Below are 57671 nucleotides of genomic sequence, written 5' to 3'. Positions count from 1 at the left end.
GATGATTGTCGATTTGGTTCGTCATGATTTGAATCATGTCTGCCGTCCAGGCAGCGTGCATGTTCCGGACATTTTCTCGGTCGAAAGTTTTTCCTCTGTGCATCAGCTGGTTTCGACAGTACGCGGGCAGTTGGCGCCTGGTGTATCAACTGTCGAAGCTATCAGGGCCTGTTTCCCTGGGGGGTCGATGACCGGCGCTCCGAAAAAACGCACCATGGAAATCATTGATACTTTGGAAACATCGGCTCGGGGCGTTTACGCCGGGGCACTGGGCTGGATTTCGTTTAGTGGTGGAGCGGAGTTGAGTGTCGTCATTCGTACGGCAGTTTTAAAAAATCACCAGGCTGAGTTTGGTATCGGCGGCGCCATCGTCGCGCATTCCGATCCGCACCAGGAACTCGAAGAGATCCTGGTGAAGGCCAGTGTCCCTTATTACAGCTTTGTCGCCGGGAGCGAACAATGAAGGACAACACAGTTGTCGTGCTAGGGGGCGCCGGCCTCGTGGGTTCGTTTATCTGTCGTGTTCTCAACCCGTACGGTTACCACACCAAAGTACTGGATTGTCGTCCTGGCGGCGTTGGGAATGAGTACTACGAAGTGGATGTGAACGACGCATTCAGCAACAGCGGACATATATTCCGCGGTACGATGGCCGTGGTTTTTGCGTTGCCTGAACGTGTGGCAATCCGTGCCATTCCCTGGGTCCTTCAGGCGGTTTCCTCAGACGTTGTATTTATGCCCTCCTGCTCGGTACAAAGTCCTTTCTACAACGCCTTGAAAGTTTTGTCTCCCCACCAACAGTTCATCGGCATTAACCCGATGTTTTCGCCCAACCTCTCGGTCCAGGGGCGGACGGTGGCTATCTGTATGGAGGACAACAACGCATCGGTAACCTTCATTGAACAACACCTGGCAGAGGCAGGTATGAAGACCCGGCGCATGACGCCTGCTGCCCATGACGAATTGATGGCGCTTTGTCAGTCGTTACCTCATGCCGCCATTCTTGGGTTCGGCATGGCCTTGGTGCAGTCTTCGGTGGACTTGGCGCTCGTCGAGGAAGTCATGCCGCCTCCAATGCGTACCATGATGGCGCTGCTGTCTCGCCTTCTGGTCAACTCACCGGAGTTGTACTGGGACATACAGCTGGAAAATGATCAAGCTTGTCGCCATCGCGAGGCACTGGTTCAAGGCGTGGAGCGCTTGATGAACAATGTCGGAAGTCGAGACTACGAATGTTTCAAAGGTGATTTGCAAGTTATTTCTAACGCTTTGGGCAAACGTCTTGATACCGGGGCCGTGGACTGTCAACAGATTTTTTCTCTGCTGAGCTGAAACGTCGCGTCCGAAACTAATGGGACTTCGCTTTAAGTGAACATCACAGCGAGTGTGCGTGTCTGTGATTTTCTGCCTGATTACGGAACTCTTTAAATGTCATCGATAACTGAAGTAAGGCAGCCAGGGCCTCGGTCCAATCGCTGGCTGGGTCTGGCGGTATTGATGTTGCCGGTATTACTGGTGACGGTGGATAACACCGTCCTGGGTTTCGCGCTGCCGAAGATTGCCGAGGCGCTTCACCCCACTGCCAGCCAGCAATTATGGATGATTGATGCCTACTCGTTGGTGCTGGCCGGGTTGCTGGTATCCATGGGCAGCCTGGGAGACCGGATAGGTCATCGTAAACTGCTGCTGGTCGGGTCCCTGGGTTTTGCCATCACGTCCATCATGACCGCCTACTCCAGCAGTGCCGTGCAGTTGATTGGCGGGCGGGCTTGTATGGGGATCTTTGGTGCCATGCTGATGCCTTCGACACTGGCATTGATCCGGTCGGTCTTCGAGGACCGGGAAGAGCGGCGCCTGGCTGTCGCCATCTGGGCAACCACCTTGACGGTGGGTTCGGCGCTCGGCCCTTTGATTGGTGGCGTGCTGCTGGAGTTTTTCAGTTGGGGGGCGATCTTCCTGCTGGCGGTGCCGATACTGATGCCGCTGCTGATCCTCGGGCCATGGTTGTTGCCCGAGTCAGAACCTGATGCGTCCGGTCCCCTTGATCCTTTGAGTATCCTGCAGTCAATGGTTGCCCTGGGGGCGCTGGTCTATGGCATCAAGCACGTAGCCGGCGAAGGCGTGAACAGTCTGGCTATGACAGCCTTTGTCGTCGGCGCGGCAAGTGGCTGGCTGTTTGTGCGGCGTCAACTGCGGCTGCCGGTTCCCGTGATGGACCTGGCGCTATTTCGCAACAAGACGTTCAGCGGTTCTGTCGTCATCAACCTGATGAGTTTGGCCTTCCTGATCGGCTTTGTCTTTTTCGCCACGCAGTTCTTGCAAATCGTTTTGCGTATGTCTGCGCTCAATGCCAGCTTGGCATTGGTGCCTGGACAAGTCTTGGCGATTATCGTAGGGATGCTGGTGGTACCCGTTGTTCAACGGGTACCGGTGCCTGTGTTGGTGCCCGTACTGCTAGCGTTTACCGGTGCCGCGTTTTTACTGGTTGCCAGTCTTGGCGCTAGCCTGACGGTCGTGGTAGTCGCCTTTGCCTTATTGAATATTGGCGTGGGAGCAATTGCCACGGTGTCCAATGACGTGATTCTGTCGGCTGCCCCGCCCGCCAAGGCGGGAGCGGCATCGGCGATCAGCGAAACGGCCTATGAAGTGGGGGTGGTGCTGGGGACGGCGGTATTGGGAGGTTTGGTTACCGCCCACTATCGCGGAGCTCTAGATTTGCCGGCGTTTCTCACGCCGATACAAGAGCACCTCGCCAGCGAAACATTGGCCGGCGCCCATGCCGTAGCGGCGGCACTGACAGGCGATCAGGCCAGCGAGTTGATGAGCATCGCCGTGAATGCCTTTGAAGGAGGCATTGGCTTGATGTCATGGGTGACATTCGCCCTGGCTGTGATGGCCATTGTCATTGCTCGCTGGACGCTGAGAGTGAGTTAGGATCCTGGCCTTGGTCGTGCGCCTGCTTGAGCGCCGCGATGTGCGCTATCGAATGCAGCTCGGCGCTGTTGATGAGCGCCTCGGCGCAATGCCTTTCGAGCAGGCCGGTACCAGAGAATCGGCATGAGATGATAACCGGACAGCGATGGGCCGTATTCCCGCGATTGTTTTTCGACGTGCAACCGTCGACGTTTGGCGGGTGATGCCGCGTTTCGGAGAATTCCTACCTGATAGGTGCAACCGTCTGTAGGGCGGGGCTATGCAAGTGCAACCCAATCAGCGCACAATCGCGCCCCTCTTTTCGGTTGAGGTGTGCGAAGCCTTCTGTTTCGCCGCTCTCAGCCTGTTGCAGTCTTGCGAGTGGAGTTGCACCCGGAATGAATGAGCAGGCCCCAAGCGTTGAACAACGCTTCGAAGAATCGACCCCAGCCACCCTCGGCAGCTGGTCGCGACAAGACACCACCTGGATGCTGGGCCTGTTCGGCACGGCAATCGGCGCCGGAACCTTGTTCCTGCCGATCAACGCCGGCCTTGGCGGCTTCTGGCCGCTGCTTATCCTGGCCGTACTGGCCTTCCCGATGACCTATTACGCTCACCGCGGACTGACCCGTTTCGTGCTCTCCGGGCGCAGCGGCGGCGACATCACCGAGGTGGTCGAAGAGCACTTCGGCATCAAAGCCGGCGCGCTGATCACCGTTCTGTACTTCTTCGCCATCTTCCCGATCCTGCTCATCTACAGCGTCGCTCTGACCAACACCGTCAGCAGCTTCATGGAGCACCAGCTGCACATGACTCCGCCACCGCGGGCGCTGTTGTCGTTCCTGCTGATCTTCGGCTTGCTGCTGATCGTGCGCTGCGGCGAACAGGCGACGGTCAAGGTCATGAGCCTGCTGGTCTACCCATTCATCGTCGCCCTGGCGCTGCTGGCCCTGTACCTGGTACCGCACTGGAATGGCGGCATCCTCGACAGCGCAGGCCAACTGCCGTCGGGTTCGGCCTTCCTGCATACGATGTGGTTGGCGATCCCGGTGATGGTGTTCTCTTTCAACCACTCGCCGATCATTTCAGCCTTTGCGGTCGACCAGAAACGCCGCTACGGCGAGCACGCCGACGAGCGCAGCGGGCAGATCCTGGCGCGCGCTCACCTGCTGATGGTGGCGATGGTGCTGTTCTTCGTCTTCAGCTGCGTGCTGACCCTCAGCAGTGCCCAGCTCGCCGAGGCCAAGGCACAGAACCTGTCGATCCTGTCGTACCTGGCCAACCATTTCAGTAACCCGGCCATTGCCTTCGCCGCGCCGTTGATCGCTTTCATCGCCATCGCCAAATCCTTCCTGGGCCACTACATCGGCGCCAGCGAGGGTCTCAAGGGCATCATCGGCAAGGCTGGCCTGCGCCCAGGTGCCAAGGCCATGGACCGTGTGGTCGCTGCGCTGATGCTGGTGGTGTGCTGGGTCGTCGCGACCCTCAACCCAAGCATCCTGGGCATGATCGAGTCCCTTGGCGGCCCGATCATCGCTGCGCTGCTGTTCCTGATGCCGATGTACGCCATCCGCCGTGTGCCGGCGATGCGCAAGTACAGTGGAGCAATGTCCAACGTCTTCGTCGTGGTGCTGGGCCTGGTGGCCATGTCCTCGGTGGTCTATTCGGTGGTCGATAGCCTGCTGGGCTGACCTGCCGACACTGTATAAAGAGAAAGGCCCGGATGGTTTGTCGCCATTTGGGTCTTTTTATTGTCCACAAAAAAATCCTGGAATTAGAACAATTTAACTTTTCCGATAGGCACTTGCGCGCCTTCATGCTTAACTCAGTGTCCTTTCAAAACCCCGCATAAGGATCTCGTCATGGCTCAAGTGACTCTCAAAGGCAACCCGGTACAGGTCAAAGGCAATCTGCCGCAAGTCGGCGCCCAAGCACCGGCGTTTTCCCTGGTCGGTGAAGGCCTGGCCGACACCTCGCTGCAGAACTTCGCTGGCAAGCGCAAGGTGCTGAACATCTTCCCGAGCGTCGACACCCCGACTTGCGCCACCTCCGTGCGCAAATTCAATGCCCAGGCCAACGACGTGGCCAACACCGTGGTGCTGTGCATTTCTGCCGACCTGCCGTTCGCCCAGGCGCGTTTCTGCGGTGCCGAAGGCCTGGAGAACGTGAAGAACCTGTCGACCCTGCGTGGTCGAGAGTTCCTCGAGAACTACGGCGTGGCCATCGCCGACGGCCCGCTGGCCGGCCTGGCTGCCCGTGCAGTGGTGGTGCTGGATGAAAACGACAAGGTCCTGCACAGCGAATTGGTTGGCGAAATCGCTGACGAGCCTAACTACGACGCGGCGCTGGCCGTGCTGAAGTAAACAGGCCGGGGGCTGTGTGCCCCAGCGGTCACACGTTGTAACGGCCTGGAGCGATCTCCAGGCCGTTTTCATTTAAAGTTCAGCATCTTGGCAACGTAAGCCGAAGGTAAATGCCTGGTAAAGGTCCTTTGCTAATACGGTGTCAGTGCTTATCGTTCATCCTCCCCAGTCGTCATTTCCTGAACAAGGTTCGTTCAACCCATGCAATCTTCCGTTTCTCGTTCCCCGCGTCGCTGGCTCGTCGGCCTGCTGATCCTGCTGCTGGTGGCCCTCCTGGCCTGGTGGCTGTGGCCTGCAGCTACGCCTGATACGGCGAAGCCGGGCGGACGGCCCGGCAAAGGCATGGGCATGGGCATGGGGCGTCCGGGCTTCGGTGGTTCCACCGATCCGGTACCGGTGCGTGTGGAGCCCGTGCATGTCGGCGATTTCCCGCTGTACTACAAGGCTTTGGGCACTGTGACGGCAACCAATACCGTCAACGTCCGTAGCCGGGTGGCCGGTGAGCTGGTCAAGATTCACTTCAAGGAAGGCCAGCAGGTCAAGGCCGGCGATCTGCTCGCTGAAATCGACCCGCGTCCTTACCGCATCGCCCTGCAGCAGGCAGAAGGCACCCTGGCGCAGAACCAGGCCCAGCTGAAGAACGCCCAGGTCGATCTGGCCCGTTATAAAGGCCTGTATGCCGAAGACAGCATCGCAAAGCAGACCTTGGACACTGCCCAGGCCCAGGTCGCGCAGTTCCAGGGGTTGGTCAAGACCAACCAGGCGCAGGTCAACGATGCTCGCTTAAACCTGGACTTCACCCAGATCCGCGCCCCCATCAGTGGCCGGGTAGGCCTGCGCCAGCTGGACTTGGGTAACCTGGTGGCCGCCAACGACACCACCGCCCTGGTGGTGATCACCCAGACCGAGCCGATCAGCGTGGCCTTTACCTTGCCCGAGACCGAGCTTTCCACCGTGCTCGAGCGCTACCGCAGCGGCGCGACCCTGCCAGTCGAGGCCTGGGACCGCAGCGACAGCAAGCTGCAGTCCACCGGTGTGCTGGGCAGTCTGGACAACCAGATAGACACCACCACTGGCACCCTGAAGTTCAAGGCCCGCTTCGATAACAAGGACCAGGCCCTGTTCCCCAATCAGTTCGTCAACGTGCGCCTGTTGGCCGATACCCTCAAACAGGTGCTGCTGGCCCCATCCGCAGCCATCCAGTTTGGCAATGACGGCACCTTCGCCTATGTGGTCAACGCCCAGAGCACGGTCAATATCCGCAAGCTCAAGGTCGGCCCCAGCGACGGTGAGCAGAGCGTAGTGCTCGAAGGCCTGGCCGCCGGTGATCGCCTGGTGCTCGAGGGCACCGACCGTCTGCGCGAAGGCAGCAAGGTGGAGGTCGTCCAAGACAGCTCTCAGGTGCCGACCACTCCCGGGCAGCATCTGCAAGGCCAGGACGCCAAGGGCTCGGCCCAGGCTGGTGAGTCGAGCAAGGCGGGCGCATGAACCTCTCGCGCCTGTTCATCCTCCGCCCGGTCGCCACCACGCTGAGCATGCTGGCCATCGTCCTGGCCGGCCTGATCGCCTACAAGCTGTTGCCGGTCTCGGCCTTGCCCCAGGTCGATTACCCGACCATCCGGGTCATGACCCTGTATCCCGGCGCCAGCCCCCAGGTCATGACCAGCGCAGTCACGGCCCCCCTGGAGCGTCAGTTCGGTCAGATGCCAGGCCTGACGCAAATGGCCTCCACCAGCTCCGGCGGGGCCTCGGTGCTGACCCTGCGCTTCAACCTCGACATGAACATGGATGTCGCCGAGCAACAGGTCCAGGCGGCGATCAACGCGGCCAACAACCTGTTGCCCAGCGATCTGCCGGCGCCACCGGTGTACAACAAGGTCAACCCGGCCGATACCCCGGTGCTGACCCTGGCCATTTCCTCCAAGACCATGCCACTGCCCAAGCTCAACGACCTGGTCGATACCCGGGTGGCGCAGAAGATCGCCCAGATCAGCGGGGTGGGCATGGTCAGCATCGCCGGCGGTCAGCGTCAGGCGGTGCGTATCAAGGTCAATGTCGATGCCTTGGCGGCCAACGGCCTGAACCTGGACGACGTGCGCACTCTGATCGGCGCCTCCAACGTCAACCAGCCCAAGGGCAACTTCGACGGCCCGACGCGGGTGTCGATGCTCGACGCCAACGACCAACTGCGCTCACCCGAGGAGTACGCCAACCTCATCCTGGCCTACAACAACGGCGCGCCCTTGCGTCTGAAAGATGTCGCCGAGATCGTCGACGGCGCCGAGAACGAGCGCCTCGCAGCCTGGGCCAACGAGAACCAGGCGGTGCTGCTGAACATCCAGCGTCAGCCGGGTGCCAACGTCATCGAAGTGGTCGACCTGATCAAGGAAATGCTGCCCTCGATCACCGATAACTTGCCGGCCGGCCTGGATGTCACCGTTCTCACCGACCGTACCCAGACCATTCGTGCCGCCGTCAAGGACGTGCAGCACGAACTGTTGATCGCCATCGCACTCGTGGTGATGGTCACGTTCGTGTTCCTGCGCCGTTTCAGCGCCACCCTTATCCCGTCGATTGCCGTGCCGCTGTCTTTGATCGGCACCTTCGGCGTGATGTACCTGGCCGGTTTTTCGGTCAACAACCTCACATTGATGGCCCTGACCATTGCCACCGGCTTTGTGGTGGACGATGCGATCGTGATGCTGGAGAACATCTCCCGGCATATCGAAGAGGGTGAGACGCCGATGCAGGCGGCGCTCAAAGGTGCCCGTCAGATCGGTTTCACCTTGGTCTCGCTGACGTTCTCGCTGATCGCGGTGCTGATCCCGCTGCTGTTTATGGCTGACGTGGTCGGCCGGCTGTTCCGCGAGTTCGCCATCACCTTGGCGGTGGCGATCCTGATTTCCCTGGTGGTGTCCCTGACCCTGACCCCGATGATGTGCGCTCGGCTGCTCAAGCGTGAGCCCAAGGATGAAGAGCAGGGGCGCTTCTACCGTGCCAGTGGCGCCTGGATCGACTGGCTGATCGAACGCTACGGCCGAGGCCTGCAATGGGTGCTCAGGCACCAGCCGCTGACCTTGCTAGTGGCGGTGGCAAGCCTGGTGCTGACGGTGTTGCTGTACGTCATCGTGCCCAAAGGGTTCTTCCCGGCGCAGGATACCGGCGTGATCCAGGGGATCTCCGAAGCGCCCCAGTCCACCTCGTTCGCCGCCATGAGCGAGCGCCAGCAGGCGCTGAGCCAGGTGATCCTCAAGGACCCGGCGGTCCAGAGCCTCTCGTCCTACATCGGCGTGGATGGGGACAACGCCACGCTCAACAGCGGTCGCTTGCTGATCAACCTCAAGCCACACGGCGAGCGGGATGTCACTGCCAGCGAGGTCATCGACCGCCTGCAGCCGCAGGTCGACAAGCTGGTGGGGATCCGCCTGTTCATGCAGCCCGTGCAGGACTTGAGCATCGAAGACCGGGTCAGCCGTACGCAATACCAGTTCAGCCTCTCTTCGCCCGACGCCGACCTGCTCGCCGAGTGGAGTGGCAAGTTGGTCCAGGCCCTGCAGCAGCGGCCTGAGCTACAGGATGTGGCCAGCGACCTGCAGGACAAGGGCCTGCAGGTGTACCTGGTGATCGATCGCGACATGGCCAGCCGCCTGGGCATCAGCGTGTCGCAGATCACCAACGCCCTGTACGACGCTTTCGGTCAGCGGCAGATTTCCACCATCTATACCCAGGCCAGTCAGTACCGCGTCGTGCTGCAGTCGCAGACCGCCTCGACCATTGGCCCGCAGGCACTGGAGTCGATCCACGTCAAGGCCACCGATGGTGGCCAGGTACGTCTGTCGGCCCTGGCAAGGATCGAGCAGCGTCAGGCGCAGCTGGCGATCTCCCATATCGGTCAGTTCCCGGCCGTGATGATGTCGTTCAACCTGGCCCATGGCGCGTCCCTGGGCGAAGCGGTCAAGGTCATCGAGCAGGTACAGCAGGAAATCGGGATGCCCCTGGGCGTACAGACTCGCTTCCAGGGTGCCGCCGAAGCTTTCCAGGCGTCGTTGTCGAGCACATTGCTGCTGATTCTTGCAGCGGTGGTCACCATGTATATCGTGTTGGGCGTGCTCTATGAGAGTTACATCCACCCGGTGACGATTCTCTCGACCCTGCCGTCGGCGGCGGTCGGTGCCTTGCTGGCCTTGATCCTGAGCGGCAACGACCTGGGGATGATCGCCATCATCGGCATCATCCTGCTGATCGGTATCGTCAAGAAGAACGCCATCATGATGATCGACTTCGCCCTGGAGGCCGAGCGCAACCAGGGCATGGCCCCGCGCGATGCCATCTACCAGGCGGCGCTGTTGCGTTTCCGGCCGATCCTCATGACCACCCTGGCAGCGCTGTTCGGTGCCGTGCCCTTGATGCTTGCCACCGGTTCCGGCGCCGAGCTGCGCCAGCCCCTGGGCCTGGTGATGGTGGGTGGGCTGCTGGTCAGCCAGGTGCTGACGCTGTTCACCACGCCGGTCATCTACCTGTATTTCGACCGTCTGGCCCGCCGCTTTGGCAAGCAGGGTTTGACGCAGGAGGCAGCATGATCGGCGGCGACGCTCTTTCTCCTAGCGTGCAGCTCGTGGCTTGGAGCTTCCAATGAACCTGTCCGGCCCGTTCATTCGCCGGCCTGTGGCGACCATGCTACTGAGCCTGGCGATCATGCTCTTGGGGGGCGTGAGCTTCGGCTTGCTGCCGGTGTCTCCATTGCCGCAGATGGACTTTCCCGTGATCGTGGTGCAGGCCAACTTGCCGGGGGCCAGCCCTGAGGTGATGGCGGCCACCGTGGCCACGCCGCTGGAGCGCAAGCTTGGCAGCATCGCCGGGGTCACTACGCTGACCAGCAGCTCCAACCAGGGCTCGACCCGGGTGATCATCGGTTTTGACATGGGACGCGACATCGACGGTGCGGCGCGCGAGGTGCAGGCTGCGATCAACGCCACCCGCAACCTGCTGCCCAGCGGTATGCGCAGCATGCCCACCTACAAGAAGATCAACCCCTCCCAGGCACCGATCATGGTGCTGTCGCTGACCTCCGAGGTCCTGTCCAAAGGCCAGCTCTACGACATGGCCGACACCATCCTCGCCCAGAGCCTGGCCCAGGTCAGCGGGGTAGGGGAAGTGCAGATCGGCGGCAGCTCGCTGCCGGCGGTGCGCATCTCGGTGGAACCCCAGTTGCTCAACCAGTACGGCTTGTCCCTCGATGAAGTGCGCACCGCGGTGGCCAATGCCAACCAGCGCCGGCCCATGGGCTTCGTCGAAGATGCCGAGCGCAACTGGCAGGTGCGTGCCAACGACCAGCTGGAAACAGCCAAGGACTACGAGCCGCTGGTGATCCGCCAGCAGGACGGCGCAATCCTGCGCTTGTCCGATGTGGCGAGCATCACCGACGGCGTCGAGAACCGCTACAACAGTGGCTTTTTCAATGATCAGGCCGCGGTGCTGCTGGTGGTCAACCGCCAGACCGGCGCCAACATCATCCAGACCGTCGACGAGATCAAGGCACAGTTGCCAGCCTTGCAGTCGCTGCTGCCGGCAAGCGTCAAGCTCAACGTGGCCATGGACCGCTCGCCGGTGATCAAGGCCACCTTGAAGGAAGCCGAGCACACCCTGCTGATCGCGGTGGTGCTGGTGATCCTGGTGGTGTATCTGTTCCTGGGCAATGTCCGTGCGTCGTTGATTCCCAGTCTGGCCGTGCCGGTCTCGCTGGTGGGCACCTTCGCGATCATGTACCTGTGCGGGTTCTCTTTGAACAACCTGTCGTTGATGGCGTTGATCCTTGCCACGGGGTTGGTGGTGGACGATGCCATCGTGGTGCTGGAGAACATCTCCCGCCATATCGAGGATGGCCAGCCGCCCATGCGCGCGGCCTACCTCGGCGCCAAGGAGGTGGGCTTCACCCTGCTGTCGATGAACGTCTCGCTGGTGGCGGTGTTCGTTTCCATCCTGTTCATGGGCGGCATCGTGCGGGGGCTGTTCCAGGAGTTTTCCATCACCCTGGCCGCGGCGATCCTGGTGTCGCTGCTAGTGTCGCTGACCCTCACCCCCATGCTTTGCTCGCGCTGGCTCAAACCCCACGCCCAGGAACAGAACCGCCTGCAGCGCTGGAGTGACCAATTGCACCAGCGCATGGTGGCGGCCTACGACCACAGCCTGGGTTGGGCGCTGCGTCACAAGCGGCTCACGCTGATCAGCCTGCTGGTGACCATCGGTGTCAACATCGCCCTGTACGTGGTGGTGCCCAAGACGCTCATGCCCCAGCAGGACACCGGGCAGTTGCAGGGCTTCATCCGTGGCGACGATGGCCTGTCGTTCAGCGTGATGCAGCCGAAGATGGAAATCTACCGCCGCGCCTTGCTGGCCGACCCGGCGGTAGAGAGCGTGGCAGGCTTCATTGGCGGCAACAGTGGGACCAACAATGCCTTCGTGCTGGTGCGCCTCAAGCCCATCGGCGAGCGCAAGCTGTCGGCCCAGCAGGTGATCGAACGCCTGCGCAAGGAAATGCCCAAGGTGCCCGGTGGCCGGTTGTTCCTGATGGCCGACCAGGATTTGCAGCTGGGCGGAGGCGGGCGTGACCAATCCACCTCGCAGTACCTCTATACCCTGCAAAGTGGCGACTTGAGCGCCTTGCGCGAGTGGTTTCCGAAGGTGGTCGCAGCCCTGCGCGCCTTGCCCGAGCTGACGGCCATCGATGCCCGTGACGGCGCCGGTACCCAGCAGGTGACGCTGGTGGTGGACCGCGACCAGGCCAAGCGCTTGGGGATCGACATGGAGATGGTCACCACGGTGCTGAACAACGCCTACAGCCAGCGGCAGATCTCGACCATCTACGACAGCCTCAACCAGTACCAAGTGGTGCTGGAGATCAACCCAAAGTACGCCTGGGACCCGAGCACCCTGGAACAGGTCCAGGTGATCACCGCCGACGGTGCGCGTGTGCCGTTGTCGAGTTTCGCCCGCTACGAGAACAGTCTGGCCAATGACCGTGTCAGCCACGAAGGGCAGTTCGCTTCCGAAGCCATCGCCTTCGACGTCGCCGAAGGCTACAGCCCCGACCAGGCCATGGCCGCGGTGGAGCGCACGGTGGCCAAGCTCGGCCTGCCGGAGGAAGTGATCGCCAAGCTTGGCGGTACCGCCGATGCCTTCGCCAAGACCACCCAGGGCCAGCCGCTGATGATCCTCGGCGCCCTGGTGCTGGTGTATCTGGTGCTGGGTATCCTCTATGAAAGCTACATCCATCCGCTGACCATTCTTTCCACCTTGCCTTCGGCCGGGGTGGGCGCCTTGCTGGCGCTGTACGCCACCGGGGGCGAGTTCAGCCTGATCTCGCTGTTGGGCTTGTTCCTGCTGATCGGGGTGGTGAAGAAGAACGCCATCCTGATGATCGACCTGGCCCTGCAACTGGAGCGCAACGATGGCCTGAGCCCGGAGGAGTCCATCCGCCGAGCGTGCCTGCTGCGCCTGCGCCCGATCCTGATGACCACGCTGGCCGCCATCCTCGGCGCGCTGCCGCTGCTGCTCAGCCGTGCCGAGGGCGCCGAAATGCGCCAGCCCCTGGGCCTGACGATCATCGGTGGCCTGGTGTTCAGCCAGGTTCTGACCCTCTACACCACGCCTGTGGTCTACCTGTACCTCGACCGCCTGCGCCATCGGTTCAACCGCTGGCGTGGCGTGCGCACCGACGCCGCACTGGATACCCCGCTATGAACTTTGCCCAGACCCCACTTCACCACGCCCTGAAGCTGCTCACCCGTGGGCGCGGCTCGCGCCTGGTCGGCGCCGGGCTTTGCGTGGCGCTGCTCAGCGCCTGTACCCTGAGCCCGGACTATCACCGCCCGGAAACCGCCACGTCAGCGCAGTTCAAGCAGGCCGAGGGCTGGACCCAGGCCAACCCCTCCGATGCGATTGCCCGCGGCGCCTGGTGGGAGATTTACGGCGATGCAGAGCTCAATGCCCTGGTCGAGGAACTCAACCGCAACAACCAGACCGTTGCCCAATACGAGGCCCAGTACCGTCAGGCCCAGGCCTTGGTGCGTAGCAGCCGGGGCGCGTTGTTCCCAAGCCTGGACCTTTCCGTGGGCAAGACCCGTTCGGCCCAGGGCACCGGTAGTAGCAGTTCGAGCCTGTCGAACAACAGCAGCGGCATCCGCAACACCTATAACGCCCAGCTTGGCGTGAGCTGGGAGATCGACCTTTGGGGCAAGTTGCGCGAGACGCTCAATGCCAATGAGGCCAGTGCCCAGGCCAGTCTCGCGGACCTGGCGGCGATCCGCCTTAGCCTGCAGTCGGAGCTGGTGCAGAACTACCTGCAGCTGCGTGTGATCGATGAGCAGAAGCGCTTGCTGGAGGCCACCGTGGCCGCCTATGCACGTTCGCTGCGAATGAACGAAAACCAGTACCGCGCTGGGGTTGCCGGGCCCGATGCCGTGGCGCAGGCGCGCACCCAGCTCAAGAGCACCGAGGCTGACCTGATCGATCTGGCCTGGCAGCGCGCGCAGTACGAAAATGCCATCGCTGTGCTGCTGGGCAAGGCGCCGGCGGACTTCGCCCTGGCCGATAGCGAACGCATCCCGGCCTTGCCGCAGATCCCTGTGTCGCTGCCTTCGCAACTGCTCGAGCGCCGCCCCGACATCGCCTCGGCCGAGCGCAACGTGATGGCCGCCAACGCCAACATCGGCGTGGCGCGCTCGGCGTACTTCCCGGATTTGAGCCTGAGCATGAGCGGTGGGTACTCCAGCAGCAGCTTCAGCAACTGGATCGAGCTGCCCAACCGCTACTGGTCGGTGGGGCCTTCGCTGGCCATGACCCTGTTCGACGCCGGTCGGCGCAGTGCCGAGGTGGATCGCACCGTGGCGGTATACGACCAGACCGTGGCCCAGTACCGGCAAACCGTGCTCGATGGCTTCAAAGAGGTCGAGAACTATCTGGTTCAGCTCAAGGTGTATGGGGACGAAGCCGTGGTACGCCAGGAAGCGCTGGATGCTGCCCGTGAATCGCTGCGCCTGACCGAAAACCAGTACCGTGCCGGACTGATCGGCTACCTGGATGTCGTCAACGTCCAAACCACCGCGCTCAGCAACGAACGCAGTGTGTTGACTTTGCTTCAGGGCAGGCTGGTCGCCAGCGTGCAGTTGATTGCCGCGTTGGGCGGTGGCTGGGATGCCCAGCAAGCGTTTGCCGAGGCGGATTAGTTTCGCTAGCGGTCGGTAAAGCTGCGCAGGCTGGCAGGTGCAGCGCAAGCATCTTTTCCTGCCGGGCGCCACCTAGTGTTTCGGGCAGTTCTGCCCCGTTGGGCCGATGGATAAGCTTTTTCGAAGCTTGAGCGATCTCGCCCTGCATGCGCGTCAGAGCGCCCGCCAACAGCGGGCGGGCATGCAGGCACGCTCCTTCCATGCCATCCAGTAGTCTGCGCCGTTCCCGCGACATGCGGGAGGGCGCGCAGGAGCCCAACATGCCTGATTCATCCTCTACGTCCGTGGACTCTCGCCGCGACCCCTTGTTTACCCCGCCGTCGCTACCCAAAGGCGGCGGTACCGTCTCCATCGGTGGCGGCATGCTGTCCGTCGGCAGCGCCGATGGTGCGGCCGGCTGGTCGTTGCCGTTGCCCCTGCCCACCGGGCGCGAGCTGTCGCCGTCGTTGACGCTGAGCTACAGCTCAGGTGGCGGTAACGATGCGTTCGGCGCCGGCTTGCATTGCCCGCTGCCTGCGGTATCGCGCATGAGCCGTTTCGGCATCCCACGGTATAACGACGACGATCGTTTGGCCGGCCCAGACGGCGAGGAAATCCTGCGCGACAAAGCAGGTGTGCGTATCGAGCGCAGCTTGCCGTTCTCCACAGTCATCGCTGAGTACACGGTCACGCCCTGGGTGTCGCGCAGCGGCGGCCGCGGGGAGCGTCTCGAACACTGGCGGCCCAACGCGAGCCCCGATTCACCAGGCTTCTGGCTCAACTACCATGCCGACGGCAGCATCACCTTGTTCGGCTGGTCGGCCAGCGCCCGATTGAGCGATCCGCAGGACCCTTCGCGGGTGGCTGGCTGGTACGCCGAAGAGACGGTCAGCGCCAAGGGCGAGCACTTGGTCTACACCTATCGCCGTGAGGATGACGCTGGCTGCGACGTCCAGGAACTGGCTGCCCACCGGCAGGTGACGAATCTGTATTTGGTCGGCGTGCATGCGCTGAACGCGACTCCGTCGGACGCTTTGCTGGTGCCTGAAGGCGCTTTCGACGCCGAGGACTTCATGAGCGTAATGCTGTTCGATTATGGCGAGCGCAATACGCCCCTGGATGTTTCCCCGCCGTTCGAGACGGACGCGCCTTGGCCGGTTCGCCAGGACCGCTACAGTTTCTGGCGCTGGGGCTTCAACACGCGCGTACGGCGTCTGTGCCGGGACGTCATGCTCTGGCACCGTACCCAGATGATGGCCGCAAAGGCCGATACGACCCCGGTGCTGGTCTCGCGCCTGCACCTTGTCCACGAACATTCAGCCGTGGCGACACTGCTGATGTCGGCCCAGCTGGTGGCCTATGAACCAGACGGTACGCCGGTGACCCTGCCACCGACGGAGTTCGAGCTGAGCCGGCCGGGGCGCAAGGCACCGGCCTGGGACGCGCTGCCTGAACTGGACGGCTTCAGCCCGCCTCGCTGGCAGATGGCCGATCTGCATGGCGAAGGCGTGCCAGGGCTGCTTTACCAGCACGAAGGTGCCTGGCACTACCGCGCACCGCAGCGCGATGCCACGCAAGGAGCGGATGCCGTGACGTGGGGCGGGCCACAGGTACTACCCCAGGTTCCAGCCATGGCGGCAGGCGTCTTGACCGACCTGAACGGTGATGGCCGGCCCGAGTGGCTGATCGCCCAGCCGGGCATGCATGGCAGCTTCACCCTTGGCCCGGACGGCCAGTGGAGCCGGTTCATTCCCCTCCAGGCCCTGCCCTCGGAATGGTTGAACCCCAGCGCCCAGCGGGTCGACCTGACGGGCGCAGGACTGCTGGATGTCGCCATGATCGGCCCGCGCAGTGTCCGGTTGTGGGCCAGTGCTGCCGGCGAAGGCTGGCAGCGGGCGAGTGATACGCCATACCTGGGGACGACGCCATTACCCTTGGAGGGCGGTGAGCATCGGCTGGTGGCATTCGCTGATCCGGCCGGCAGCGGCCAGCAGCATCTGATGGAAATTACTGGGCAGGGCGTCACCTATTGGCCGTCGCTCGGCCATGGCCGCTTCGGTGAGCCAATCGACATCGGCGGCTTCGCCGTGGAGAACTTCAGCGCCTCGCGGGTGTTTCTCGGGGATACGGATGGCAGCGGCACCACCGACATCCTGTACCGCGAGGCCGACCGTGTAAGGGTGTTCATCAGCCAGGCCGGCAACTGCTTCGTGGAGGCTGCGCCAGTGCCGGCGCCGAAGGGAGTGGTGCTGGATGACACCTGCCTGCTGCAGGTGACGGACCTGCGCGGACAGGGCACGGCAGAGCTGGTGCTGACCGTGCCGCACATGGCGCCACGGACCTGGGCATACCGTTTCAACGACCGGCGGCCGTGGTTGCTGGCCCAGGTCTGCACCAACACCGGAAGCCGTACCCAGTTCGACTACCGCAGCTCAGCCCAGGGCTGGCTGGATGAAAAAGCCGCCTTGACCGCACAAGGCAAGGCGGCGGTGAGCCTGCTGCCGTTTCCGGTACACATGCTCAGCCGAGTGACCACGGTCGATGACATCAGCGGGCTGCGTACCGTCAGCGGCATGACATACCTGCGCGGCATCTGGGACGGTATCGAACGAGAGTTTCGCGGGTTTACCCGCCTGATCCAGACCGACACGCTGGTCGAGGCCCAGGGCACTGCGCCAGAGCGTTCGCCACCTGCACAGATCCGCACCTGGTTCCTCAGTGGAATCGAAGCTTATGACACGACCTTGGAGGGCATATTTGCGGCGCCGGGCTCGGCGGAGTCTGACTTTGCCGTCAGCCCGCTGCGCATCACCCGGCTGGAAACCGACCAGCAGGAGGTGCCCTACGCGCCGGAGGGCGAGACACGGCGTTGGCTGTTGCGCGCGCTGAAGGGAATGCCGGTGCGTACGGAAACCTACGGTCTGGACGGCAGCGATCGGGCGGGCGTGCCCTACAGCATCACCCGCCAGCGTTTTCAGATACGGGCCTATGAGACCGGCATTCCGACGAAGCCTGCGGCGCTGGTAACCGCGGTGGAGCATTTGACGTTGGCTACGGAGCGTATCGCTGAGGACCCGGTGGTTTCGCAGGTGGTCATCCTGGAGCAAGACCTTTATGGCAGCGTCCTGCAAAGCGTGGACATCCGCTATCCGCGCAGGGATGCCCTCACGCCATCGCCTTACCCGGACACGTTGCCTGAAGGGCTTGAGGCCGCTTCTCGCGACGCGCAACAGAACGTGGTGTGGCTGACGTTATCGCGTCAGCGAGTGCGCAACCTGCATGACGGGCATGTTCATCTGACCGGTCTGAGCGAAGGGGAGCGTACTGACGTGCTGCAACTGGAGTCGGCACAGGTACCCGAGGGGGGCTTCACCGTGGAAAGCCTGCAGGCAGAGCAGGGGCCTCTTGCGCGACTGGACGATGCCGCGTTGAGTCAATACAGGCGTGTGCAGTGGTGCGACACCTCGGGCGAACTGACTGAAGTGCCGGTGCGTCAGGCGCTGGTGGCTCACACCGAGACGGCCATGCTGGAGCAGGCGTCGCTGGTCGCTTTCGAAGACCACATCCCCCAAGCGGAGCTGGAGCGTCTGTTGAATCAGGGCGGCTACCGTATCGGTGAGCTACCGGAGGACGGCAAGTGCGTCTATCTGGGACGCCATGGCCTGGCGCGCTACTGCGGCGCCGAAGGTTTCTACCGGCTGGTCGGTGCGCGGGACAGCGAACTGACGGGAGAGGTGGTTGTGCAATGGACGGCTCATGGACTGGCCGTGCAGCAGGTGACCGACGCAGCAGGTTTGTGCACGCGCTTTAGCCATGACTGGCGTTTCATGACGGTAATGTCGTTCATCGATCCGAACGACAATGTGCGGTCGGTGATGTTCGATGCACTGGGACGGGTGGTCCAGAGCCGATTCCACGGCACGGAAAATGGCGAAAAGGCGGGTTACCACCCCACGCGGGCATTCGAAGTGCCGACATCGATGGAGGCCATGCTGTCGCTCGAAGGCGGCGACGTGCCGGTCCACACGGCGCACCTGCTGGTGACCGACAGCTGGATGCTCCCGGCCCGTGACGAGCAAGGCAGGTTTCAACCTGGGCGCGTCGGCGAACTTGCGCTCAGGCGTTTTGCCCAGACGCATGGGCTCGAGATTGACCTGGACCAAGGGCGCGAGCCGCCGCACATCATCAGCCTGTTGACCGATCGCTACGACGGTGACCCGCAGCAGCAGGTGCGCTTGAACGTGACCTACAGCGACGGGGGCGGGCGTGCATTGCAGACCTCGGTCTTGCATGAGCCGGGAGAGGCACTGGTCCGCACCTCCAAGGGCGAGCTGGAGATGGATGAGCATGGCAAGGCTGTCACGGCCCATGCCGCCATACGTTGGGCCGTGAGCGGAAAGACTGAGTACGACAACAAGGGACAACCGGTGCGAACCTGGCTGCCGTTCTACCTGAACGATTGGCGCCCGGTGAGCGATCAGCGCACGGGCGAGGGACTCTATGCCGATACTCATCTGTACGATGCCACTGGGCGTGTGTGCCGCGTGATCACTGCCGCAGGCTACGAGCGACGCACGCAGTACTACCCCTGGTTCACGGTCTCGGAGGACGAAAACGATACGGCATGACCGAACTCGCCGCGCAGGCCCCGGGCGGGGTCTGCGCGGTGGCTTGGCAGGCCCGTTGTCACCCCTAAAAAGCCCGTGCGTTTCCCTAACGCTTGAGTACAATAATCAACTTTTCGGGCCCCTTGCTCAGCCCCTTTGCTGGTATCTAAATGCTGATCGGTAGCTACTCCTCCGCGCTGGTGTTGATCTCGCTGTGCGTTGCCATCCTTGCCTCCTATACCGCCCTGGACCTCACTGGCCGGATCGCCACGGCGCAGGGACGTGCGGCTCACCTGTGGATGGGGGGCGGGGCCTTTGCCCTGGGTATCGGTATCTGGTCGATGCATTTCATCGGCATGCTTGCCTTCAGCCTGCCGATCGAGCTGGGGTATGACTGGACGCTCACCGGGCTATCGCTGCTGATCGCGGTCCTGTCGTCGGGCTTCGCCCTGTGGCTGGTCAGCCAGCCGAGCCTGCCGATGCTGCAGTTGGGGCTGGGGGCACTGATCATGGGCGGTGGCATCGCCAGTATGCATTACACCGGCATGGCTGCACTGCAGATGGTGCCGGGCATCGATTATGACCCGACCCTCTTCGGCGCCTCGTTGGCCATCGCCGTAGGGGCATCGGCGGCGGCCCTGTGGATCGCGTTCCGTCTGCGTCGTCATACCCCCTATGTGCGGCACATCCGCGGGGCGGCGGCGGTGGTGATGGGGATGGCCATCGTCGGCATGCACTACACCGGCATGGCGGCGGCCAATTTCCCAGAAGGCAGCTTCTGCGGTGCCCTGGCCAACGGCCTGCGTGGCGACGGCCTGGATTCGGTCGTGTTGATCACCACCTTGGCGGTGCTCGCCGTGGCGTTGGTCACGTCGGTGCTCGATGCGCGCCTGGAGGCGCGCACCTCGGACCTCGCACGCTCCCTGACCCTGGCCAACCAGGAACTGACCCAGTTGGCCCTGCATGACACCCTTACAGGCCTGCCCAATCGCACCCTACTGGCCGAGCGCATCGACCAGGCCATCAGCAAGGTGGCGGAGCAGGGCGGCTGCTTTGCCCTGATGTTCATTGACCTGGATGGTTTCAAGCCGGTCAACGATGCCTTCGGTCATCATGTGGGCGACCTGCTGCTCAAAGCGGTGGCGGCCCGTTTGCGCGGGCACCTGCACAGCCAGGACACCCTGGCACGCATCGGTGGTGACGAGTTCGTGCTGCTGGTGGAGTTGCAGGAGCCAGCCGATGCCATGGAAGTAGCTGTGAAGCAGGTCAACCTGGTGGCCCGGCCCTACCGGGTGGCCGATCACGACCTGCAGCTCTCGGCGAGCGTGGGGATCGTGCTTTATCCGGGCAATGGGCTGGATCAGCACGAACTGCTGCGTAACGCCGATGCGGCCATGTATCACGCGAAAAGTGCCGGCAAAAACGGCTACAGCTTCTTCGACGTGTCGATGAACAGCAACGCGCGCCAGCAACTGCAACTGCTCCAGGACCTGCGTGCGGCGCTTGAGCATGGCCAATTCCGCCTGCATTACCAGCCAAAGTTCGATGCGCTCGCCCGTCAGCCGATCGGTGCCGAGGCATTGCTGCGCTGGGAGCATCCGCAGCACGGGCTGCTGTTGCCGGACCGGTTCATCGGCCTTGCCGAGAAGACCGGCCTGATCATTCCAATCGGTGAATGGGTGCTCGGCGAAGCCTGCCGGCAGATGCGCGAGTGGCTCGAGCAGGGGCATGACGACTGGCGTATCGCGGTGAATCTGTCGGCCATCCAGTTCTGTCATGCCGGTCTGGTGGATAGCGTGGCCCGGGCCTTGGCGAGCAACCGGCTGCCGGCCAACCGCCTGACGCTCGAGATCACCGAGACCACGGCCATGCGCGACGCCGACGCGAGCTTGACCGTGCTGCAGAAGCTTTCCGATATGGGGGTGGACCTGTCCATCGATGATTTCGGCACCGGCTATTCAAGCCTGATGTACTTGAAGCGGCTGCCGGCCAATGAGCTGAAGATCGACCGAGGTTTTGTTCGCGATCTGGAGCAGGACAGCGACGATGCGGCAATCGTCTCGGCCATCGTCGCCCTGGGCCAGGCCCTTGGGCTGCGCATCGTGGCAGAAGGGGTGGAGACCAGCCGCCAGCAGGAGTTTTTGACCCGCCTGGGGTGTGATTCGCTGCAAGGCTACCTGCTCGGCCAGCCCATGCCCGCCGAGCAGTTCATGAAGGCTCTCAAAACGGTGAGGCAGACCGAGACGCTCTGACTACACCGCATCGCGCAGAGCGCATGAGGGTTCGAATGCGTCCATCTCGGCCTCCACCGCCTCGATGATCCGCTCTACATCCGCGGCCGCCATGATGGCCGCGCAGGGGATGCCGGCAATAGCCAGCAATGTTTCGCCGGTGGCGCGGTCGAACAGCCGGGCGACCATGCTGCGCGGTGCATCCATGCTGGCTTCGAAGCCCAATGGATGGAAATGCCAGCGCATCACCTGGCAGGCGTTGGGGAACGTCATCTTGTTCATGCCAGCCTCCTTGTCCTGATCCTTGACGCGGTGATCGGCCGCTCATTCGGCCGGTAGGAACCTAACCATAGCACCTGTGACGACAGTGTCTCGCGCCTAGCATGACAAATATGCGGTTGCTTGATTTGAATCAGTGCCACGGTCCGGGCAGCAAATCACGGCAAAAGGCCAGGGCAAACGTTTTTCCGGGACAAAAGCGGCTGGTCAGGATGGTTCCGCGCGGCTGTCGGAGCATGGTGCTTTTCTGACCAGTGGTGCGGTGCATCAACCCAACAGGCCGGCGGCAATGTTGATGGTGAAGCCTAGGATTGCCGTGTTGTAGACGAAGCACACCAGCGAATGGGCTAGTACCACTCGACGCATGCCGCGTCCGGCCACACCGATGTCGGAGGTCTGCACGGCCACGCTCAGGGTGAAAGAGAAATAGAGAAAGTCCCAGTAGTCCGGTGATCGTTCACCGTCGGGAAAGCGCAGCGGCAGCGCGTGGGGATCACTGGTATAGAACAGGCGGGCGTAATGCAGGCTGAAGATGCAACCGATCAGCAGCCAGGAGCCGGCCACCGTCAGACCCGTGTACAAATAATGAAGGGCCTGGTCGTTCCCCTGCAGGCCACGGCTGGCGGCCAGTTGCAACGTAACTGCCGCGAGGCTGGCGATGGCCGCGAAGCAGACGGTGAACAGCACCAGGCCTGCGTTCTCATCTTCCACGCAGGCAACCTTGCGCACGGTGTCGGCATTGGCGCGCCAGGTCAGCCAGAACACCAGCACCAGATACAGCCAGACGCCCAGGTTCCATCCGGCGAGGATGCGCTGCACGGTATCGTCGGTAGGAATCAGCCAGGCGCCGACCAGGCCCGCCAGGATGGCGATGCTCAGGCGAGGGTGGGTGCGGGTGAGGCGGTGGAAAGCCATGCGGTCTCGTCAGTGACAGGAGCATGGCTAACACTCTAGTTCAGCCTGGCCCGCCATCCAGCCCAGACTCCGACACCGCGCGCCGCCCTGGGTTCGAACAGGGAGGGTAATGGGGTACTATCACCCGCCGTGCCAGCGGCAAATGCCTTGTATATCAGGATGATGGCACTACCCGGAGGCGTAATGGCCGCCGTGTTTTGTAGTCGATATGGCTTGCCACCCAATCTGAAAGACCCGCTTCAGGATCCATGTTTTGTCCGATTTCTTGCATAACCCACTGTTGCAGTACCTGGCTCGTCTGGCGCCTTCCAGCCAGCTGACCATGCGTTACATCCTCCAGGACGCCGCCGACCGCCTGGGGTTTGTCGACTGCGATACCGTCGACGTGCCCTGGCACGAGCTCGAGCCAGGCCATGTGGTTGCCCTGGTGGCAGCGCTGCGTACCGACGGCTATGCCCCGAACACATCGTCGCTGTATGTCAATGCGGTACGCGGGGTGATGAACGAAGCGTGGCGCCAGGGTCTGATCGACCATGAAAAGCTGTTGCACATTCGCGAGGTCAAGCCGGCAGGCGGCAGCAGGCTGCCGGCGGGGCGCAATTTAAGGCGCAGTCTGATTCGCGAGTTGATGGACGTCTGCGCCGCCGATCCGCGCCCTCAGGGCGTACGCGATGCGGCGATCATCGCGCTGCTGTATGGCACCGGCATGCGCAAATCCGAGTCGGTTGACATCGATCTGGACCAAGTGGACTTCGAGGCCCGTAGCTTGCGGGTCATGGGCAAGGGCAATCGCCAGTTGATCAAGTACGCCCCCGTCTGGGCGTTCGAGAAACTGCAGGCCTGGCTGGATCTTCGACGCCAGCATTTGCCGGAAGGAGAGGCCGATGATGAATTCCTGTTCAACCGCATCCGCCGTGGCAACCACATCACACGGGCGCGCATCACCAAGCACGCCATCTACTACATCGCCCGCCAGCGTGGGGCTCAGGTGGGGGTCAAGATCATGCCCCATGATTTTCGCCGGGCATTCATCACCCGGGTGATCGAAGAGCATGACCTGTCCATCGCCCAGAAGCTCGCGCACCATGCCAACATCCAGACCACCGCCAACTACGACCGGCGCGACGACAACGAGCGGCGACGGGCGGTGGATCGGTTCGACTACTGATCAGGTGCGTGCAGCGCACCCATCCCAATGCTAGTGAATACTCGAGGCCAGCTCGAAGATCGGCATGTACATGAGGATCACGATCAGTCCAATCAGCAGGCCGATGAAGGTCATCAGCAGCGGCTCGAACAAGCGTACGAACCATTCCACCCAACGGCCGATCTCCTGATCGTGAAAGTCAGCGCAGCGCTCGAGCATTTCCCCCAGGTTTCCCGACTGCTCACCGGCCCGCAGCAAGCGCAGAGACACCGGTGTGACCAGCTGGCCCAACTCCAGCGCATCGGACAGCGGCAAACCTTCCCCCACTCGTCGGCTGGCCTGTTCAAGCCCTTGCGCCGAGGTGCTGCCCAGCAGGCCGCGGGCCATGCACATCGCGGTGAGGATGGGGATACCGCCTTGCAAGAGGATGCCAAGCGAGCGGTAGAAGCGCGCCAACTCATACATCACCAGACGTTGATGCAGCGCGGGCCAACGGCGTAGCTGGCGACTGGCCCAGCGGCGCAGGGCGGGGTTGCGGCGCATCAAGGCCAAGAGGCAAAGGCCCCCCAGTGCCGCCAATGCCAGGGGTAGCTGCTGCGCGTGGAGGAACAGGCCAATCTTCATCAGAACCTGCGAAAGCCACGGCAGCTCGTTGCCCATGCCTTCGAACACCAGGCTGAAGCGCGGCACAACGTAGCCCAACAAGAACAGCACCACGCCACCCCCCACCAGCAACAGCAGCAGGGGGTAGACCGAGGCACCGACCAGTTTCTGCCGGACCACGTCCAGGCGTTGTCGGTAGCTGATATAGCGGCCCAAGGCATCTCCCAAGGCACCGGTGCGTTCGCTCGACTGCACCAAAGCCACGTACAGCGCCGGGAAAACCCGTGGCTGTTCGCCCAAGGCCTGGGACAGCGAGCGGCCCTCGTAGAGTTGGCGTACTAGCGCCTCCAGCACCTTGCGTGAGGAGGCGTTGGGCGCTTTTTCGGCCAGGCTCTCGAGAGCATCGATCAGGGGTAGGCCCGCACTGAGCAACGTGCCCAATTCCTGACTGAACAACACCAGGTCGAACACTGGCGCGCGGCGCAAAGCCAGGACGCGCAGGGCGACGCCCTGGCCGCGAATGCTCACGACCCGTAACCCCTGGTTCTCGGCCTGTCGTCGCGCGTGCTCGGTATCCTCGGCCTCGACCTGCAACTGGACGATGCCTTGGCGACCCAGGGCCTTGAGGCTGTAGCGCATGGCCGTTCTCCTCATTGCCAGCTGGTGATTTCGGCATTTTCCCCGTCTCCGCCGGGCTGGCCGTCCTTGCCCATCGAGAGCAGGTCGTACTCGCCACCATTCTCACCGGGTTGGCGGTAGATATAGGCGCGGCCCCAAGGGTCCTGCGGAACGGCCTTTTGCAAATAAGGGCCGGACCATCGCTGCTCACCGCTGGGGGCCGCCACCAACGCCTGAAGGCCCTGCTCGCTGCTGGGGTAATGCCCGACCTCCAGGCGATACAGGTCAAGGGCCTTGCCCAGGCCCTCTATCTGCGCTCGCGCCACTTTTGCTTCCGAACGGCCGAGCTGGCTGAAGTACTTGGGCGCGACGATGCCGGCCAACAGGCCAAGCACCACCAGGACCACCAACAGTTCGAGCAGGGTGAAGCCACGCTGGGTGATGGATCTGCGTTGCATGGTGAAATCCTCCAGTGCGTTCGGGCAGGTTTGCCTTGCCATGCAACAGCCGTGCACGTCTGGCTCGGGGCCTTGCGCCATGGGGCGCAGCAAGCGGCACAGTGCTTGCGTCGTAGCTGAAAACCTCGGGTTTTCCGGGGCATTTCCCCCACATCGGGGGCCACGACGGGGAGGCAGCCGACATGCGTGGAATCATCCTGGGATTGATCTGGCTCGCGGCGGGCGCCGCAGAGGCCGACATGTACATCTCCATCGATGCCAAGGGCGGCTATGTGCTGTCCAACGTGCACCGGCCCGGCCGGCATTACGAACGGGTCATCCGTGAGCCGGTGGCCCATGCCGGGCCGGCCGATGCTCAATTGATCACCGGCCGGCCCTACGCCGAGCTAGTGGCCAAGGCCGCCCAAGCCCACGGCGTTCCCCAGGCGCTGCTGCACGCGCTGATCAAGGCCGAGTCCGGTTACAACCCCAAGGCGCGCTCGCCCCGGGGGGCAGCCGGACTGATGCAACTGATGCCTGACACGGCGAAGGAGATGGGGGTCAAGGACGTGCTGGACCCTGCATCCAACCTGCAAGGCGGGGCGCGCTATCTCAAGCGCATGCTGACGCTGTTCGACAACGACATCACCTTGGCGGTGGCGGCCTACAACGCCGGGCCCGATGCGGTGATCAGTCGCGGAGGTGTGGTCCCGCCCTTCGCCGAGACGCGCCGCTACGTACCCAATGTGCTGCGTGACTACCGCAAGTTGCAGGGGCTGGCCGAAGATGCGCCGTTGTAGTCGCCGCCAAAGTGTCGCAGGTCAATGTCGCGCAGGGTGTGCCTACTTCCCCAACTCTGGGCTATAACCTTTTGAAGGTGCCCAGCCGTTGGAGTCGACCATGGACCTCGCCCCGCGTTCCGCCAGACTCGATGTGCCCGTTGGCGGCGACAGCAACGTGGCCCGCAAGCCATTCGACCTGCTGCGTTGGTACGCCTGGGTGAGCCTGGCGATCATCGTCTCGATTGCCGTCGGGCTGGGGCTGATCTCCAGCCGCTTCATCATCAACGAGAGTGTCGAGCGAGACGCCTTGCTCTCGGCGCAGTTCATCCAGGCCATTGCCGACGCCGAAGTGCGTCATGTGTCGATCCCCAATGTGCGCACCATGGGCGAGTTGCTCGATCCGCGCACCGACCAGGCCATGCCCGACGTCGACCCCGACGCCCGGCGCCGGGCTCGGGGCGAGTTCCTCGACCATATCGCCCACCTGCCCGACATGCTGCTGGCCAATATCTATGCGCCGGACCGGACGGTGATCTGGTCAAGCAACCCGGCACTGACCGGGAAGTCGATCGAGTCCGACGAGGATCTGGAGCAGGCCTTCGAATACAAGATGCAGGTGTCGGCCAGTTATCACGACTTCGAGGACGCGCGCAGCGAACAGAAGTTCGTGACCCCGCCCCAGCAATTGTTCATCGAGAATTACATTCCTCTGTTCGACGCCGATGGCGAACGGGTCACCGCCATGGTGGAGATCTACAAGGAGCCCCATGACCTGATCGTACGCATCGAGCATGGCCTGTTGTTGATCTGGCTGGCCATCGCGATCGGCGCAAGCCTGGTGTATTTCGGCCTTTACGGCATCATGCGCCGCGCGGCACGGGTGATGGCAGTGCAACAGAAGCGGCTGATCAGCAACGAGACCTACGTGGCGCTGGGCGAGATGTCTTCGGCGGTCGCCCACAGCTTGCGCAACCCATTGGCTAGCATCCGTTCCAGTGCCGAGCTGGCTCAGGCATTCGACGAAGGGCCGGCGCAGAAAAACATCAGCGACATCATCAGCCAGGTGGACCGCATGTCTCAATGGGTACGCCAGCTCTTGCAGTCGCTGCGCCCGCTCAATGACGACGCGGTGCCGGTTGACCTCTCCCAGGTGCTGCAAGAGAGCCTGCAGGCGTTTGCCGTGCCGCTGGCGCGCAGCGGCGTGAACCTGGACGTAAAGCCGCTGCCCTCAGTGCAGGTGGTGGGCCATCCGGTGTTGCTGGGGCAGATCTTCAACAGCTTGATCGCCAATGCGCTGGAATCCATGGAGAAGGGTGGCCAGTTGCGAGTGGAAGTGGTGCGCCGGGATCGACGCAGCCTGACCTTGCGCCTGTCGGACACCGGGCGGGGTATGAGCGACCAGCAGCAACGCATGGCTTTTCGGCCGTTCTTCACCACCAAACAGGGCGGTTTGGGGGTTGGCCTGGTGCTGGTCAAGCGGATCATGGAACGCTTCGCAGGCTCGGTTCGGTTGAGCAGCCGCGAAGGGCAAGGTACCAGCGTTTCGCTGAATTTTCGCTTGGTCAAATCATGATGTTCTACGTTGCAATTGCCTCGTATCTACCTGATTTAATAAGAAAATTGACTTAGTTGGGTGATGTTACCCAATAGTGGGGGATTCATCTCGAATCGATCTCTAATTTGCGTCGTAACTACCTGATAATAATGGTTATTCTCTATTGGTACGTAGGTGGCTGAGAACTTGCAGCAAGATGATAGCGACCAATGGCAGCGGCAAGAGTTCAGGCAAAGTGCTATCACGTTGCTACAGGCAGTAGCACTGTCCTGATACTCCATCCCCCGAAGCCTTCGAACGGGAACGATGCGATGCAGATGCTGGAACACGATCTTCCGGACAAGACTGCCAGCCCCTCCACTGGGCTCGCTGCGCCCTTGCGCGAGTTCAACCTGCTGCGCTGGTTCTCGGTCATCAGCTTGCTGATCATCGCAACGGTGGCCGGCGCCTTGGGTTACTTCTCGACTCGCTTCGTGGTGCGCGACAGCGTCGAACGCGATGCCATGCTCACCGCCCAGTTCATCCAGGCCATGGCCCAGGCCGAGGTTCGCCATTCGCAACTGCCCCCGGGCACCACCATGGGCGAGTTGCTTGACCCGCGCCTGGACAATCAGCATTTGCAGATCCCCCCGGCTCTGGTGCAATCGACCCGCGGCGAATTCCTCGATCACGTGGCGCACCTTCCGGACATCTTGCTGGCCAATGTTTACGCCCATGACCGCACGATTGTCTGGTCGACCAACCCGCAATTGCTGGGCAAGCGCATTGCCGAAGACGACGACTTGGACGAGGCCTTCCACTCGCGCAAGCCGGTCTCAGCGAGCTATCACAAGGCGGAAGATGACCGGGAAGAGCAGAAATTCCAGCGCGAACCACGCTATTTGTTCATCGAGAACTACATTCCGCTGTTCGACAGCCAAGGCGAGCAAGTGCTGTCGATGGTCGAAATCTACAAGGAGCCCCAAGATCTGGTGCGACGCATTCAGCGCGGCTATGTGCTGATCTGGTGCTCGACTCTGGTGGGCGGAGCGCTGATTTATTTCGGCTTGTTCTGGATCGTGCGCCGGGCTGCGGGGATGCTGCATCATCAGCAAGATCGCCTGGTGGCCAGCGAGACCTACGTGGCCCTGGGCGAGATGTCTTCGGCCGTGGCCCATAGCCTGCGCAACCCATTGGCCAACATTCGTTCCAGCGCAGAGTTAGCCCAGGAAATCGCAAGCGATCCGGCGCGCAAGAACATTGCCGACATCATCAGCCAGGTTGACCGGATGTCACGCTGGGTGCGTGATTTGCTGGTGTCGCTGCGACCGACCAGTGACGAGGCCGAAGCGGTGGATCTGGTGGCGGCTATCGAGGATACCCGGCTGGCATTCTTGCAGCAGATCGAGCGCAACGGCGTGCAGTTCAGCTTCGAGGGGCCGGCCCAACAGTGGGTAGCCAGCCAACCGCTGCAACTGACCCAAATCCTCAACAGCCTGTTCGCCAATGCTTTGGAAGCCATGCCCAAGGGCGGCCTGTTGTGCGCCGAAGTCAGTTGCCTGGAAGGGCAGCAGGTGCGCCTGGTGCTCAGCGATACCGGCAAAGGCATGAGTCAGCAACAGGAACGGATGGTGTTCAAGCCGTTCTTCACCACCAAGCAGGGCGGCCTCGGCGTGGGCCTGGCCCTGGTCAAGCGCATCATGGAACGCTTTGGTGGCTCGGTCAGCCTGACCAGCCGCGAAGAGGAAGGAACCCGCGTGAGTCTTGTATTCAATATTGCAGCGGGAGGGGACCATGGGGCCCAGCATTCTGGTGGTCGAGGATGACGAGATCCTCGCGGACAACATACGTACCTACCTCGGTTTGAAGGGGTTCGAAGTCACGGTCTGCCATAGCGCGGAGCTGGCTCTGGAGCAGGTCAAGCAAGGCTTGCCCGATGCCGTACTGACTGACAACTCCCTGCCGGGCATGAACGGCCACGAGCTGTTGCGCGCACTGATCACCCAGGCGCCGGAGCTCAAGGTGATCATGATGACCGGATACGGCAATGTCGAAGACGCCGTGCTGGCCATGAAAGAAGGCGCGTTCCATTACCTGACCAAGCCGGTGGTGCTGGCCGAACTCAAGCTGATGCTCGATAAAGCCCTGGCGGCCGAGCGCATGGAACGCACCTTGTCGTTCTACCAAGAGCGTGAGGCGCAGAAGTCTGGGTTGCAGGCGTTGATCGGCGAATCCTCGGCGATGCTGAACCTCAAGCACACCCTGCGCCAGTTGCTCGATGCAGAGCAGCGCATGGCCAGCGACGACCTGCCACCGGTGCTGATCGAAGGGGAAACAGGCACCGGCAAGGAGCTGGTGGCGCGCGCCCTGCATTTTGACGGCTCGCGCAGCAAGGGGCCTTTCATTGAATTCAACTGCGCCTCGATCCCGGCCAATTTGCTGGAGGCCGAACTGTTCGGTCACGAGAAGGGCGCGTTCACCGATGCCAAGGAGCGTCGTGTGGGCTTGGTCGAGGCCGCCGATGGCGGGACGCTCTTCCTCGATGAGATCGGCGAGATGGACCTGGTGCTGCAGGCCAAGCTGCTCAAGCTGCTGGAGGATCGCAGCATCCGCCGGATCGGGGCGGTCAAGGAGCGCAAGGTGGACCTGCGGGTCATCAGCGCCACCAACTGCAACCTGGAGCAGATGGTGCAGCAGGGCAAGTTTCGACGCGACCTGTTCTTCCGCCTGCGCATCATCGCGCTGAAGGTGCCGCGGCTATACGCACGCGGTCAGGACATTCTGCTGCTGGCCAGGCACTTCCTGGCTCACCATGGGCGCCGATATGGCAAACCCCATCTGCGCTTTTCTGCTGAAGCCGAGGCGCTGATGCTGGGTTACAGCTGGCCAGGCAATGTACGAGAACTGCGTAACATGCTCGAGCAGACGGTCCTGCTGGCGCCCAATGATGTCGTGGCCGCGCACCAGCTGAACCTGTGCATGACCCTGGTGGACGAACCCATGAGCTTACCCACGTCGGTGGCTTTCGAGCCGCCACGGCATGAGCCGGAGCCTGGGACCAGCCTGCCGGACATGGAACGCGACCTGGTGTGCCGGACCCTCGACCGCACGGATTGGAACGTCACCAAGTCGGCACGTCTGCTGGGGCTATCGCGGGATATGTTGCGCTACCGCATCGAGAAACTGGGGCTGACCCGGCCTGACAAGCGACAGTGGTGAGCCTGGGGCTGCACGGCAGTCCCAGGCTCTTCAGGGCTGTCCCTGGCCGCGAGTGCCTCCGTCGCCATGCCCGCGCATCCCTTCAGAACCTCCGCCGTCCATTCCCGGGAGGTTTCGATCATCGTTCTGGTCGGCGGGCGGGCTGTCCGGATCGTTGCCCTGGATACGCGGGTCGGTATCGCGGGGCACAGGCTTCTCGATTGGATTGAGGGTGCTGTCGGCGCCCGGCTTGGGCGCGGTGTTGTGCGGATCGTCCGGGTGGGTCGGACCGGTGCCCACCGCCGGGGCCAGGGGAGAGGCCAGCAGGGCGGCGAGCAGCCAAGTGCGCGATCGTTTCATGGGTGGCTCCTTGCGGGCAAAGGCGTGTTGCCTGTACCTGGGTTGGGCCGCAACCCTCAACGCAAGGTGCCACCACGGCGACGAACGGTCAGACCACCAGCGACAACAGCATGATGAAGATGATGCCCACCACCGACAGGATGGTCTCCATCATGCTCCAGGTCTTGAACGTCTCTGCCACGGTCATGTTGAAGTACTGTTTGACCAGCCAGAAACCGGCGTCGTTGACGTGGGACAGAATCAACGAACCTGCGCCGGTGGCCAGCACCAACAGTTCGCGGTTCACGCCTGGGACCAGATCGATCACCGGCGCGACGATGCCGGCACCGGTGATGGTCGCCACGGTCGCCGAACCAGTCGCGATGCGGATCACAGCAGCGACCAGCCAGGCCAGCAGAATCGGCGAAATCTCGGCTTGCACCGCCATCTGGCCAATCACGTTACCCACACCAGTGTCCACCAGCATCTGCTTGAAGCCGCCGCCGGCACCCACGATCAGCACGATGGCGGCGGTCGGAGCCAGGCTCTGGTCGAGCATCTTCATGATTTGCTGACGTGAGAAGCCCCGGGCCGAACCGAAGGTGTAGAACGCCAGCAGCAATGCCGCGAGCAGGGCGGTGATGGGGTGACCGATCAGGTCCATCCACTGGCGCACGATGTGCTCGGCGGGTAACACCACATCGGCGAAGGTCTTGAGCAGCATCAGCACGACCGGCAGCAGCACGGTGAGCAGGGTGACGCCAAAGCTTGGCAGGTTGTTCTGATTGGTTTCCCGGGCGATCTGGTCCATCAGTTCCTGGGACGGGTTGCCCGGAATGTAGCGGGCGATGAAATTACCGAACAGCGGACCTGCGATGACCGCGGTGGGCAGGGCCACCAGCAGGCCATAGAAGATGGTCTTGCCGATATCCGCGTGGAAGATGCCGATCGCCAGCAGCGGGCCTGGATGCGGCGGCACAAGTCCATGGACTACGGAAAGGCCGGCCAGCAGCGGAATGCCGATCTTGATCAGCGAAACCCCTGAGCGACGCGCGACGATGAACACCAGGGGGATCAACAGCACGAAGCCGATTTCGAAGAACAATGGGATGCCCACCAAGAAGGCGGCGAACATCATGGCCCAGTGCACCTTCTGTTTGCCAAAGGCACGAATCAGCGTTTGCGCGATCTGGTCGGCGCCGCCGGAGTCGGCCATCAGTTTGCCCAACATGGTCCCCAAGGCCAGGACGATGCCGACGAAGCCGAGCACACCGCCAAAGCCGTCCTGGAAGGACTTCATGACCTTGGCGACCGGCATGCCGGAGGTCAGGCCAAGGAAGCCGGCTGCCAGGGTCAGGGCGACGAAGGGGTGGACCTTGAAATGGGTGATCAGCAGGATAAGTCCGACGATGGTGACCAGAGCGTCGAGCAGCAGGTAGGTATCAGTAGCCAGTCCGAACATGGTTCATGTGCCTCTGTCTTATCATTGTTTTGGCGAAACGATCGGCATCTTTGGATGCCGAGATAGCGCTGTCTTTGGTGAGCCGGGAAGGCTGACGGTTCAGGCGGTACGCGCCAGGCTGCGGTCACCTTGGGGCTTTAGCCAGGTGTCTACCGCCACGGCCAGCGCTTCGATAGGCTGCGTGGCGTCCAGCGCCAGGGTCAGAGGCTCGCCGTGGGGCGGCTCCAGCGCGGCGAACTGGCTGTCGATGAGGCTGGCTGGCATGAAATGACCGGGGCGGGCGAGTACGCGTTTTTCCGCTTCGGCTGGGCTCAGTTCGAGAAACACGAAGCCAAGGCCCGGCACGGCCTCGCGCAGGGTCTCGCGATAACGGCGCTTAAGCGCGGAACAGGTGAGAATGGGGCGTTCGCCGGCCTGGAGCACGGCCTGCAGTTCCTGGCCAAGACGGACCAGCCAACCGGCGCGGTCGTCATCGTTCAAAGGAACGCCAGCGCTCATCTTGCGGATGTTTTCGGCAGGGTGGAAAGCATCGCCTTCGATCAGGCGACCACCGCTCGTGCTGGCAATGGCAGCGCCCACGCAGCTCTTGCCGCAGCCTGCCACGCCCATCACCACGATTGCGGTCAGGGGAGAGTTCATCAGTACCTCCTGCGGGGTGAGATAGCGCTGTCTCGGTGCCGCTGAAAACGGATGCGAGCGCCACCCTCCCGGGTGTTATTGGTCTTGTCTTTACGCAGTATGGACGCTAGGCGCATAGCCGCTACCAAAGATACATTGCCTGTATCCTGAGACAGCGCTACCTTAGTGGCCGTTCCCATTTCTGGCAAGTAGTAAAATTACAACCCCCATGTCTCGTACAGGCTCGCGCACGACCGGTCGCCCCACCCTGGCAGAAGTCGCCAGACTTTCGGGGGTTTCCCCCATCACCGCTTCCCGCGCCTTGCGCGGTGTAAGTACCGTGGCCCCGCAACTGGTGGAAAAAGTCGTGGCCGCTGCGGCGAGCCTAGGCTATGTCGCCAATCCGGCTGCTCGGGCATTGGCGTCGGCACGCAGTGAGTCGGTGGTGGTGTTGATCCCCTCGTTGTCCAACCAGCTGTTCATCGACACCCTGGAGGCCATCCACGAAGTGATGCGCCCGCGCGGGTTGGAAGTACTGATCGGCAACTACCACTACGATCTGGCCGAAGAGGAAAACCTCATCCGCAACTACCTGGCCTACCAGCCCTGCGGGATCCTGCTTACCGGGTTCGAGCGCAGTGAAGTTTCCCGGCAGATGCTGACCGCCAGCGGCGTGCCGTGCGTGCACATGATGGAGCTCGGAGGCGAGGCGGGGCAGTTGTCGGTCGGATTTTCCCAACAACAGGCCGGCCGCGCGGCTGCCCGGCACTTGATCGAGCGTGGTCGTCGGCGCTTGGCATTCATCGCGGCGCAGCTCGACCCTCGCGTCATGCAGCGCGCCGATGGCTTCCGCCAAGCGCTCGCCGAGGCTGGTTTGCAGGCGCCGGAGCTGGAACTGCTGGCGCCACAACCGTCATCCATCGGTCTGGGCAGCGAGCTGTTCAGCCAGTTGCTTGCGCAGGCGCCGGATGTCGACGGCGTGTTCTTCTGTAACGATGACTTGGCCCAGGGTGCGGTATTGCAGGCTTTGCGCCAGGGCGTCGAGGTGCCGCGCCAAGTGGCGATGGTTGGTTTCAACGACCTGCCGGCATCGGCGCACATGGTGCCGCGGTTGACCTCGATCCGTACCCCCCGAGCCGCGGTAGGCCGAGGCGCAGCCCAAGCGCTGTTGGCGCTGCTCGATGGCAAGCAGGTGGCCACCGAACAGCAGGATCTGGGATTCGAGCTGATGGTGCGCGAGAGCTCCTGACCGGCTGGTTCGGGCCGGGCAGGGCTCAGTTGGGGGCGCTGAGTGCCGCGAGGCCTTCGCGCAGTTCGCGTTGCAGTGCCTCCAGGCTACTTTCCAGCCGTTCGAGCAAGGCCTTGGTCGGCTGCTTCTGGGCGACGGCCTGTTCGACCGCTTCGCAATCGCGCACCACGCCCCGGACTTTCAGCATTTTCGCGCCTCCCTTGATGCGGTGTGCCAAGGCATGCACCGCGTCACTTTCAGGCGCTTCGCCAAGGGCGCGCAGGGCTGCGAGGTCTTCGCCGGCGCTGTGTGCCAATTGTTCGAGAAGGCGTCGAATCAACTGGTCGTCATCCTGGGTCAGGTGACGCAGCTCACTGAGGTTGAAGCCACTGGCCGTCGTGGCAGGCTCCGGTGCGGGTGCGGGGGCCGGCACCTGCTCTGCCAGCGGCGCGCTGGGAAGGTGGGCTTTCAGGGCTTTGAGACCGATCGGTTTGAACAGGCATTCATCCATGCCATTGGCCAGGCAGCGCGCTTTTTCCTCGGCTTGGGCGTTGGCCGTAACGCCGAGTATCAGGCAGGCTGGCTGGCCGCGCTCATGCTCCAGGGCACGGATACGCCGAGTGAGCTCGTGGCCATCCATCACCGGCATGCTGCAATCGGTGATCACCACATTGAACTGACCTGCTCGCCAAAGGGCCAGCGCCGCTTCGCCATTCTCGGCCTGGGTCACCTTGTGTCCCAGGGTGGTCAGTTGCTTGTCCAGCAGCAGCAGGTTGGCGGGGTAGTCATCGACTACCAGGATATCCAGTGGGCCGCTGCTCATGTCCTGAGCCGGCTCGGTCTGTTCGTCCTGTGCTGGCACCGAGGTGGCCGGCAGGGTCAGGTCCACGCTCACCTTGGTGCCCATGCCCTCGACGCTCTGCAGTTCGAGCGACCCGCCCATCAACTCGGCCAGGGTTCGGCTGATCACCAGACCGAGGCCGGCGCCTTTTCCGGCCTGGGGGCCGTTTACCTGGGCGAAGGTGCTGAAGAGTCGGGCCTGGTCGCTTGGGCTGATACCGATGCCGCTGTCCTGTACGCACAACGAAACCCGGATATCGCCGGTGGCGCTGGGAGAGGTGAGTTTCAGGGTCACTTGCACGCCACCCTGGTCGGTGAACTTGAGGGCGTTGCTGATCAAGTTGGACAGGACCTGCTTGAGGCGCACAGGGTCGGCGAGCACCCAGACTGGCGCCTGCGGCAGATCCCCGTTCAGATACAAGCCCTTGATCCGGGCATTGCCGTCGAACACGCGAAGGGTCGCGCGCACCAGTTCCACCAGGTCGATCGGTACCGGTTGCAGGGACATGTGGCCGGATTCGATGCGGGAAATGTCGAGGATGTCGCCGATCAGCTCGAGCAGGCCAATGGCCGAGTCATGGGCGGTATGCAAAGTCTGCGGGTCGCTGTGGCCTCGGCGGCTGTCCTCCAGGGCGAGCTCCAGCAGGCCGATCACCGCGTTCATCGGTGTGCGGATTTCATGGCTCATGATCGCCAGGAAGGTACTTTTGGCTTGGCTGGCCTGTTCAGCGTCATCCTTGGCTTGACGCAACTGCTCCAGCAGACCGCGGCTGAGCGCCAGTTGCGCCTGCAGGGCGCGTTGGGCCTCGGTGCGCTGGTTGATGAGCTTGCGCAGGTACGTGTTCCAGAACACCACGCCGGCCAACAGCACGGCGGCCAGCACCAGCACTTGCAGCGCCAGGGTGCGGTAGTTGCGCCAGGGGCTGTCGCTGACCAGCGTGTTGGTGTGCCATCGGTTGACCAACTGGTCCAGCTCCTCAGGCGGGATGTTAAGCAGGGCTTTGTCCAGAATCGACTGCAGCACCGGTAGATCCGGTGCGATCGCAAAAGCGGCGCTGGCCGGATCGTGGCTTTGCAGGCCGGCGATACGCAAACCATTGTTGAACACATGGCTGATGTAGTAGCTGGCATTGATCTGGCTGCTCAAGGCCACGTCGGCCTTGCCGCTGGCGACGGCTTCCATCAACTCAAGGTGGGTTTCGACCTCGACCAGACGGACGCCAGGATACCGCCGTTGCAACGCCTCACGCTGAGGGGAGCCACGCAACAACGCGACACGTCGCCCATCGAGCGTCATCGGTGTGCCGATCCAGGGGGCTTCGCTGCGGGTGATCAAAACCCGGGGGCTGACCACATAAGGGCGAGTAAAGCGAAGGCGCGTCGCACGTTCGGCGCCGTAGCCCAGGGCGCCGATTATCTGCGCCTGCCCCTCGGCCACTTGGTCGACCATGTCCTGGATCGAATCGACTTCGACGATCTCGAAGCGCAGACCGGTCTGCAGACGGATGCGCTTGAGCAGGTCGATGGTGATTCCGGTCGGGTGCTGTTGAGCATCGTTGAAGGTCAGAGGCGCCAGGGAGGGATTGACCAACACCCGCACCTTTGGGTTGTGCGCTATCCAGTCACGCTCCTCAGGCGTGAGGGCACCGACCGGATTTTTCATCAGCAAACTGGTATTGCCGCTGCTCCAGCGCCGCAGGATGTTCAGGCGCTCGCTGTCGCTGATCCTGGCCAGGGCCTCGTTGACCAGGCGTTGCAAACGTGGATTATCGCGGGCCAGGGCAAAGGCGAAGACGTCGGCGGGCAAGGGGCTGAAATGATCGATTTTCACCAAACCTTGGAAGCTCTTGCCGATCGCGTAGTCGGTACTGATCGCATCACCCAGATAAGCGTCCGCCGCCCCCATCGCCACGGCCGACAATCCGGCCAGTGTCGAGCGGTACAGGGTCACTTGGACGTCGGGATACTGCTTGCGCACCAGCTTTTCGGGCAAGTAATGATCGACCATGGCCAGGCGTAGCCCTGGCAACGCTTTGCCATGACGGCCGAGCATACGATCCTGCTTGCTGACGACGACCGGCAGGTCGTCGGCATAGGGCTGGCTGAGAACCAACTGCGCATCGGCGGCCTCGAAGGCGTTGGAGCTGCCGAGCAAGTCGATGCTGCCGGCGTGCAGTGCTTCGATGGCTGCCTGGCGGGTGGGGAAGCGGCGAACCTCGACCGGGATGCCGAGCTGTTCGCCGATCAGACCCGCATAGTCGGCACTGAGACCTTCAAAGTCGGCGGGGCTGGTGTTGATCTCGAACGGCGGGTAGTCAGGGCGCGAGCTGCCCAGCACCAGGGCTTTGCGGCGTTCGAGCCAGTGCCGGTCATCTTGTTGGAGCGACAACGGGGGCGAGGCGCTCAGTGAGCGGGCGAGCAGGTGCCGGGCTTCGCTGTCGGCATGCGCCACAGCGCTGATGGCCAGGAGCGCGCCCAGCAGGATGGTGAACACCGCGCCTCTCATGACGGAGGGATGTTCAACTGACGTTATTGCGTTTGGCCAGGTCGACCATTTCGACCAGAGACTCGGTCTTGAGTTTATCCATGATGCGTCCACGGTAGGTGCTGATGGTTTTGGCACTGAGGTTCATGCATTCACCGATGAACTTGTTGTTCTCGCCGCGGGTAAGCCGGCGTAGCACTTCCATTTCGCGGTTGGAGAGGCTTTCGAGACGACTGCACTCGCTTTCGAGCGAGCTGCTGTTGACCGACATCTGCGGAAAGGTGGAGTAGCCCTTGACCAACGCCTTGAGGGCGAACACCAGGGCATCGAGGTCTTCGTCCTTGTTGACGAAGGCGGCGATACCGGCATCCAGGCAACGACGGACATACAGGTCGGCGGGTTGACCGGTGAGCACCATGATCTTCGGTGCCGGCTCCAACAGTTGCAGACGTTTGATGACCTCCATGCCATCGAGGCCAGGTAGGCCGATGTCGAGGATAACCACGTCAGGACGTAATTGGCGAGCCTGCTGCACGGCGTCGATGCCGTCACCGGCTTCACCGATGACCTGAAAACGTTCACGTTCGAGCAGCATGCGCACAGCCAGTCGAACGGTTGGATGGTCGTCAACCATTAAAACGGTTGTCATTGGATAACTCCTGTAGGAATTTGGTCCGTTTCCTGAAGTCCCGCAGGAATACGTGAAAGGGAGCCTGCGCGGCAGCGCGCAAGATTACGTAGATTCCTCTCAATTGGTAATGGGATGCGTAGGTTTGTTGAAAAAGCGAAGATTATTGTTGAAAAGGCCTACAAAATAAACCTCCATGGTAAAGCCCGCCCAGGCGCCAAGGACGGGCCACGCACAGAATAGTTCAGGAGCAGCCCGGGTGCGGCTTGAGCACGCGCAGGTGCGAGGCCGGATTGCGGCTCAATGCCGTCCCGACCCTTGCCGGGCGAGGCAGTAACTGGCCGCCACAGTTCGGGCAGCGCCCCTGGAACTGACGTTCATTGCATGCACGACAAAAGGTGCATTCGAACGAGCAAATCAACGCATCCGCGCTGTCGCCCGGCAGGTCACGGTCGCAGCATTCGCAGTTGGGGCGTAATTCAAGCATGGAGTGGGTTCCTGTCAGATAACGCCGCTCAACCGGCGGGGCGATAGAGGTGGGCATGCCCGGCCCGGTACAGGGCCGATTCAGCGAAAGGTGCATCGCCCAGCACATGGCCCACCAGGATCAGCGCGGTTCGCCGAAAATCCTTGGCCGCTGTGAGTGCGACGATGTCCTGCAGGGTGCCGCGTACCCAGTCCTGGTCCGGCCAGGTGGCGCGATGAATGACGGCGACCGGGCAGTCCGGCCCGTAGTGTGGCAACAGTTCGGTGACGATACGCTCGAGGTGTTTCACGCCCAGGTGGATCGCCAAGGTGCTGCGGTGGCGGGCCAGGTCGGCCAACTGTTCGCCAGCTGGCATGGGCGAGCTGTCGCCATAGCGGGTGAGAATCACCGTCTGGGCGAGCTCCGGCAAGGTCAGCTCGCAGCCGAGCAGGGCGGCGCTGGCGGCGGTGGCGGTAACACCCGGAATGATCTGATAGTCGATGCCCAGTTCGCGCAGATGACGTATCTGCTCGCCGATGGCGCCATACAGACTGGGGTCGCCGCTGTGAACACGGGCCACATCCTGGCCATTTTCGTGGGCGCGGCGCAGGGCTTCGATGATCTGCTCCAGGTTCAGTTCGGCGCTGTTGATCACCGTCTCGGCGCTGTTTCCCTCCAATACAGCTGGCGGAACCAGGGAGCCGGCATAGATGATGACCGGGCATTGGCGGATCAGACGTTGCCCCTTGACCGTGATCAGCTCCGGATCGCCGGGCCCGGCACCGATGAAATAGACCGTCATGGGAAATCCTTGCAGATAGGCAGTAATGTGGACGCGATTATCAGCCACGGGCCAGGGCAAGAGTAGCCTGGCCCAGCACCTGGCGTGTCACCAGCAAGCGCGAGGTGCCGAGCGATCGTGCGGCCAGTGCCAGGGCTGCGCTTTCAGCGACGCCCCAGCAGCCGCTGTAGGCGTAGGCAACGGGTGAGCGATGGCTGAGCTGCGGTTCGAAGGGCTGTAGCTCGGTGGCCGGGAACACCACCAGGGGGATGCCCAGCCGTTCGGCTAGGGCCTGCAACCCAGGTTCATCGAATTTGAGATCGATACTGGCAAGGCCAACCAGATGATCGGCGCACAGGCGGTGTGTGACCAGGGTCGTGCGCAGCAACTGCTCCAGGGTTTCGACCGGGCAGCCCTTGCGGCAGCCGAAGCCGGCATAGAATACCGGCTCGGACGAGGCGTTGCGCATCAGGCCTGGTTGGCTCGGCGATAAAGCCAAGCGCTGAGCAGGCCAAGGGCGAGCCAGAACGCGGCGTTAGTCAGCCAGGAGGCGAGCTTGAATTGGGCCACCAGTGCTTGCGGTGCCAGACTTTCATGCACCGGTGGTTGTGGTGCGCCGATCACGTGTGGCACCACCAGCAAAGCGACGCCCAGCACCTTGAGCAGCCAATGGTGGGTAAACACCACCAGCGCAAGACCCGCGGCCGTGGCGGCTGCAGTGCCGATCCACCAGCTCTGGCGTTGCCCCAGGTCGGCGGCGGCTGTGCCTGGCAGCTCCGGTGGCAACCCCAGTGTGGGTGCCAGGCAGAACACAGCAAAACCTGCCAGCCCCCACAGTGCGCCGGTCATCACTCGGTTTGGCTCGCGCAGGCTGTACAGCGCGGCGAGGATCAGCGCGAAACCGACCGCCACCACGAGGTTGCCGCCGGTGGTGGCGAGCAAACGCTGCCAGCCATCCTCCGGTGCCCAGGCCGCTGGGTCATGGGAATGCGCTGCGACGGGGCTGTCGTGCTCATGTTGCTCGGGGACAGCGCTCTCGAAAGTTTCTGCCTGGAGAATCAACGGGCTGACCCACAGACTTTGCAGCACGGTCAGCAATAGAGCGGCGAGCAGCCCGCTGAAACCTGCGGTACGGGCGATACGCTTGATCATGCAGGTGTACTCAATGGCAAGGGAAGGCGGCGCTGTGGCGGGTATCGTGGGCGGCATTGTGCACCGCCTCGATGTGCGAGAAACCTGCGAAATAGACCAGGCACAGGCCCAGCAGGCTGGCACCGACGGCAATGACGACACGTTGGCTGAGGCTGACGGGAGTGGCGATGCTGTGTTTGGTGCTGGTGATCGGCATGGTGCGTTCCTCTGCTGTTTATAGGCGGCGGACACGCGCGTCGTTCCGGGCACGATTGACCCAGAAGAGGTGACAGCGCCCGCCCACCGCGGGGTGTTCTATTAACGCCAGGCCGGTCTCCGGGCTTGCAAGGAGGAGCAGGGCTCCTGGAAAGCATCACCTTCCCATGCCATACGACGCGGCACAGTGGTCAAGATGCTTCGCTCGCTTACCGTTGCGGGGGCAGCATCGGCTTGGTTACCGATTTCCCGTTTCACCCCTTGGGGGGCACCTGAACGCAAGGTGCAAGCAAAGCATGGGGGCGCCATGGCGTCAATCTGCAAGGTTGCGGTGGCCGCGCCCTCAGCGGGCCAGGTGGTGAAAGGTCGAGCTTGGAATACACCTAGGAGTTCCTCGTGGGAGAACCCGCACCCGCAGGCCAGGGCGACTGTTCCAAAGGGCCTGTCCGCAAACACTGACGCGCCATGGTTGACCGCCTGCCGGCCACTGCGTAGCCTTGCCGATTCGAGGTTCTCCGGCATTGGCCGGAGCTAAGACGGGAACGCGGTTCAAGCCGCGGCTGCCCCCGCAACTGTAGGCACCAACCCGGATCGACACAGCCACTGCGCCCAGGCGCGGGAAGGCGTCGTTCCACCGGCACGGCCGGTAAGGTGCAAGCCAGGAGACCTGCCTCGAGACGATTTCGACTTTCAACCGGGCGGGGTGATCCGGTGGCGAACAGGCCCGGCCAGCAAGGCTCGCGGCACTCGTCCTGCATGCCCGCGCCATCCTGCCAAGGGCATCGCGACATGAAAACACTGGCCAAGCTCCCCGTCACCATCGTCACTGGCTTTCTCGGCTCGGGCAAAACCACTTTGCTGCGTCACATGCTGGACAACGCCCAGGGGCGCCGTATCGCGGTGATCGTCAACGAATTCGGTGAACTGGGCATCGATGGCGAAATTCTCAAGCAGTGCAGCATTGGCTGCACCGAGGAAGAAGCCAGCGGCCGGGTCTACGAACTGGCCAACGGTTGCCTGTGCTGCACCGTGCAGGAAGAGTTCTTCCCGGTGATGCGCGAGTTGGTGGCCCGCCGCGGCGACCTGGACCACATCCTCATCGAAACCAGCGGCCTGGCCCTGCCCAAGCCGTTGGTGCAGGCCTTCCAGTGGCCAGAAATCCGCAATGCTTGCACCGTCGATGCGGTCATCACCGTGGTCGACAGCCCGGCCGTGGCCGCAGGGACCTTCGCGGCGTACCCGGATCAAGTGGACGCTCAACGCAAGCTCGACCCCAACCTTGATCATGAGTCGCCTCTGCACGAACTGTTTGCCGACCAACTGGCCAGCGCCGACCTGGTGGTGCTGAACAAGGCTGATCTGATCGATCCCCAAGGCCTGGCCAAGGTGCGTGCCGAAGTCAGCGAAGAACTGCCGCCGGCGGTCAAGGTGATCGAGGCCAGCAGCGGCCGCCTGCCGTTGGAGGTGCTGCTGGGCGTAGGCGCCGAGGCCGAGGCGCACATCGATGGTCGCCGTACCCACCATGACGCACACCACGAGGGCGATGATCATGACGATCACGACCACGATGCCTTCGACTCCATTTCCATCGACCTGCCAGAAGCGGACGAAAGCCTGCTGCTCGATGCCCTGACTCAACTGGTGGTCGAATTCGGCATCTTGCGCGCCAAGGGCTTCGCTGCCATCCCCGGCAAGCCGATGCGCCTGCTGATCCAGGGGGTGGGCACCCGTTTCGACAAGCACTTCGACCGCGCCTGGCGCGCCGACGAGCCGCGTATCACCCGCCTGGTGCTGATCGGCCAGGCGCTGGACGCTGCCGCGCTCGAAGCGCGCCTGCGCCAGGCCTTGGGCGCCTGACCCATGCACCTGCTGCGGACCCAGCCCGGCGGCTTCGTGCCGGACGACAGCATTGCCGATCTCGGCCAGACCCCCGCCGAACTGGTGATCCTCTGCAGCGGTGATTCGCACCTGGCGCTGCTCGCCGAAACCGCCGAGCAGTTGCCGGAGGATTTCCCCAGCCTGCGACTGGCCAACCCCATGCAGGTGCAGAATCACGCCTCGGTCGACCTGTACATCGATCAGGTGCTGCGCCATGCCAAGGTGATCCTGTTGTCCTTGCATGGTGGCGTCGGGTACTGGCGCTATGGTGTCGAGCAACTGGTCGAGCTGAGCACACGGGGCGTGCAGTTGATCCTGGTGCCCGGCGACGACCGCCCGGACCCGGAGTTGACCCAGTTGGGCACCGTGACCGGCGATCAGGCCGAGCGCCTTTGGCATTACCTGCGCCAGGGCGGCAAGGCCAATGCCGCGAATCTGTTCAATTGCTTGGCCAGCCTGTGGCTTGGGCGCGATTACGCCTGGGAGGAGCCGCAACCCTTGCCGCGTACCACGGTGTACCACCCCGCCAAGCCCAGCGCCGTGTTGCAGGACTGGTACTGCGAATGGCAGCCCGACTGGCCTGTGGCCCCCATCTTGTTCTATCGCTCGCACCTGCAAGCGGCCAACACAGCGTTCATCGATACTTTCTGCCAGCGCTTGCAGGCAGCAGGGCTCAATCCGCTGCCTATCGCCGTGGCCAGCCTCAAGGATGCGGCCTGCCTGGACCAGGTCGAGACCTGGCTGGATGAAGTCCAGGCCGAGGTGGTGCTCAACACCACAGGTTTTGCCTTGTCCAGTCCGGAGCAACCCAACCTGCGCCCGCTGCGCAGAGACATCCCGGTGTTGCAGGCGATCTGCGCCCAGGACAACCAGCCGGTGTGGGAATCCAATGAGCAGGGCCTGGGCGCGCGGGATCTTGCCATGCACATTGTCTTGCCGGAGCTGGACGGTCGCATCATCACGCGCCCCGTCAGCTTCAAAGACCTGGCCTGGCGCAGCGAGCGCAGCCAGTCCGACGTGGTCTGCTATCGCGCTCACGCCGAACGCATGGATTTCGTCGCCGAGCTGGCGCGTCGCTGGGTGGAGCTGGCGCGGCTGCCCAACGCCCAGAAACGCGTGGCGTTGGTGCTGGCCAACTATCCGACCCGCGACGGGCGCATCGGCAACGGCGTGGGCCTGGACACACCCGGCGCAGCGCTGAACATTCTCCGGGCGCTGCAAGGGCAGGGGTACCCAGTGCAGGGCCTGCCTGACAGCGGTACCGCGTTGATCCATCAGCTGTTGGGTGGGGTGACCAATGACCTGGACCATCTGGACCAGCGCCCCTGTGCCCAAAGTCTGAGCCTTGCTGACTATCAGCAGGCTTTCGCCGCGCTGCCCGAGGCCAACCAGCGTGCGGTACTGGAGCGATGGGGGGCGCCTGAACAGGATCCTATGTTCCGCAGCGGTCGGATGATGATCGCCGGCCTGCGCTATGGCCTGACCTTCGTCGGCATCCAGCCGGCCCGGGGCTACCAGCTGGACCCCAGCGCGGTGTATCACGACCCGGACCTGGTGCCGCCTCATGGGTACCTGGCGTTCCACTTCTGGCTGCGCAACGGCTTTGCCGCCGATGCGGTGGTCCACGTGGGCAAGCACGGCAACCTCGAGTGGCTGCCGGGCAAAGGTGTCGGGCTGTCTGCGCAATGCTGGCCAGATGCGCTGCTCGGGCCGCTCCCCAACATCTACCCCTTCATCGTCAACGACCCGGGCGAGGGCGCCCAGGCCAAACGGCGCACGCAGGCGGTGATCATCGACCACCTGATGCCGCCATTGACGCGCGCCGAGACCTACGGCCCGCTGCGTCACCTGGAGCGCCTGGCCGACGAGTATTACGAAGCGCAGCTGCTCGACCCGCGCCGGGCACGCGAGCTGCAGCGCGACATTCTCGAACTGGTCAAGGCCAACCACATCGACCGGGAATTGCAGCTTGAAGGCCAGCTCGAAGACGCGGCCATCTGGTTGCCGCGCCTGGACACCTACCTGTGCGACCTCAAGGAATCGCAGATCCGCGACGGCCTGCATGTGTTCGGCCAATCTCCTGAAGGGCGCCTGCGCAGCGATACGTTGCTGGCGTTGTTGCGCGTGGAGCGCGGTGACGGCAAAGGTGCCAATGCCAGCCTGATCCGTGCGCTGGCCAAAGCCCTGGCGTTGGGCTTCGACCCGCTGGATTGCGAATTCGGCCAGCCTTGGCAGGGGCCGCGCCCAGCGGTGCTGCAGGCGCTCGATACCGCGCCATGGCGCAACCAGGGCGATACCCGCGAGCGCCTGGAACACCTTGCGCTGGACTTGATCGAGCGTGCGCTGGCAGGCCGCCTGGCATTGCCTGAAGATGCCGCCTGGCATCCGGTTGCCACGGTCCTGCAGGCGCTGGTCGACACCATCGCCCCGAGCCTGGACGCCTGCGGCGCGGCCGAAACCGACGGCCTGCTGGCCGCACTGGCCGGGCGTTTCGTCCCGGCCGGGCCCAGCGGAGCGCCCAGCCGGGGGCGTCTGGACGTGCTGCCCACCGGGCGTAATTTCTATACGGTGGATGTGCGCAACCTGCCCACCACCACGGCCTGGCGCTTGGGGTTCGCCTCGGCGAACCTGATCCTTGAGCGTCACTTGCAAGACCATGGCGACCACCTGCGTCAGCTGGGGCTGTCGGTCTGGGGCACGGCGACCATGCGCACTGGTGGTGATGACATCGCCCAGGCCATGGCGCTGATGGGTGTGCGGCCGGTGTGGGCCACCGGCAGTCAGCGAGTCGACGATTTCGAGATCCTGCCGCTGAGCCTGCTCGATCGCCCGCGGGTGGACGTCACCTTGCGCGTCTCAGGCTTCTTCCGCGACGCCTTCGGCAACCTCATTCGGCTGTTCGATGCGGCGGTGCAGGCCGTGGCGGCGCTGGACGAGCCTGACGACCTCAACCCCCTGGCTGCGCGGGTGCGAGCCGAACGCGAGGCCTTGCTGGCCGATGGCGTGGACGCCGAGCAGGCGGCGCGCCAGGCCGGCTGGCGTGTCTTCGGCGCCAAGCCCGGCAGCTACGGGGCCGGGGTGCAGAATGCAATCGATGGACGTTTATGGCAGACACGCGGCGACCTGGCCGAGGTCTACCTCAACCATGGCGGCTACGCCTATGGCGGCAGCGACGAAGGCACACCGGCCCGCGCCGCGTTCGCCCGGCGTTTGGGCCAGGTCCAGGCGGTGCTGCAAAATCAGGACAATCACGAGCATGACCTGCTCGATTCCAACGACTACTATCAATTCCAAGGTGGCATGCTGGCAGCGGCCGAGACCCTGGCCGGCACCGCCCGGGCCAGTTATCACGGCGATCACAGCCAGACCGACCGGCCACGCATCCGCACCCTCAAGGAAGAACTGAACCGGGTGATCCGCGCCCGCGCTCTGAACCCCAAGTGGATCGAGGGGGCCAAGCGCCATGGCTATAAAGGTGCCTTCGAGCTGGCGGCGACGGTCGACAACCTGTTCGCCTTCGACGCCACCACGCACCTGATCGACGATCACCACTACCAGTCGCTGGCCGATGCCTATGTGCTCGACCCTGCGACCCGAGACTTCCTGCAACAGCACAACCCCGAAGCCCTGCGCGACCTGACCGAACGCTTGCTGGAAGCCCAGCAACGCGGCCTCTGGGCGTCGCCAGGGGCCTACCGGGAAGCCCTTGAAGAGCAATTGCTCGATGGCGAGGAACAGGCTTGAAATGAGCGAACCCGTGCAATTCCCCCTGGCGGCCGTAGTCGGCGCCGACGACCTCAAGCTGGCCCTGTGCCTGACCGCCATCGACCCCAAAATCGGCGGTGTGTTGATCGAAGGCCCGCGTGGCATGGCCAAAAGCACCTTGGCGCGCGGGCTGGCGGACCTGTTGGGTACGCCTGGGCAGACACCACCCTTCGTGACCCTGCCCCTAGGCGCCACCGAGGAGCGCCTGGTCGGTACCCTCGACTTGGATGCCGCGCTGGGGCAGGGCAAGGCGCAGTTTTCGCCCGGCGTACTGGCCCAAGCCCATGGGGGCGTGCTTTACGTGGATGAGGTCAACCTGCTGCCCGATCCGCTGGTGGACCTGCTGCTGGATGTGGCCGCCAGTGGCACCAACCGCATCGAGCGCGACGGTATTTCCCATCGCCACGATGCTCGATTCGTCCTGATCGGCACCATGAATCCGGAAGAGGGCGAGCTGCGCCCGCAATTGCTCGACCGTTTCGGCCTCAATGTGCTGCTCGAAGGTCTTCCGCCGCCGCAGGCGCGGCAGCAGATCATTCGTCGGCGACTGGCCTTCGACAGTGATCCGCAGGCGTTCTGCGCCCAATGGGCGCAGGCTCAGGCAGACCTGCGCGAACGCTGCCAGGCCGCACGTCAGCGCCTGGACAGCATCCCGCTGGACGATCGCGCCTTGGCCTGGATCACAGAGGGCTGTTTCAGCGCTGGGGTCGATGGCATGCGCGCCGACCTGGTCTGGTTGCGGGCCGCCCGTGCCCATGCCGCCTGGCGCGGCGGCGATGCGATAGAGGAAGCCGATGTGCAGGCTGTGGCGGAATTCGCCCTGCGCCATCGACGCCGAGAGACGCCCCCGACCAGCGCATCCTCCACCTCACCACCGCCTCAGACCCAAGCTCATTCCGACGCCCAAGGTGGGCAGGGGGATTGGGGCGCGTTGCCCCCACAAACGGTCGCCACCGGGGCACGGCGCGAGGTGCCGAACTGGGCAAAAAAGCCCTGAGCATCCGCAAGCCCGCCGCCCAGGCGGCGGATGCCAAGCCCCAGCCGGGCACCCTGAGCGGCACGCCCCGTGGTCGCGTGCGGATCGGTGGTGCTACGCGTGTGGCGTGGCTTGCGACATTGCTCAAAGGGCGACCACGGCATCGCCATGACCTGTGTTGGCAGCAGCGCCAGGCCCAGGCGCCGGAATTATGGCTGGTGATCGTTGACGCCTCGGCTTCGACCCGGCGCCAGCAGGCGCTGGCACACGCCAAGGGGCTGCTGGTCGAGCTGTTCGATCAGGCCTATCGCCAACGCGCCCGCCTAGCCCTGCTCACCGCCAGTGGCGGCGCGCCGCGTTGGCAGCGCCATGGCCTCAAGGCATCGGCCGCCCTGCGACCCTGGTTGCAAGCGCTCGGGGCGGGGGGCGGTACGCCGTTGATCGCTGCCCTTGAAGAGGCGCAGCACTGGTTGCGGGCACGGGCCAAGCGTTACCCGCAGGAAACACAGCGTTGCTTGGTGCTGACCGATGGTCGCCTGCAACGCTGGAATGCACTGCAACCCATGCCATGCGCGACGGTGCTGGTGGACATTGAGCTGGCGGCGGTGCGCCTGGGGCGTGCGCGGCAACTGGCCGAACAACTGCAGGCCGAATATCGGCATATCCAGCAGTTCAGGGAGTTGAATTGATTAACGTTGAAAGTCGAAGTTGCGACGATATGTCGCAATGACAAAAGTTGCCGGAAGGGCAAAAAGAAAGTTGCACAAGTGCGTGGCCTGGCACGCACTTGCAGGGCGCCGATATTATTTCGGCATCGACCAGGGTTGCAGGTCGTAACCTTTTTCGCAAAGTTCGGCACGCACCTCCTCGATCAAGCTGGCCCATTGCGCAGGGTCGGAATAGATACGCGAGGAGACTTGCTTGCTGCCGATACGCGTGTTGGTCCGGTCGATCACTGCCAGGCTCAGCTCACCAGTACCGTTGGGTGCATCCCAGGCTACGCACTGGAAAGGTTCGAAGGCGTGGTCGGCGATCAGCAGTGCTTCGTTGACACGGAGCGGGGCGTTCATGGTTCGGTCTCTCTATGGTCCCAAACAGCGAAAAGATGTCCGCGTTGCTTCATATTCAAGGAGGCGCAGCGCGGGGTTATTCGTACTGATGCTCCAAGTCAGGGGTGAAGTCACACGGGCGGCGAATTTTTTTTCAAGTCGGCAAAAGTATGTCTGCAACCTGTGCCGGCTGTGACGCTGGAAACTTTGAAAGATTCCCGAGCGCCCCATCGCCGAATGCAATTGGCGGACAAACGGTACTGGGCCAACTCAGGTTCATTGCTACTGTTAATTCGGACGTTGCAACTTACTGTTTCTACATGAAAAACCAACTATTGGCGTCAAGGAACAGTCATGCTCGAACCGACCACCCAACGCCGTCTGCTGATCGTCGACCCCTGCGACGATTGCCACCGTCTACTACCGGGCTTGCGCAGCGTCGGCTGGGCTGTGCATAGCTGTTCGCTGACCTCGGCGCTTGAGCATCCGTGCGATGTCGGCTTGTTGCGCTTGCAGGCCACGCATTTGCGTCATCCCGATGCCGTCAAGGACCTGATCGCCCGCAGCAATACCGAATGGATCGCCGTGCTCAGCCCCGAGCAACTTCGCATGCAGAACGTCGGTGACTTCGTTTGTGAGTGGTTCTTCGATTTCCACACCTTGCCGTTCGACGTGTCGCGTGTGCAGGTCACGCTCGGGCGCGCCTTCGGCATGGCCCGTTTGCGCGGCAAGGGCACCGTCCGGGTGGATGAACCGACCCATGAACTGTTGGGTGAAAGCCGGCCGATCCGCGAACTGCGCAAGTTACTGGGCAAGCTGGCACCGACCGAGTCGCCGGTGCTGATCCGCGGCGAAAGCGGCACCGGCAAGGAATTGGTGGCGCGTACCCTGCACCGGCAATCCCAGCGCAGCGACAAACCGTTCGTCGCCATCAACTGCGGCGCGATCCCCGAGCACTTGATCCAGTCCGAACTGTTCGGCCATGAAAAGGGCGCGTTCACCGGCGCCCATCAGCGCAAGGTGGGGCGTATCGAGGCCGCCAATGGCGGGACATTGTTCCTCGACGAAATTGGCGACCTGCCTTTGGAGCTGCAGGCCAACCTGTTGCGCTTTCTACAGGAAAAACACATCGAGCGGGTCGGCGGCGACCAACCGATCCCGGTGGATGTGCGCGTTCTGGCGGCTACCCACGTTGACTTGGAAAAGGCCATCGTGCAGGGGCGCTTTCGCGAGGACCTCTATTACCGGCTCAATGTCCTGCAGGTGATCACCGCGCCGCTGCGTGACCGCCACGGCGACTTGTCGATGCTGGCCAGCCATTTCGCGCATTTCTACAGCCTGGAGACCGGACGCCGGCCTCGCTCGTTCAGCGACCGCGCCCTGGCGGCCATGGGCCGGCACGACTGGCCGGGCAATGTGCGGGAGCTGGCCAACCGGGTACGTCGCGGCTTGGTGCTGGCCGAGGGCCGACAGATCGAGGCACAGGACCTGGGGCTGCAGATGATCGAGCAGGACGAGCAGTTACTGGGCACTTTGGAAGACTACAAGCACCGGGCCGAGCGCCAGGCGCTTTCGGATGTGCTCGATCGGCACAGCGACAACCTCAGTGTCGCGGCCAAGGTGCTGGGGATTTCCAGGCCTACGTTCTACCGCTTGCTGCACAAGCATCAGATTCGCTGACGCTCAGGCGTGGGGCACCGCGGGCTGGCCCGTGCCGCCAGCGTACTGCACCTTTAAATGGCCCTGGTCGTCGAGCAGCCAGGCATCCATGACTTCGCGCACCACAGGCCCGGCCACCCGGCCACCGGCTTCGCCGTTCTCGATCATCACCGCCACCACGATACTGGGGTGCTCGGCCGGTGCGAAACCGACGAACAGGGCATTGTCCCGGTGACGTTCGAGGGTCTTGTCGCGGTTGTAGCGCTCGCCCTGACGGATCGCCACCACCTGCGCGGTGCCGCTCTTGCCCGCGATGCGGTACTGGGCCCCGGCTGCCGCAGCGCGGGCGATGCCCCGTGGGTCGTGCATGACCATCTGCATGCCGGTGTTGACTTGGTCCCAGGCGTGCTTATCGTGCAGCACGATGTCCGGCATCGGGTGCGGGTCCACGGGCGCCTGGCCTCCTACACTCAGCGCCAGGTGCGGACGATGCCACACGCCTTTGCTGGCCAGCAGGCTGGTGGCCTGTGCCAGTTGCAGTGGGGTGACCTGCATGTAGCCCTGGCCGATCCCGAGGATCAAGGTCTCGCCAGGGAACCAGGCCTGGCGGCGGGTGGCGCGCTTCCAGGCCGGGGAGGGCATCAGGCCCGGTGCCTCCTCGAACATGTCCAGGGAGACCTTTTGGCCCAGCCCGAACTCGGCCATGTAGTCATGCAGGCGCTCGATGCCCAGCTTGTGTGCCAGGTCGTAAAAGTAGGTGTCGTTGGACCGCATGATCGCGCTGTACATGTCCACCCAGCCATCGCCGCTGCGGTTCCAGTTGCGGTACTTGTGGTCGTAGTTGGGCAGCGTGTAGTAACCCGGGTCGAAGACGCGGCTGGCGGGGGTGATCACGCCACTGTCCAGGCCGGCGATGGCCACTTCCGGCTTGACCGTCGAGCCTGGCGCATACAGACCGCGCAGCACACGGTTGAACAGTGGTCGATCGATCGAGTCGCGCAAGGCGGCGTACTGCTTGAAGCTGATGCCCTTGACGAACAGGTTGGGGTCGAACGCCGGATTGCTCACCATCGCCAGCACATCGCCCGTGGCCGGGTCCAGCGCCACCACTGCGCCACGACGCTCGCCGAGCGCTTTTTCGGCCGCTTGCTGCAGATGGGCGTCCAAGGTCAGGACCAAGTCCTTGCCCGGTATCGGATCCTGGTGGCGCAGCACCCGCATGACCCGGCCCTGGGCGTTGGTCTCGACTTCTTCATAGCCCACGTGGCCATGGAGCTGGTCTTCGTAGAAGCGCTCAATGCCGGTCTTGCCGATTGACTGGGTGCCGCGATACTCGGTGTTGTCGAGGGTCTTGGCTTCTTTTTCGTTGATACGCCCGACATAACCCACCGAGTGGGCGAAGTGCTCGCCCAACGGGTACTCACGGATGAACTGCGCCTGCACGTCCAGGCCCGGCAGGCGGAACTGATTGACCGCGATCAGCGCGATCTGCTCTTCGGACAGGCCGAACATCAGCGTCACCGGCTCGAACGGTTTGCGGCCCCGGCGCAGGTCCTTGTCGAATTGCTTGCGCTCGTCCTCGCCCAGGCCCAGCACCTGAGCCAGGGTATCGAGCACCTGGGCGCTGTCGCCTGCGCGCTCGCGAGTCATGGTCAGGTTGAAGCTGGGTTTGTTGTCAGCCAGCACCACGCCGTTGCGGTCGTAGATCAACCCGCGCTCCGGCGGGATGGGCAGCACGTGCACGCGGTTGTTTTCCGACACTGCGGTTTGCTGGTCGTGTTGCAGCACCTGCAACACATACAGCCGGCCCACCAGCACCACCACCAGGCTCATCACCAGCGTCGCACAGGCCAGCAGCCTGCGATTGACCAGGTGTTTTTCCTTTTCGTGGTCCTTCAAGGGAATCGGTTGGGGCATCGGAAACTCTGGTGATCGGGAGAGGGCTGCGCGAGGGCGGGCGATGCTACGCAACGGGGGAAGGAGGCTCAAGACACCCTCTGGCAGCGAGCCGCAGCGAAACCGCTGATCTGCCCGGTGGCAGGCGCCTGCGCGAAACATGAAGATTCGTTCACATGACCAGAGGCGGCCCCTGCGAACGCGTGTGGCCCCTCACAGCGGCGACTTGAGAGGTCGTTGCCCGTGCCGGTAAACCAGGGCTGTAGGGTGGGCGACAAAGTTTGCGATGGGCTGCACGGAAGCGCCTGAACGCGTTCGGACGATATACTCGGCGCTTTTCACATCGCGCTAGGAAATGCCCATGGAGCAGGTTCTGCTCATTGTCGACGTCCAGTCCACGTTCAACCCGCCGGAATGGCTCATCGATCGCATCCGACATTTGTCAGCGAAGATTCCCACTGTCGCGTCCATCGAGCTGCATGACGAGCAGGTCACGCCGTTTCACCGTCAGCTCGGCTGGCACCCGGCGGCCGAAGACGAGAGCCTGATCGAGGCCGATGAAGTCTTCATCAAGCATGGCTATGGGCAAACGCCCGCAACGATCGAATACCTCAAGCGCCTGGGCGTCGACCGGGTCCTGGTCTGCGGCTTGCAGACAGAAACCTGCGTGCTGGCTGCGGGCTTCGCGCTGTTCGATGCAGGGCTGAGCCCGACGCTGATCACCGACTTGACCGTAGGCTCGACCCTGGACCGGTCTGGCCAACTGGGCATCGACCTGTGGAAGCACCACTTCGGCCAAGTGACTACCGCAGCTGAGGTCATTGCAGGTCTCTAGGCGCTGCTCGAAGGTATCCACGCGGGCCCTCACTGCGTTGAAAGGATTGTTCATTTACCTTCGTGCGGACACATTTCAGACACCAAGATCCGCTTGGCCCATCGTCCGCCTGAGGATTAAAGTGAGCTTCAAGGTCCATCCATCACAAGGTGCTTCATGAAAATTGGCGAGTTGGCGAAGATCACCGGCCTGGCGCCATCGCGCATTCGTTTCTATGAGGCGAGTGGGTTGATCCAAGCCGTCGAGCGCAAGGCCAACGGTTACCGTGACTACGACGCTGACGCCGTCTGGGTGCTGGAGATGATCACCAGCGCCCAGGCAGCGGGTTTCACCTTGGAGCAGATCCGCCATCTGATGCCCGTCAACGCCAACGGCTGGCGCCATGATGAACTGCTCGACGGGCTCAAGCGCAAGGTCGAGGAAATCGAGGCGCTGCAACAACAGTTGGCGCGCAACAAGGCGCAACTGCTGCTGGTGATCGATGGCGTCCAGAGCAAGCCCGAAGGCATGGCATGCGCGGACAACACACAGCGCGTACTCATCCAGTTGCGTGAGGACATGGCCGTCAACAAGTCTGACATCGAGCGCTAATCGACTTCGTCCTCCATCTGGGTATTGACCTTAAAGTTGGCTTTAAGGATATCGTCGCTGGCACCGTCCAATGAGGTGCCGCTATGAACGCCTTCACCCCCCTCGTACTGCCTAACGGCTCCACCCTCGCAAACCGGATCGCCAAGGCGGCCATGGAAGAAAACATGGCCGATGCCGACCACGCGCCATCTGCTCGATTGATGCGCCTGTACCAGGCGTGGGCGGAGGGTGGCGCAGGCCTGCTCATCAGCGGCAATGTGATGGTCGACTCCCGCGCCATGACGGGCCCCGGTGGTGTCGTTCTGGAAGATGAACTGCACCTGGAGCGGTTCCGGCAGTGGGCGCGCATCGGGCAGGCGCAGGGGGCGCAGTTCTGGCTGCAGATCAACCACCCCGGCCGCCAGATGCCGGCCAACCTTGGTCAGGCGACCTGGGCGCCTTCGGCCGTGGCGCTGGAACTGGGCACGATGTCCCGGCATTTCAGCAAGCCCCAGGCCATGACGACGCAGGTCATCGAGGACATCATCCGGCGTTTTGCCCGAAGCGCGCAGTTGGCAGAGCAGGCGGGCTTTACCGGCGTGCAGATTCACGCAGCCCATGGCTACCTGCTCAGCCAGTTCCTTTCGCCGTTGACCAACCAGCGTACCGACCAATGGGGCGGCGCCCTCGAGAACCGCGCGCGCCTGTTGCTGGAGATCGTCAAGGCTGTGCGGGCTGCGGTGTCGCCAGGCTTTGCCGTCGCGGTAAAGCTCAATTCGGCTGACTTCCAGCGCGGCGGCTTCAGTGCCGACGATGCCAAAGAGGTCGTGGGCTTGCTCAACCCACTGGGCATCGATCTTGTCGAGCTTTCCGGCGGTAGCTATGAAGCCCCAGCCATGCAAGGCCAGGCGCGGGATGGCCGCACATTGGCGCGGGAGGCCTACTTTTTGGAATTCGCCCGCGAGATTCGCGAAGTGGCGAGGATGCCGGTCATGGTGACCGGCGGTATCCGCCGGCTGCCGGTTGCAGAACAGGTGATCGACAGTGGCGTCGACATGGTCGGCATCGGCACGGCGCTGGCGATCGACCCTGCCTTGCCGCGTGATTGGCAGGCGGGGCAGCTCAGCGCCCCGCAACTGCCGGCGATCACCTGGAAGAACAAAGCGCTTGCCTCGTTGGCCAACATGGCGGTGGTCAAGTATCAGTTGAACAAGCTTGCCCGGGGCAAGGCGACTGATCCTGCGGTGGCGCCGGGTTGGGCGTTGCTCGTGCAGCAACTGGCCAATGCCCTGCGCGCTCGCCAGTACCGGCGCAGGATGGCGAGCCGGTGAGTGTGGGCAGCCGGGTCATTTAAGCGCCGGCTGCATGGCGGCGTGGGCGTCCCCGCACTAACCCCCGGTGACCGGCGGGAAGAACGCCACGTCGTCGCCATCGTGCAACGGCTCATCCAGGTCACAGAGCGCCTCGTTGCGCGCACACATCAGGCCTGAATGCCCCAGCGTCGTGGTCCAGGGTTCACCGCGCTCGGCCAGCCGGTCCCGCAGATCGCGCAGGCTGGCCAGCGCGGGTGTCCAAGGCAGCGATTCGCTGTCAATGCCCAACTGCTCCCTAAAGCGTGCGAAGTACTGAAGCCGGATCACGGCAGCGCCTCCAGACGATAGGTACCGGAACGTCCGCCGGATTTCCTGAGCAGGCGCACCCAGTCGATCTGCATGCTGCGATCGACGGCCTTACACATGTCATAAAGGGTCAGCGCCGCGACACTCGCTGCGGTCAAGGCCTCCATTTCCACACCGGTGACGCCCTTGAGGCTGCAGGTGGCGATGATGCGCACCGAGTCCGGGTTGACCGCCTTGATCTCCACGCTGACCGCCGTCAACAGCAACGGATGGCACAGCGGGATCAGCTCGTGGGTACGCTTGGCGGCCATGATGCCGGCGATGCGCGACACCGCGAAGACATCGCCCTTGGGGTGACCTGCGGTGACGATCAGGTTGAGGGTTTCAGGCTTCATCCGCACCCAGGCTTCGGCGGTGGCCTGGCGGTGCGTTTCGGATTTGTCGGTGACATCGACCATCTGGGCGTTGCCGCGCGTGTCCAGGTGGGTCAAGGAAGGCGAGTCGACGGTGGGGGGCATTGGGGCTCCGGGGCATGCTGACATGCCGGCTGAGGGCAGGCTCGAGGACGCTGTCTGTCGGGTGGTCAGGCTTTCTGGCCAATGGCCGGGGGCGGGCTCGGCGTGAGCAAGTCCCGGGCCTGGGCGAAGCATTTTTCCGCCAGCGCCGAGCGTGGCTCGTTGCGGCGCAGCAGCAGGCCGACCGGTGCATGGATGTTGGCGCTGGCGATGGGGATGATGCGGATATGTTCACTCAGCTCCTCCAGCCCATCGTCGAGCGGCATGATGGCGCAGCACAGCCCGGCGCAGACGGCCTGGATCAACTGATAGGTCGAATCGCTTTCAAGCACGGGGGTTGGGTGCAGGCCGCGGCTGCGCAAGCTCAAATCCAGCGATTGGCGGTAGTGCATGCCTTGGGAGAGCAAGCCAAGCGGTAACCCGGCGAGCGTTTCCCAAGGTAATTCGGGCCCGTCGAAGCGAAAATGCCGGGTGTCGTACAGCAAGCCCATGCGGGTGGCGCCCAGCTCGATGATCTCGAAATAGCTGCTGTTGACCCGATCGAGGTAGCAGATGCCCAGGTCAAGCTGGTTACGGCTCAGGCCATCGATCACCTGTTCGGAGCTGAGCGATGACAGCTGGACGGTGAGTTCGGTGTACTGCGCGAGCAGCGGCTTGAGCAACTGCATGGCATTGAAGCTCGACAGCGGCACCATGCCGATGCGCAGGCTACCGACGATCTGTCCACGGCAATTGGCGGCTTCGCTCTGCAGGCCGTCATAGGCGGCTAACAGGGTGCGCGTCCAGGCCAGAATCCGTTCGCCCGCCTCGGTGAACCCTTCGAATCGCTGGCTACGAGTCACCAGCACCAAGCCCAGCTCGTCCTCCAGGTTGCGCAGGCGCATCGAGAGGGTCGGCTGGGTGATATGGCACAGCGCAGCGGCCTGGCCAAAGTGCCGGGTCTGATCCAGCGCAATTAGAAATTTAAGTTGTTTGATATCCATCGCTCGCCCTGCAAACACATGAGTCGTATCGGAGGTGTGTTGCATTGAACCGATCGTTTACATGTTGACGCTGGCAGTCAGTGTATTGAGACGGGTCGAAACCCTGTGGCGGCGAAAAGTAAAATGAAAGAACAAGAGTGTCCAATGGGAATTTACGAACACCTGATAGATCCTGCTGATCAGCAGACGATGATAGGCGATATCGATAATGCAGTATGAATTATTGATTGGACGAACAGGGGCGGGCGCTCTAGTTTCTCGCGAATGACGGCCCCTGTTTAGTTAGAGTGTTCACGATGAGTTCAAAACCCACTGCGCAATTTATTCCTCTGAATGTCGCCGTGTTGACGGTCAGCGATACCCGGACGTTCGAAACCGATACATCCGGCGAGTTGCTGGCCTCGCGCGCGGTGGAAATGGGGCATCGATTGGTGGCTCGAACCTTGCTCAAGGATGACCTCTATCGGATTCGAGCCCAGGTCGCAGGCTGGATCGCTGACGATCAGGTGCAGGTGGTATTGATCACCGGCGGCACCGGCTTCACCGGGCGTGACAGTACCCCAGAGGCGGTGGCTTGTCTGCTGGACAAGCACATCGAAGGCTTTGGCGAGCTGTTCAGAGCCCTGTCGATCCTGGATATCGGCACCTCGACGGTGCAGAGCCGCGCGCTGGCAGGGCTGGCCAACGGCACGCTGGTGTGTTGCCTGCCGGGCTCCACCGGGGCCTGCCGTACGGCCTGGGAGGGGATTTTGGTGGAGCAGCTGGATTCGCGGCATCGGCCGTGCAATTTCGTGCCGCACCTAAAGGCCGCCGAGCGTTGCGGCTCGCGGCAGTGAGCCCGAGCCTGCAAGGGCGGATTACCCGCAAAAACGAATGGGCTCGCAACGAAACTTAATTAATGG

Annotated in this window: 45 protein-coding genes and 2 riboswitches (1 of these 47 only partly in view); of the genes, 26 read left to right on the top strand and 19 right to left on the bottom strand. The window is 63.0% G+C overall.

All coding sequences use genetic code 11. The features are described 5' to 3' along the window. The 11 genes from pabB to J5X93_RS14595 form a co-directional block, all read left to right on the top strand. Nucleotides 1-463, top strand: the 3' end of a protein-coding gene (gene pabB / locus J5X93_RS14645; protein ID WP_250033597.1) for an aminodeoxychorismate synthase component I. Its footprint begins 1607 nt before the window's first position; only the last 463 of its 2070 coding nucleotides appear in the window; its start codon lies off the left edge, out of view; the stop codon is at nt 461-463. Beyond that, nucleotides 460-1332, top strand: a complete 873-nt coding sequence (locus J5X93_RS14640; protein WP_182943113.1) for a prephenate dehydrogenase dimerization domain-containing protein — start codon at nt 460-462, stop codon at nt 1330-1332. The genes pabB and J5X93_RS14640 overlap by 4 nt, the downstream gene beginning before the upstream one ends. A gap of 165 nt (nt 1333-1497) precedes the next feature. Further along, nucleotides 1498-2934, top strand: coding sequence for an MFS transporter (locus J5X93_RS14635; protein WP_148921538.1), 1437 nt, complete (start codon nt 1498-1500; stop codon nt 2932-2934). Nucleotides 2935-3311: 377 nt separating this feature from the next. After that, nucleotides 3312-4604: a serine/threonine transporter gene (locus tag J5X93_RS14630; RefSeq protein ID WP_043214245.1), complete on the top strand. Its 1293-nt coding sequence runs from the start codon at nt 3312-3314 to the stop codon at nt 4602-4604. 171 nt (nt 4605-4775) lie between these two features. Next, nucleotides 4776-5276, top strand: coding sequence for a thiol peroxidase (gene tpx / locus J5X93_RS14625; protein ID WP_043214248.1), 501 nt, complete (start codon nt 4776-4778; stop codon nt 5274-5276). A 201-nt stretch (nt 5277-5477) separates the two neighbouring features. Next, on the top strand, nt 5478-6764 hold the full coding sequence (locus J5X93_RS14620) for an MdtA/MuxA family multidrug efflux RND transporter periplasmic adaptor subunit (protein ID WP_043214250.1): 1287 nt from the start codon (nt 5478-5480) through the stop codon (nt 6762-6764). Next, the gene (locus J5X93_RS14615; protein ID WP_043214252.1) at nt 6761-9856 is read left to right on the top strand and encodes an MdtB/MuxB family multidrug efflux RND transporter permease subunit; all 3096 of its coding nucleotides are present in this window, start codon (nt 6761-6763) and stop codon (nt 9854-9856) included. Before J5X93_RS14620 ends, J5X93_RS14615 begins: the two co-directional genes overlap by 4 nt. A gap of 52 nt (nt 9857-9908) precedes the next feature. Beyond that, on the top strand, nt 9909-13016 hold the full coding sequence (locus J5X93_RS14610) for an efflux RND transporter permease subunit (protein ID WP_090346531.1): 3108 nt from the start codon (nt 9909-9911) through the stop codon (nt 13014-13016). Further along, complete coding sequence (locus tag J5X93_RS14605; RefSeq protein ID WP_182943115.1) at nt 13013-14500, top strand: efflux transporter outer membrane subunit; 1488 nt, start codon at nt 13013-13015, stop codon at nt 14498-14500. The genes J5X93_RS14610 and J5X93_RS14605 overlap by 4 nt, the downstream gene beginning before the upstream one ends. Nucleotides 14501-14760: 260 nt before the next feature. Continuing rightward, nucleotides 14761-19107, top strand: coding sequence for a SpvB/TcaC N-terminal domain-containing protein (locus tag J5X93_RS14600; protein WP_182943117.1), 4347 nt, complete (start codon nt 14761-14763; stop codon nt 19105-19107). Between the two features lie 149 nt (nt 19108-19256). Continuing rightward, nucleotides 19257-21338 (top strand): putative bifunctional diguanylate cyclase/phosphodiesterase, encoded by a 2082-nt coding sequence (locus tag J5X93_RS14595; RefSeq protein ID WP_043212351.1) that lies wholly within the window; start codon nt 19257-19259, stop codon nt 21336-21338. Here J5X93_RS14595 and J5X93_RS14590 read toward each other — a convergent pair whose 3' ends face one another. Beyond that, nucleotides 21339-21599 (bottom strand): DUF1652 domain-containing protein, encoded by a 261-nt coding sequence (locus J5X93_RS14590; protein WP_043212353.1) that lies wholly within the window; start codon nt 21597-21599, stop codon nt 21339-21341. A gap of 264 nt (nt 21600-21863) precedes the next feature. Next, nucleotides 21864-22511: a DUF1345 domain-containing protein gene (locus J5X93_RS14585; protein ID WP_182943119.1), complete on the bottom strand. Its 648-nt coding sequence runs from the start codon at nt 22509-22511 to the stop codon at nt 21864-21866. Between the two features lie 253 nt (nt 22512-22764). Here J5X93_RS14585 and J5X93_RS14580 point away from each other — a divergent pair, with 253 nt between their 5' ends. Further along, nucleotides 22765-23679: a site-specific integrase gene (locus tag J5X93_RS14580; protein ID WP_182943121.1), complete on the top strand. Its 915-nt coding sequence runs from the start codon at nt 22765-22767 to the stop codon at nt 23677-23679. A 30-nt stretch (nt 23680-23709) separates the two neighbouring features. Here the strand turns inward: J5X93_RS14580 and J5X93_RS14575 are convergent, their stop codons facing one another. Both J5X93_RS14575 and gspG read right to left on the bottom strand, forming a co-directional pair. Continuing rightward, nucleotides 23710-24900 (bottom strand): type II secretion system F family protein, encoded by a 1191-nt coding sequence (locus tag J5X93_RS14575; protein ID WP_043212358.1) that lies wholly within the window; start codon nt 24898-24900, stop codon nt 23710-23712. Nucleotides 24901-24911: 11 nt separating this feature from the next. Beyond that, nucleotides 24912-25337: a type II secretion system major pseudopilin GspG gene (gene gspG, locus J5X93_RS14570; protein WP_043212360.1), complete on the bottom strand. Its 426-nt coding sequence runs from the start codon at nt 25335-25337 to the stop codon at nt 24912-24914. A 182-nt stretch (nt 25338-25519) separates the two neighbouring features. On the opposite strand from gspG, the gene J5X93_RS14565 reads away from it, so the two are divergent. The 4 genes from J5X93_RS14565 to J5X93_RS14550 all read left to right on the top strand — a co-directional run bounded on the left by J5X93_RS14565 (nt 25520) and on the right by J5X93_RS14550 (nt 30851). Next, nucleotides 25520-26116: a lytic transglycosylase domain-containing protein gene (locus tag J5X93_RS14565; RefSeq protein ID WP_182943123.1), complete on the top strand. Its 597-nt coding sequence runs from the start codon at nt 25520-25522 to the stop codon at nt 26114-26116. A gap of 100 nt (nt 26117-26216) precedes the next feature. Beyond that, nucleotides 26217-27671, top strand: coding sequence for a sensor histidine kinase (locus J5X93_RS14560; protein ID WP_043212364.1), 1455 nt, complete (start codon nt 26217-26219; stop codon nt 27669-27671). Between the two features lie 293 nt (nt 27672-27964). Then, nucleotides 27965-29458 (top strand): sensor histidine kinase, encoded by a 1494-nt coding sequence (locus J5X93_RS14555; protein ID WP_090346548.1) that lies wholly within the window; start codon nt 27965-27967, stop codon nt 29456-29458. Continuing rightward, entirely contained in the window at nt 29427-30851 is a 1425-nt protein-coding gene (locus J5X93_RS14550) for a sigma-54-dependent transcriptional regulator (RefSeq protein ID WP_090346551.1), read from the top strand. The genes J5X93_RS14555 and J5X93_RS14550 overlap by 32 nt, the downstream gene beginning before the upstream one ends. 30 nt (nt 30852-30881) lie before the next feature. Here J5X93_RS14550 and J5X93_RS14545 read toward each other — a convergent pair whose 3' ends face one another. From J5X93_RS14545 to J5X93_RS14535, 3 genes are all read right to left on the bottom strand, one after another. Continuing rightward, nucleotides 30882-31190 (bottom strand): hypothetical protein, encoded by a 309-nt coding sequence (locus tag J5X93_RS14545; RefSeq protein WP_182943125.1) that lies wholly within the window; start codon nt 31188-31190, stop codon nt 30882-30884. A gap of 88 nt (nt 31191-31278) precedes the next feature. Beyond that, nucleotides 31279-32631, bottom strand: coding sequence for a GntP family permease (locus J5X93_RS14540; RefSeq protein ID WP_043212374.1), 1353 nt, complete (start codon nt 32629-32631; stop codon nt 31279-31281). Between the two features lie 99 nt (nt 32632-32730). Next, entirely contained in the window at nt 32731-33270 is a 540-nt protein-coding gene (locus J5X93_RS14535; RefSeq protein ID WP_043212376.1) for a gluconokinase, read from the bottom strand. 208 nt (nt 33271-33478) lie between these two features. Between J5X93_RS14535 and gnuR the strand changes: the two genes are divergently transcribed. Further along, nucleotides 33479-34498 carry a transcriptional regulator GnuR gene (gene gnuR / locus J5X93_RS14530; protein WP_043212378.1) on the top strand — a complete coding sequence of 340 codons (1020 nt, stop codon included), beginning with the start codon at nt 33479-33481 and terminating at the stop codon, nt 34496-34498. A 25-nt stretch (nt 34499-34523) separates the two neighbouring features. Here the strand turns inward: gnuR and J5X93_RS14525 are convergent, their stop codons facing one another. The 7 genes from J5X93_RS14525 to J5X93_RS14495 form a co-directional block, all read right to left on the bottom strand. After that, nucleotides 34524-37823, bottom strand: coding sequence for a transporter substrate-binding domain-containing protein (locus J5X93_RS14525; protein WP_182943127.1), 3300 nt, complete (start codon nt 37821-37823; stop codon nt 34524-34526). 13 nt (nt 37824-37836) lie between these two features. Next, a complete protein-coding gene (locus J5X93_RS14520) occupies nt 37837-38451 on the bottom strand; it encodes a response regulator transcription factor (RefSeq protein WP_043212380.1) in 615 nt (204 codons plus the stop codon). Nucleotides 38452-38674: 223 nt separating this feature from the next. Further along, nucleotides 38675-38917 carry a DUF1272 domain-containing protein gene (locus J5X93_RS14515; protein WP_080642116.1) on the bottom strand — a complete coding sequence of 81 codons (243 nt, stop codon included), beginning with the start codon at nt 38915-38917 and terminating at the stop codon, nt 38675-38677. Between the two features lie 28 nt (nt 38918-38945). Then, nucleotides 38946-39698: a precorrin-4 C(11)-methyltransferase gene (gene cobM / locus J5X93_RS14510; protein WP_182943129.1), complete on the bottom strand. Its 753-nt coding sequence runs from the start codon at nt 39696-39698 to the stop codon at nt 38946-38948. 40 nt (nt 39699-39738) lie between these two features. Then, complete coding sequence (locus J5X93_RS14505) at nt 39739-40146, bottom strand: cobalamin biosynthesis protein (RefSeq protein ID WP_102081896.1); 408 nt, start codon at nt 40144-40146, stop codon at nt 39739-39741. Then, on the bottom strand, nt 40146-40829 hold the full coding sequence (locus tag J5X93_RS14500) for a CbtA family protein (protein ID WP_090346563.1): 684 nt from the start codon (nt 40827-40829) through the stop codon (nt 40146-40148). Before J5X93_RS14500 ends, J5X93_RS14505 begins: the two co-directional genes overlap by 1 nt. A gap of 10 nt (nt 40830-40839) precedes the next feature. Continuing rightward, the gene (locus J5X93_RS14495) at nt 40840-41025 is read right to left on the bottom strand and encodes a CbtB domain-containing protein (protein WP_043212388.1); all 186 of its coding nucleotides are present in this window, start codon (nt 41023-41025) and stop codon (nt 40840-40842) included. Nucleotides 41026-41118: 93 nt separating this feature from the next. Next, nucleotides 41119-41315: riboswitch (cobalamin riboswitch) on the bottom strand. A gap of 200 nt (nt 41316-41515) precedes the next feature. After that, a riboswitch (cobalamin riboswitch) is annotated at nt 41516-41713 on the top strand. Nucleotides 41714-41813: 100 nt separating this feature from the next. Here J5X93_RS14495 and cobW point away from each other — a divergent pair. The 4 genes from cobW to J5X93_RS14475 all read left to right on the top strand — a co-directional run bounded on the left by cobW (nt 41814) and on the right by J5X93_RS14475 (nt 48332). Continuing rightward, complete coding sequence (gene cobW / locus J5X93_RS14490; RefSeq protein WP_090346566.1) at nt 41814-42881, top strand: cobalamin biosynthesis protein CobW; 1068 nt, start codon at nt 41814-41816, stop codon at nt 42879-42881. Between the two features lie 3 nt (nt 42882-42884). Next, complete coding sequence (gene cobN, locus J5X93_RS14485) at nt 42885-46646, top strand: cobaltochelatase subunit CobN (RefSeq protein ID WP_182943131.1); 3762 nt, start codon at nt 42885-42887, stop codon at nt 46644-46646. A 1-nt stretch (nt 46647) separates the two neighbouring features. Then, on the top strand, nt 46648-47664 hold the full coding sequence (locus J5X93_RS14480; RefSeq protein ID WP_182943133.1) for a magnesium chelatase ATPase subunit I: 1017 nt from the start codon (nt 46648-46650) through the stop codon (nt 47662-47664). A gap of 77 nt (nt 47665-47741) precedes the next feature. Then, a complete protein-coding gene (locus tag J5X93_RS14475; RefSeq protein ID WP_043212413.1) occupies nt 47742-48332 on the top strand; it encodes a vWA domain-containing protein in 591 nt (196 codons plus the stop codon). Between the two features lie 114 nt (nt 48333-48446). Here the strand turns inward: J5X93_RS14475 and J5X93_RS14470 are convergent, their stop codons facing one another. Continuing rightward, nucleotides 48447-48713 carry a hypothetical protein gene (locus J5X93_RS14470; protein ID WP_043212394.1) on the bottom strand — a complete coding sequence of 89 codons (267 nt, stop codon included), beginning with the start codon at nt 48711-48713 and terminating at the stop codon, nt 48447-48449. Nucleotides 48714-49046: 333 nt separating this feature from the next. Between J5X93_RS14470 and J5X93_RS14465 the strand changes: the two genes are divergently transcribed. Beyond that, nucleotides 49047-50372, top strand: coding sequence for a sigma-54 dependent transcriptional regulator (locus J5X93_RS14465; RefSeq protein WP_043212396.1), 1326 nt, complete (start codon nt 49047-49049; stop codon nt 50370-50372). 3 nt (nt 50373-50375) lie between these two features. Here J5X93_RS14465 and mrdA read toward each other — a convergent pair whose 3' ends face one another. Continuing rightward, complete coding sequence (mrdA, locus tag J5X93_RS14460; protein WP_250033591.1) at nt 50376-52268, bottom strand: penicillin-binding protein 2; 1893 nt, start codon at nt 52266-52268, stop codon at nt 50376-50378. Between the two features lie 340 nt (nt 52269-52608). Between mrdA and J5X93_RS14455 the strand changes: the two genes are divergently transcribed. The 3 genes from J5X93_RS14455 to J5X93_RS14445 all read left to right on the top strand — a co-directional run bounded on the left by J5X93_RS14455 (nt 52609) and on the right by J5X93_RS14445 (nt 54983). After that, nucleotides 52609-53082: a cysteine hydrolase family protein gene (locus tag J5X93_RS14455; protein WP_090346577.1), complete on the top strand. Its 474-nt coding sequence runs from the start codon at nt 52609-52611 to the stop codon at nt 53080-53082. 156 nt (nt 53083-53238) lie between these two features. Next, the gene (locus J5X93_RS14450) at nt 53239-53673 is read left to right on the top strand and encodes a MerR family transcriptional regulator (RefSeq protein ID WP_090346580.1); all 435 of its coding nucleotides are present in this window, start codon (nt 53239-53241) and stop codon (nt 53671-53673) included. 83 nt (nt 53674-53756) lie between these two features. Further along, nucleotides 53757-54983, top strand: a complete 1227-nt coding sequence (locus tag J5X93_RS14445) for an NADH:flavin oxidoreductase/NADH oxidase family protein (protein WP_043212400.1) — start codon at nt 53757-53759, stop codon at nt 54981-54983. 57 nt (nt 54984-55040) lie between these two features. On the opposite strand, the gene J5X93_RS14440 is transcribed toward J5X93_RS14445, so the two are convergent. The 3 genes from J5X93_RS14440 to J5X93_RS14430 form a co-directional block, all read right to left on the bottom strand. Next, nucleotides 55041-55292: a MoaD/ThiS family protein gene (locus tag J5X93_RS14440; protein WP_043212402.1), complete on the bottom strand. Its 252-nt coding sequence runs from the start codon at nt 55290-55292 to the stop codon at nt 55041-55043. Then, nucleotides 55289-55789 carry a cyclic pyranopterin monophosphate synthase MoaC gene (moaC, locus tag J5X93_RS14435; protein ID WP_090346583.1) on the bottom strand — a complete coding sequence of 167 codons (501 nt, stop codon included), beginning with the start codon at nt 55787-55789 and terminating at the stop codon, nt 55289-55291. Before moaC ends, J5X93_RS14440 begins: the two co-directional genes overlap by 4 nt. Before the next feature lie 65 nt (nt 55790-55854). Continuing rightward, nucleotides 55855-56769, bottom strand: coding sequence for a LysR family transcriptional regulator (locus J5X93_RS14430; protein ID WP_043212406.1), 915 nt, complete (start codon nt 56767-56769; stop codon nt 55855-55857). Nucleotides 56770-57065: 296 nt separating this feature from the next. On the opposite strand from J5X93_RS14430, the gene moaB reads away from it, so the two are divergent. Further along, on the top strand, nt 57066-57605 hold the full coding sequence (gene moaB, locus J5X93_RS14425; protein ID WP_090346587.1) for a molybdenum cofactor biosynthesis protein B: 540 nt from the start codon (nt 57066-57068) through the stop codon (nt 57603-57605). Nucleotides 57606-57671: the final 66 nt, after the last annotated feature.

Origin of the sequence: Pseudomonas sp. BYT-1 (assembly GCF_023611805.1) — a bacterium.
Lineage (GTDB): Bacteria > Pseudomonadota > Gammaproteobacteria > Pseudomonadales > Pseudomonadaceae > Aquipseudomonas > Aquipseudomonas guariconensis.
The sequence above is the reverse complement of the archived record's forward strand: the minus strand, read 5'-3'. Positions and strand labels throughout refer to the sequence as shown.

Excerpts from the sequence above, each read along its gene's own strand:
- J5X93_RS14565 (WP_182943123.1), top strand. The coding sequence starts at position 25,520 with ATGCGTGGAATCATCCTGGGATTGATCTGGCTCGCGGCGGGCGCCGCA.
- J5X93_RS14480 (WP_182943133.1), top strand. The coding sequence starts at position 46,648 with ATGAGCGAACCCGTGCAATTCCCCCTGGCGGCCGTAGTCGGCGCCGAC.
- gnuR (WP_043212378.1), top strand. The coding sequence starts at position 33,479 with ATGTCTCGTACAGGCTCGCGCACGACCGGTCGCCCCACCCTGGCAGAA.
- J5X93_RS14595 (WP_043212351.1), top strand. The coding sequence starts at position 19,257 with ATGCTGATCGGTAGCTACTCCTCCGCGCTGGTGTTGATCTCGCTGTGC.
- moaB (WP_090346587.1), top strand. The coding sequence starts at position 57,066 with ATGAGTTCAAAACCCACTGCGCAATTTATTCCTCTGAATGTCGCCGTG.
- J5X93_RS14465 (WP_043212396.1), top strand. The coding sequence starts at position 49,047 with ATGCTCGAACCGACCACCCAACGCCGTCTGCTGATCGTCGACCCCTGC.
- J5X93_RS14550 (WP_090346551.1), top strand. The coding sequence starts at position 29,427 with ATGGGGCCCAGCATTCTGGTGGTCGAGGATGACGAGATCCTCGCGGAC.
- cobN (WP_182943131.1), top strand. The coding sequence starts at position 42,885 with ATGCACCTGCTGCGGACCCAGCCCGGCGGCTTCGTGCCGGACGACAGC.
- J5X93_RS14500 (WP_090346563.1), bottom strand. The coding sequence starts at position 40,829 with ATGATCAAGCGTATCGCCCGTACCGCAGGTTTCAGCGGGCTGCTCGCC.
- gspG (WP_043212360.1), bottom strand. The coding sequence starts at position 25,337 with ATGCAACGCAGATCCATCACCCAGCGTGGCTTCACCCTGCTCGAACTG.
- J5X93_RS14575 (WP_043212358.1), bottom strand. The coding sequence starts at position 24,900 with ATGCGCTACAGCCTCAAGGCCCTGGGTCGCCAAGGCATCGTCCAGTTG.
- cobW (WP_090346566.1), top strand. The coding sequence starts at position 41,814 with ATGAAAACACTGGCCAAGCTCCCCGTCACCATCGTCACTGGCTTTCTC.
- J5X93_RS14495 (WP_043212388.1), bottom strand. The coding sequence starts at position 41,025 with ATGCCGATCACCAGCACCAAACACAGCATCGCCACTCCCGTCAGCCTC.
- J5X93_RS14585 (WP_182943119.1), bottom strand. The coding sequence starts at position 22,511 with ATGGCTTTCCACCGCCTCACCCGCACCCACCCTCGCCTGAGCATCGCC.
- J5X93_RS14590 (WP_043212353.1), bottom strand. The coding sequence starts at position 21,599 with ATGAACAAGATGACGTTCCCCAACGCCTGCCAGGTGATGCGCTGGCAT.
- J5X93_RS14640 (WP_182943113.1), top strand. The coding sequence starts at position 460 with ATGAAGGACAACACAGTTGTCGTGCTAGGGGGCGCCGGCCTCGTGGGT.
- J5X93_RS14620 (WP_043214250.1), top strand. The coding sequence starts at position 5,478 with ATGCAATCTTCCGTTTCTCGTTCCCCGCGTCGCTGGCTCGTCGGCCTG.
- J5X93_RS14600 (WP_182943117.1), top strand. The coding sequence starts at position 14,761 with ATGCCTGATTCATCCTCTACGTCCGTGGACTCTCGCCGCGACCCCTTG.
- J5X93_RS14450 (WP_090346580.1), top strand. The coding sequence starts at position 53,239 with ATGAAAATTGGCGAGTTGGCGAAGATCACCGGCCTGGCGCCATCGCGC.
- J5X93_RS14555 (WP_090346548.1), top strand. The coding sequence starts at position 27,965 with ATGCAGATGCTGGAACACGATCTTCCGGACAAGACTGCCAGCCCCTCC.
- J5X93_RS14455 (WP_090346577.1), top strand. The coding sequence starts at position 52,609 with ATGGAGCAGGTTCTGCTCATTGTCGACGTCCAGTCCACGTTCAACCCG.
- J5X93_RS14615 (WP_043214252.1), top strand. The coding sequence starts at position 6,761 with ATGAACCTCTCGCGCCTGTTCATCCTCCGCCCGGTCGCCACCACGCTG.
- J5X93_RS14605 (WP_182943115.1), top strand. The coding sequence starts at position 13,013 with ATGAACTTTGCCCAGACCCCACTTCACCACGCCCTGAAGCTGCTCACC.
- J5X93_RS14520 (WP_043212380.1), bottom strand. The coding sequence starts at position 38,451 with ATGACAACCGTTTTAATGGTTGACGACCATCCAACCGTTCGACTGGCT.
- J5X93_RS14610 (WP_090346531.1), top strand. The coding sequence starts at position 9,909 with ATGAACCTGTCCGGCCCGTTCATTCGCCGGCCTGTGGCGACCATGCTA.
- moaC (WP_090346583.1), bottom strand. The coding sequence starts at position 55,789 with ATGCCCCCCACCGTCGACTCGCCTTCCTTGACCCACCTGGACACGCGC.
- J5X93_RS14505 (WP_102081896.1), bottom strand. The coding sequence starts at position 40,146 with ATGCGCAACGCCTCGTCCGAGCCGGTATTCTATGCCGGCTTCGGCTGC.
- cobM (WP_182943129.1), bottom strand. The coding sequence starts at position 39,698 with ATGACGGTCTATTTCATCGGTGCCGGGCCCGGCGATCCGGAGCTGATC.
- J5X93_RS14445 (WP_043212400.1), top strand. The coding sequence starts at position 53,757 with ATGAACGCCTTCACCCCCCTCGTACTGCCTAACGGCTCCACCCTCGCA.
- J5X93_RS14630 (WP_043214245.1), top strand. The coding sequence starts at position 3,312 with ATGAATGAGCAGGCCCCAAGCGTTGAACAACGCTTCGAAGAATCGACC.
- J5X93_RS14545 (WP_182943125.1), bottom strand. The coding sequence starts at position 31,190 with ATGAAACGATCGCGCACTTGGCTGCTCGCCGCCCTGCTGGCCTCTCCC.
- tpx (WP_043214248.1), top strand. The coding sequence starts at position 4,776 with ATGGCTCAAGTGACTCTCAAAGGCAACCCGGTACAGGTCAAAGGCAAT.
- J5X93_RS14635 (WP_148921538.1), top strand. The coding sequence starts at position 1,498 with ATGTTGCCGGTATTACTGGTGACGGTGGATAACACCGTCCTGGGTTTC.
- J5X93_RS14525 (WP_182943127.1), bottom strand. The coding sequence starts at position 37,823 with ATGAGAGGCGCGGTGTTCACCATCCTGCTGGGCGCGCTCCTGGCCATC.
- J5X93_RS14430 (WP_043212406.1), bottom strand. The coding sequence starts at position 56,769 with ATGGATATCAAACAACTTAAATTTCTAATTGCGCTGGATCAGACCCGG.
- J5X93_RS14535 (WP_043212376.1), bottom strand. The coding sequence starts at position 33,270 with ATGAACTCTCCCCTGACCGCAATCGTGGTGATGGGCGTGGCAGGCTGC.
- J5X93_RS14560 (WP_043212364.1), top strand. The coding sequence starts at position 26,217 with ATGGACCTCGCCCCGCGTTCCGCCAGACTCGATGTGCCCGTTGGCGGC.
- J5X93_RS14540 (WP_043212374.1), bottom strand. The coding sequence starts at position 32,631 with ATGTTCGGACTGGCTACTGATACCTACCTGCTGCTCGACGCTCTGGTC.
- J5X93_RS14470 (WP_043212394.1), bottom strand. The coding sequence starts at position 48,713 with ATGAACGCCCCGCTCCGTGTCAACGAAGCACTGCTGATCGCCGACCAC.
- mrdA (WP_250033591.1), bottom strand. The coding sequence starts at position 52,268 with ATGCCCCAACCGATTCCCTTGAAGGACCACGAAAAGGAAAAACACCTG.
- J5X93_RS14515 (WP_080642116.1), bottom strand. The coding sequence starts at position 38,917 with ATGCTTGAATTACGCCCCAACTGCGAATGCTGCGACCGTGACCTGCCG.